Origin of the sequence: Streptomyces sp. NPDC015139 (assembly GCF_043079785.1) — a bacterium.
Taxonomy (GTDB): Bacteria; Actinomycetota; Actinomycetes; order Streptomycetales; family Streptomycetaceae; genus Streptomyces; species Streptomyces albidocamelliae.
Genome location: NZ_JBIBUW010000002.1, coordinates 626,509 through 672,638, shown reverse-complemented (window position 1 = coordinate 672,638; position 46,130 = coordinate 626,509). Strand labels below are relative to the sequence as shown.

Genomic DNA, 46,130 nt, shown 5'->3' with positions numbered 1-46,130 from the left:
GCGGGGGGGGGGGGGGGGGGGGGGGGGGGGGGGGGGGGGGGGGGGGGGGGGGGGGCGCGGGGGGGGGGGGGGGGGGGGGGGGGGGGGGGGGGGGGGGGGGGGGGGGGGGTGGGGGGGGGGGGGGGGGGGGGGGGGGGGGGGGGGGCCCCCCCCCCCCCCCACGGCCCGTTCCATGCGGTGTGCAGCCGACCGGCTCAGCCCTGGTCGTCGCGGTCCGCTGCGTCGTCCTCCGCCTGCTTGGCCTGTACCTCGGGGTCCAGCACCGAGGGGCCGGTGCCGTCCACGGAGCTCAGGCGCCCGGACTCGGGCACCTCGGTCGCGGCGGGCGGCTCGACCAGCCAGTCGGGGTTGGCCTGCTTGTCCCACCACTTCCAGGCCACGACGGCACCACCGGCCACGAGGGTCAGCAGCGCCAGCAGCTTCACGGCGCGGCCGGACCGGGAGCGCCGCTCGTTCTTCCGTGCGATCTTCTGGATCTCCTTCGCCGAGACGTTGCCGCGCAGGGCGGCCAGTGCGGCGGCACCGCGTGCGGCGACCTCGTCGGCCACCGGCGCGGCCGCGGCCACGGCCTGTTCGATCTTCGGTCGGGAGTACTCGGCGGCCTGTAGGGCAGCCTTACGAGTGCGCAGGGCGGCCTCCTGTGCGGCGAGGTCCACCTTCGGCGGTACATGCGCACGAGCCTGCTCCAGGCGAGGGGCGAGCCGGGCGTCGTACTGTTCGCGGGCCTGTTCGGCGGCCTGCGACACCACGGGTGCCAGCCGTACGCGTGCCTCCTGCGCGTAGTACGCGGCACGCTCCTTGGCCGTGTCGGCGTAGGGCGCCACCACTTCCGCGGCGTGCAGCACGCTGTCCTTCGCCGAGCCGGTCGCGGCGCGCACGCTGTCGATGCGGGTCACGGGTTCCTCCTCCTCGGTGGCGTACGGTAATTCGACTTTCCACCCTTTTAAGGATCATGCCTGTCAATGGTCCTCGCGGCATGCGAGGGCGGGCATATGGGTGCTGATCGCTCTCTTGGGCTCGAATCCGGGCAACAGGAGCTTCCTGCTCGACCCTGCCACGAATCGCGGCCGAGCGCTGCCTCCAGCGCGCAACTCATGGCCGCCGGGGTTCGCCCGGACCCTTCCGTGCGAGGATCGAGGAGTCACACGAAGACAACGGAAGGCAGATCGTGGCCGAGCAGCTTTACGCCACCTTGAAGACCAACCACGGCGACATCGTGGTCCGGCTGTTCCCGAACCACACGCCTGTCACGGTCCGGAACTTCGTCGAGCTGGCCCAGGGGGAGCGGGAGTGGACGCACCCGGGCACGGGTGAGAAGACCACGAAGCCGCTCTACGACGGGACGACCTTCCACCGCGTCATCAGTGGCTTCATGATCCAGGGCGGCGATCCGCTGGGCAGCGGCATCGGCGGTCCGGGCTACAAGTTCGAGGACGAGTTCCACCCCGACCTGTCCTTCAACAAGCCGTACCTGCTGGCCATGGCCAACGCCGGCCCGGGCACCAACGGCTCGCAGTTCTTCATCACCCTCGCCCCGACCACGTGGCTGAACCGCAAGCACACCATCTTCGGCGAGGTCGCCGACCCGGCCGGCCAGAAGGTCGTCGACGCCATCGCCGGCCTGCCCACCGGCCGCAACGACCGTCCCGCCGAGGACGTCGTGATCGAGTCGGTCGTGGTCGAGAAGCGCGAAGGCTGAGTCCGCCGCCCGGCGAACCGCCCGCAGGGAACCAATCGCCCCGCTCGTCCGTAAGGATGGGCGGGGCGGGGTATTTGCCGGGGTAGTCCCACGACGAAACAAGGGGAACCGATGGAGGACCAGGCCGCAGACAGCGCGCGGAGCGCCCGGAGCGTGCCCGTGTGCTACCGGCACCCGGACCGTGAGACCGGCGTGCGCTGCACCCGCTGCGAACGCCCCATCTGCCCCGAGTGCATGGTCAGCGCCTCGGTGGGTTTCCAGTGCCCCGACTGCGTCCGCGGCGGCTCCGGCACCGGCCACGCCCCGGTCGCGAACCGTCCGCGTACGGTCGCCGGCGGCACGGTGGCCTCGGATCCCCGGCTGGTCACCAAGATCCTCATCGGGATCAACATCGCGGTGTTCATCGCCATCCAGGCCGACAAGTCCCTGCTGGAGCAGGTGGTCCTCTACGGTTCCTGGCCGCCGAAGCCGTTCGCGCCGACCTCCGGTGTCGCCGGCGGCGAGTGGTACCGCTTCGTGACGTCGATGTTCGCGCACCAGGAGTACTGGCACATCGGCTTCAACATGCTGAGCCTGTGGTGGATCGGCGGCCCCCTCGAAGCGGCCCTCGGCCGGGCCCGCTACCTGGCGGTCTACTTCGTCTCGGGGCTGGCCGGCGGCGCGCTGACCTATCTGCTCGCCTCCCCGGCGCAGCCCTCGCTCGGCGCCTCCGGGGCGATCTTCGGCCTCTTCGGGGCCACCGCGGTGCTGATGCGGCGGCTGAACTACGACATGCGGCCGGTCATCGCCCTGCTGGTGATCAACCTGATCTTCACCTTCGGGTTCAGCAACATCGCGTGGCAGGCTCATATCGGCGGGCTGGTCGCCGGTGTCGTCACCGGATACGCCATGGTGCACGCGCCGCGCGAGCGCCGGGCGCTGATCCAGTACGGCACCTGCGCACTGGTTCTGCTCGTCTCGGTGGCCCTCGCCCTGGTCAGAACCGTTCAGCTCACCTGACGGCCGCTCTTTGTCCACAGCGAGTGCCGGATCTTGTGCATACGGTGCGGGCACAAGCGTGCCCCCTGCCGCTCGAATGTGTTTCCACAGGTCAGGCAGGGGGCGAAAGCGTGTACGAGGCCCGGTAGGGCAGTCACACCGGCGTCAACCCTCGATGAGTTATCCACAGATCGTAGTCTTTTCCCCAGGACCATGTGGATAGCTACGTGGACCTGTGGATAACTCAGTGAACAGCCCTGGGGAGAGCTGCCACGTCGATGCTGGTGAGGGCTACTTCCACTGGGTGGAGACGCCGAAGCCGGCGGCGATGAAGCCGAAGCCGACCACGATGTTCCAGTTGTCCAGCGCGTCGATCGGCAGGGAACCGTCCGTCACGTAGAAGACGACGATCCAGGCCAGGCCGATGAGGAACATGGCCAGCATGACCGGAGCGACCCAGGCGCGGCTGTTCAGCTTGATCGCCTGCGCCTGCTTGGACGGCGGCGGCGTGTAGTCGGCCTTCTTGCGGATACGTGACTTCGGCACGAGGGTCTCTCCTGTCGATGCGCTGCGTGGCCGCGCAGGTAACTGGGTCGGGCTCGGGGCAGCGTACAAGGGGCCAACATGACGACTCTGTGTGCTCCCCCGGGCGTCCGTTAGCGTAGTGCTTCCGTGGCGCCGAAGGAGATAAGGGTACGTTGAGCAATTCTGCCGACTCCCAGGGGACGGGAGCAATGGGTTCCGGCTCCGGCCGTCGTCCGCGTGTCCGACCGGTGCGGGTGCTCACGGCCGCCGTCTTCGCCCTCGCCGGGCTCATCTTCTTCACCAGCTTCAACACGGCCAAGGGCACCGACATCCGGCAGGACGGCTCCCTGCTGAAGCTGTCCGACCTGATCCAGCAGCGCAGCCGCAAGAACAAGGAGCTGGACGAGTCCAACGCCACGCTGCGCGGCACCGTGGATTCGCTGGCCGAGAGCGACGACGGCAGCACGAAGGCCCAGGACGAGAAGATCAGCGGGCTGGAGAGGAGCGCGGGCACCCAGCGGCTGACCGGCAAGGCGCTCACCGTCACGCTGAACGACGCCCCGCCGAACGCGACCGCCAAGCTCCCCGGCTATCCCGAGCCGCAGCCCGACTACCTGGTCATCCACCAGCAGGACCTCCAGGCCGTGGTGAACGCCCTGTGGGAGGGCGGCGCCAAGGGCATCAAGGTCATGGACCAGCGGCTGATCTCCACCAGCGCGGTGCGCTGCGTCGGCAACACGCTGATCCTCCAGGGCCGCGTCTACTCACCGCCGTACAAGATCACGGCGGTCGGGGACCCCGGCAAGCTGCAGCAGGCGCTCGCGGCGAGCAAGGCGATCCAGACCTACATGGTCTATGTCAACGTCTACGGCCTCGGCTGGAAAGTCACCGAGGACGGGACGGTGACTCTTCCCGGCTACTCGGGCACAGTGGATCTGCACTACGCGAAGCCAGTGGAGTAGCCAGGTCCCCTGTCAGGAGCCGCCGGTGCGCGTGATCGTCCGGACCGTCAGCGAGCTGTGCATCACCGTCGGTACCCTGATCGTGCTCTTCGTCGTGTACGTGCTCTTCTGGACGGGCGTCCGTGCCGACAGCGCCATGAGCGACCAGATCGACCGGCTGCAGCGGCAGTGGGCCACGGGCGCCGTCCGGCCGGGACCCCCCCGCGGTGAGCAGACGCCCGCGTCGGAGCGGCAGGGCAGGCCACAGCCGTACCGCTACGGCAGGGCCTTCGCGATCATGTACATACCGCGGCTCGGTTTCACGTGGAACAAGCCCGTGCTGCAGGGCACCGGCCGGGACGTGCTGGCCAAGGGCCTCGCCCACTACGCGGGGACCGCCCGGCTCGGCGGGCGGGGCAACTTCGCGGTGGCCGGGCACCGGCGCACCTACGGCGACCCGTTCAAGGACTTCCCGCGGCTGCGGCCGGGGGACGCGGTGGTGCTCACGGACGGCTCGACCTGGTTCACGTATCGGATCGACAAAGGGCCCTACAAAACGGTTCCGACGGACGTTGAGGTGATCGACCCTGTGCCACGTAAGTCCGGGTACACGGGTCCGGGCCGGTACCTGACGCTGACCACGTGCGATCCGGAATGGGGACACAGCCACCGGCTGATCGTCTGGGCGCATCTGGACTCCACACAGCCTGTGGAGGCAGGCGAACCGAGGGCTCTGCGCCGTTAGTCTGGTGGCGTACGGCGTGGGTCTGGTGCCGTAGGGACACGGAAGGGACGGCAAGGGACGGCATGTACGGCTGGATCTGGCGGCATCTGCCGGGAAACGCGTTGCTGAAGGCGCTCATCTCGTTCGTACTGGTCCTGGCCGTGATCTACGTCCTGTTCCAGTACGTCTTCCCCTGGGCCGAACCGCTGCTGCCCTTCAACGATGTGACGGTGGACAACCAGTGAGTGCGCGGATTCTCGTCGTCGACAACTACGACAGCTTCGTCTTCAACCTGGTCCAGTACCTGTACCAGCTGGGTGCCGAGTGCGAGGTGCTGCGCAACGACGAGGTGTCGACGGCGCACGCCCAGGACGGCTTCGACGGCGTCCTGCTCTCACCCGGACCGGGGACACCGGAGCAGGCCGGTGTGTGCGTGGACATGGTCCGCCACTGCGCCGCGACCGGGGTGCCGGTCTTCGGGGTATGCCTCGGCATGCAGTCGATGCAGGTGGCCTACGGCGGTGTGGTCGACCGGGCGCCCGAGCTGCTGCACGGCAAGACCTCACCGGTCGAGCACGCGGGCAAGGGCGTCTTCGCGGGCCTGCCGTCCCCCTTCACGGCGACCCGCTACCACTCCCTGGCCGCCGAGCCGGCCACGGTACCGGCCGAGCTGGAGGTGACCGCCCGTACCCACGACGGCATCATCATGGGCCTGCGCCACCGTGAACTGCCGGTCGAAGGAGTGCAGTTCCACCCCGAGTCGGTCCTGACCGAGCACGGGCACCGGATGCTGGCCAACTGGCTGGCGGAGTGCGGCGACCAGGGTGCCGTGGCGAGGTCGGCGGGGCTCGCCCCGGTGGTGGGCAGGGCCTCGGCGTGACCGCGCTGCGCCCCGAGCGCGAGGACTTGTACGGGGAGAGCCCGTACGAGTCCTACGGCGGTGCGCCTGACGCCGGTCGCCGCGGCGGCCGTCATGCCGGTCGCCGAGCGGATCCGCCCACGGCGGCGATGCCGGCGATCACCGACCGAACGGGGTCCCCGGGTACACCCGCGCGGCACTTCTCCGAGGAGATGACGGCTCCCATGGCCGCCGTCGACCCCTCGGTCCCCCACGTCCCCCGGCCGTCCGGCGCCCACGGGCCCCCCGCGGACGACGAGACGATGGCACTGCGGATCCCCGGCCCGTCGGGCCCGGGCCCGGGCAACGGGCTCCTACGGGCCTCTGGAGCCCCTTCCGCTCCTTCGGCCACTGGAAGCACGCCCGGCGGCCGTGCGGAGCGCAGGAAGGCCGCCAAACGTCGCGGTGGCCGCCATGGCGGGTCCCGGGAGGCGGCGCCCGCGTCGGCCCCGGCGTCGGGCCGGCCGCTGTCCCGGGTGGAGGCCCGGCGGCAGGCACGGGCGCGGAAACCGAGCCCGTCCGTGATCGCGAGCCGGGCGATCGGCGAGGTGTTCATCACCACCGGCGTGCTGATGCTGCTGTTCGTCACCTACCAGCTGTGGTGGACCAACGTCCGGGCGCACGCCCAGGCGGGCAGTGAGACGCACCAGTTGCAGGACGACTGGGCGAACGGCAAGCGGAACCCGGGTGTGTTCGCCCCGGGCCAGGGCTTCGCCATCCTGCACATCCCCAGGCTGGACGTGGTCGCGCCGATCGCGGAGGGCGTCAGCAACAAGGCGGTGCTCGACAAGGGCATGGTCGGGCACTACGGCGAGGGCGCGCTGAAGACCGCGATGCCCGACGCGCGAACCGGCAACTTCGGCCTGGCGGCGCACCGCAACACCCACGGCGAACCGTTCCGGTACATCAACCGGCTCCAGTCCGGCGACGAGGTCGTGGTCGAGACGCAGGACGACTACTTCGTCTACAAGGTGGCCTCGATGCTTCCGGTGACCCCGCCGTCCAACACGAGCGTGCTGGACCCCGTCCCCAAGGGCTCGGGCTTCACCAAGCCGGGCCGCTACATCACCCTCACCACCTGTACGCCGGAGTTCACCAGCAAGTACCGGCTGATCGTCTGGGGCAAGATGGTCGAGGAACGCCCGCGCAGCAAGGGAAAGCCGGACGCGCTCATCGAGTAGGGCTCATCGAGTAGGGGCAGAGGAACTGTGGCAGCGACGGCCGACGAGACCGAAGAACACACGGACGCGTCCGACCGGGAGCCCGGCCCGCGCCGGCGTCCCGGCCGGATCGCCCTGGCGGTCAGTGTCTTCGGTGAACTCCTCATCACGGTGGGGGCGTTGCTCGCCCTCTTCGTCGTGTACTCGCTGTGGTGGACGAACGTGATAGCGGACCGCAAGGCCGGCCGGGAGGCCGACAAGGTGCGTGACGGGTGGGCGCAGGCCGCGGACTCGGGCCCCGGCGCGCTGGACACCAAGGACGGCATCGGCTTCCTGCACGTGCCCGCCATGGACAACGGTGAGGTCCTCGTCGAGAAGGGCACCGATCCGGACGTCCTCAACGACGGCGTGGCCGGCTACTACACGGAGCCGGCCAAGGCCACGCTCCCGACCTCCGGCAAGAAGGGCAACTTCACCCTCGCCGCCCACCGCGACGGCCACGGGGCGAAGTTCCACAACATCGACAAGCTGAGCGAGGGCGACCCGATCGTCTTCGAGACGAAGGACGACTGGTACGTCTACAAGGTCTTCTCGATCCTGCCCGAGACGTCCAAGTACAACGTGGACGTGCTCTCGCAGGTCCCCGAGGAGGCCGGCCGGAAGAAGGCCGGCCACTTCATCACCCTGACGACCTGCACGCCGGTCTACACGAGCCGCTACCGCTACGTCGTCTGGGGCGAGCTCGTCCGGGTGCAGAAGGTCGACAGCAAGCGGACCCCGCCGGCGGAACTGCGCTGAACCTGCGAGTGGGCCCCTGCCGGTGCTTCCCGGCAGAGGCCCACTCGTGTGCGCGGGGGACGTCAGCCGTTGACGCCGCCGAACAGCTGGCCGCCGTTGTCGTTGTTCCCGTTGTTGCCGCCGCCGAAGTCCACGGTGGTCAGGACGATCTGCGTGGTGCTCGGATCACCCTGGGTGCCCTGCGGCGGGTTCTGCTGGATGACCCGGGCGTTGTCGTCGCTCGCGCCGTTGACCTGGATCTGCGTGAAGCCCTTGGCCTGGAGGATCTCCCGGGCCTTCTTCAGCGTCTGGCCCTGGACGTTCGGCACGTCCGTCTGCGTCGGCTGCTGGACCTTGCCGACATTGATCGTGACCGGCGTGTTCTTGGAGACCGCGGCGCCCGCCTTCGGGTCGGTCGACAGGACCTTGCCGTCGTCGTCGGGGTTGTCGGTCGGCGTGTCCGTGCAGGCCTGGGGCACCAGGCCCTGGGCCTTCAGCTTGGCGGTCGCCTCGTCACAGGACAGCCCGGTGACGTCCTCCACCGTCACCTTCTCCTCCGCCTTGGCGACGGTGAGGGTGATGGTGGTGCCCTTCTGCTTCGAGACACCGCCCTGCGGGTCCTGCTGGGTGACGACGCCCGGGGTCTGGGTGGACACCTCGGTCTTCTTCTCGACCTTGAAGCCCTTCTCCTCCAGCTGCGACTCGGCCTGGTCGAACTGGATGCCGCGGACGTCCGGCACGGCGACCTTGGGGGCGCCCGTGGACACCGTCAGGGTGATCGTGTCGCCCTTCTTGACGTCCGTGCCCGCCTCGGGGTCCTGGTCGCAGACGCTGTTCCGCGGCTGGTCCTCGCAGGCCTTCCGCGTGGGCGGAGCCAGCTTCAGGTCCGAGTTGACCGCCATCTTCTTGGCGTCGGCGTACGTGTGACCGACGAAGTTCGGCGCCTTGAAGGTGTCGTCCGTGTTGCCGCCGCTGAACGCCCACTTGCCGATCAGGATGGCTCCGACCAGCACGAGGAGACCGGCGACCACCAGGAGGATCGTGGAGGTGTTGGACTTCTTCTGCTGGCGCCGGCGGTCCGGGCGGTCGTCGTAGCCGTAGCCGCCGTCGTCGGGGTTCATGGGCGGGAGCATGGTGGTCGCCCCGGCGCCGGCCTCCTGACGCAGCGCGGTCGTCGGCTGGTCGTCGGGGTAGCCGCCGTAGCCCACCGCGCCCAGCGCGGCGGTGGCCGCGACGGGCTGGCCGTCGAGGCAGGCCTCGATGTCGGCGCGCATCTCGTCGGCCGACTGGTAGCGGTAGTTCGGGTCCTTGACCAGCGCCTTCAGGACGATGGCGTCCATCTCCGGCGTGATCTCGGGGTCGAAGACCGAGGGGGCCTGCGGCTCCTCGCGGACGTGCTGGTACGCCACGGCCACCGGGGAGTCGCCCACGAACGGCGGGCGCACCGTCAGCAGCTCGTAGAGGAGGCAACCGGCCGAATAAAGGTCCGACCGGGCGTCGACCTGCTCGCCCTTCGCCTGCTCGGGCGAGAGGTACTGGGCCGTGCCGATGACCGCCGCCGTCTGCGTCATGGTCATGCCGGAGTCGCCCATGGCGCGGGCGATGCCGAAGTCCATGACCTTGACCTGACCGTTGCGGGTCAGCATGACGTTGGCGGGCTTGATGTCGCGGTGGACGATGCCGTTGCGGTGCGCGTACTCCAGGCCCTGGAGGATGCCGATGGTCATCTCCATCGCGCGCTCGGGCAGCAGCTTGCGGCCGGAGTGCAGCAGCTCACGCAGTGTGGAACCGTCGACGTACTCCATCACGATGTACGGGATGGAGACCCCGTCGATGTAGTCCTCGCCCGTGTCGTAGACCGCGACGATGGCGGGATGGTTGAGCGAGGCGGCCGACTGGGCCTCCCGGCGGAACCGGGCCTGGAAGGACGGATCACGCGCGAGGTCCGCGCGCAGCGTCTTCACCGCCACGGTGCGGCCGAGGCGGGTGTCATGCGCGAGGTAGACCTCCGCCATGCCACCACGGCCGAGCACGTGACCCAGCTCGTACCGGCCGCCGAGGCGACGCGGCTCTTCCATAGCTACCTACCAGCCCTCTCCGTCGGTCTCGGCCGTCACGTCCGTGAGCGCCCGAGGCTGCCGTCCGGGCCTACCGTACCCGGCTCGCTTTGTGTGACCTGGCCAAGCCCGTAACCCGATACAGGACCGGTACCGCAACGTGCATCGATGTGAAGGCGATGTGAGGGGTCTCACTTCTTGGACTTGACGACCGCCTCCATGACACTCCTCGCGATCGGCGCGGCCAGTCCGCCGCCGGAGATGTCGTCGCGGTTGGCGTTCTCGTCCTCGATCACCGCGGCCACGGCGACCGGCGAGCTGCCGTCACCGAGCCTGGCATACGAAATGAACCATGCGTAGGGGTTTGCGCTGTTCGCCACACCGTGCTGGGCGGTACCGGTCTTGCCGCCGACGATCACGCCGGGGATCCGCGCGTTCTTGCCGGTGCCCTCGTTGACGACCGTTTCCATCATCGACTGGAGGATCTGCGCGTTCTTCGGCGACAGCGGCCGGCTCATCTCCTCCGGCTCGGTCTTGGAGACCGGGTCGACGTTGGAGGACTGCAGCTCGTCGACCATGTACGGCTTCATGAGCTTGCCGTCGTTGGCGACCGCGGAGGCGACCATCGCCATCTGCAGCGGGGTGGCCGCGGTGTTGAACTGGCCGATGGAGGACAGCGCCGTCTGCGAGGTGTTCATGTCGTCGGAGAAGACGGAAGCGTTGGAGCGGGTCGGGGTGAACTGCTCGGAGTCGAACCCGAACTTCTTCGCCTCGGCCAGCATCTTGTCGTTGCCCAGGTCGGCGCCGATCTTGCCGAACACGGTGTTGCAGGAGTACTGGAGGGCGACCCGCATCGTCGCGTTCTTGCAGGGGATGTTGCCCTCGTTCTTCAGCTGCGTGGTGGTGCCCGGCATGACCCACGGCAGCGGCGACTCGGTCTTCTCGTCGGCCGAGGTGTACTTGCCGTTCTCCAGCGCGGCCGCCGCGGTGACCACCTTGAACGTGGAGCCCGGCGGGTAGGTCTCGCGCAGCGCCCGGTTCAGCATCGGGTCGGCGGGGTTGTTCTTCTTCTGGAGCTTGGTCCAGTTCTTGGAGTCGACGTCGGTGGAGTTGCCCGCGAACGACGAGGGGTCGTACGACGGGTACGAGGCCAGGGCCAGGATCTTGCCGGTGGACGGCTCCAGGGCGACGACGGCGCCCTTGCCGCCCCGGGCCTTCAGCCCCTCGTACGCGGCCTTCTGCGCGCGGGCGTTGAGCGTGGTGACGACGTTCCCGCCCTGCTGCTCCTTGCCGGTGATCATGTCCAGGGTCTTGCGGAAGAACAGCCGGTCGTCGTTGCCGGTGAGGATGCCGTCCTCGATCTTCTCGAGGAAGCTGCCGTCGAACGCCTGGGAGGAGTAGCCGGTGACCGGGGCCCACATGGGCCCGTTCTTGTACGTGCGCTTGTACTTGAAGTCGCCGTGCTTGCTCTCGACCGACCCGGTTATCGGGTCGCCGTCGACGATGATGTCGCCCCGCGGGTTGGCGTACCGCTCGATGGTCACGCGGCGGTTGTCCGGATCGGTCCGCAGCTTGTCGGCCTGGAGGTACTGAAGCCAGTTGTCACGGATCAACAGCGCCAGGACGAGTAGTCCGCAGAAGATCGCGATTCGGCGCAGGGGCTTGTTCACGTCCGGCCTTTCCACAAGCTAACAGGGGCGCCTGTTGCTTCAATCTCTCGGTGCCGATGGTGCTGGCGCTCATCCTTGGCCGCCCACAGTCTAGAGGCAGCGGCTGTGTTCCCCGGGCGGGGCCGTCACAACGGCTGATCCTTAGACGCGCGGGCGGCACGACGGGTTCCGAAAAACCGTCGGACGGCCTCCGGTTCCGGCGGGGCCGGGTCCGGAAGCCGTCCGTGAGGAGGATTACTGGTCCGCGGGACCGCTGCCGCCGGGGCGGACCACCTGCGTCATCTCGGCGTCCGGGTTGCCCGCGGGCGTGGGCGCCGGGCGGCGGGCCGTGTCGCTGATCCGGATCAGGATGCCGATCAGCGCCCAGTTCGCCAGCACGGAGGAACCGCCGTAGGCCATGAACGGCATGGTCATACCGGTCAGCGGGATGAGACCCATCACACCGCCGGCCACCACGAACACCTGGAGGGCGAAGGCGCCGGACAGGCCGACGGCGAGCAGCTTGCCGAACGGGTCGCGGGCGGCGAGGGCGGTGCGCACGCCGCGCTCCACGATCAGTCCGTAGATCAGCAGGATCGCCATGATCCCGGCCAGTCCCAGCTCCTCGCCGAAGGTGGCGAGGATGAAGTCGGAGTTGGCGGCGAAGCGGATCAGGTCCGAGTGGCCCTGGCCCCAGCCGGTGCCGAGGGTGCCGCCGGAGCCGAACGCCCACAGGGCCTGCATGGCCTGCTCGGAGTGGAGGATGCCGTCGTTGGCCCCGCTGCGGCTGAGCTGGTATTCGCGCATCGGGTCCAGCCAGGCCTGCACACGGGTCTGGATGTGCGGCTCGAAGCTCGCCACGCCGACGGCGCCGGCCGCGGACATCAGCAGACCGAAGACGATCCAGCTGGTCCGCTCGGTGGCGACGTACAGCATGATGACGAACATTCCGAAGAACAGCAGCGACGTACCGAGGTCGGTCTCGAAGACCAGGATGAGGATCGAGATCGCCCAGACGACCAGGATCGGTCCGAGGTCGCGGCCGCGCGGCAGGTACAGGCCCATGAAACGGCGGCTGGCGAGGGCCAGGGCGTCGCGCTTCACCATGAGGTAGCCGGCGAAGAAGATGGCGAGGACGATCTTCGCGAACTCACCGGGCTGGAGCGAGCCCAGACCGGGGACGCGGATCCAGATCTTGGCGCCGTAGATGTTGGCGCCGAGGCCGGGCACCAGCGGCAGGATGAGCAGGATCAGCGCGCCGAACATGGAGATGTAGGTGTAGCGCTGCAGGACGCGGTGGTCCTTCAGGAAGATCAGCACCACCACGAACAGGGCGATGCCCAGCGCCGTGTACAGCAGCTGGCGGGGCGCGGCCGTGACGAAGTTCGGCAGTGACTGGAGCAGCTTCGACTGGTCGAGCCGCCAGATGCACACCAGGCCCAGCCCGTTCAGCAGGGTGGCCAGCGGCAGCAGCAGGGGATCGGCGTACGGGGCGAACTTCCGCACACCGAGGTGCGCCACCCCGGCCAGCAGGCCGAGGCCGAGGCCGTAGCTCAGCAGGCCCGCGGGCACCTCGTCGCTGATGGCCAGACCGACGTTGGCGTAGGCGAACACCGGGATGGCCACCGCGAAGATCAGCAGGGCCAGTTCGGTGTTGCGGCGGCTCGGTGCGCCGATCGCGCCGATCGTGGACGTGTGGTGCGTCGCTGCGTTGTTCGTACTGCTCATCGTGTGACGGTGCCTCTCACGGCTCTACTGCTTGCCGCACTGATCGACGACCTTCTGCTCATCCTCGGAGAGGCTCGGGCCGGGGTTGGGAGTGGCGCTCGTGGACGGTTTCGGGGACTTGGAGGGCGAGTTCGGCGTCGTCGTTCCCGACTTCGACGGGTTCGGCGTCGGCGATGCCTTGGACGTGAAGGAGGTACGGGTGGTTCCCGTGGTTCCTCCCGCCTCGCCCTGGCCAGTCTTGGCGTTCTTCTCGCTCTCGGCGGCCGTGCGCTCCGCCTGCTTGCGGCACGCGGAGGCCTGCACGGTCAGCGCCTCGATCTTCGTCTCGGCCTGCTGGAGACCACCCGCCGCGATCGTGTTCTTGATCTGCTTCTGCTGGTAGGGCGGCAGGTACTTGAGTTCGATCTCGGGGTGGTCCTTCTCCACCTTCGACAGCGAGACCCACGCCAGGTCCTGGCTGATCCCGCGGTACAGCGCCACGTGCTCGCCCTTGGCGCCGACGTAGTACTGGGTCTGCGTCCAGCGGTAGCCGCCGTACAGACCGCCGCCGATGACGGCGAGGGCGAGGGCGCCGTACAGGGATCTCTTCACCCACCGTCGCTTGCGCGGCTTGGCGAAGTCGTCGTCGGTGTAGTCGCCGAAGCTGCCGGCGGCCGGGACGTAGCCGGTGGTGTCGCCGGAGCCGGGCGGCCCGAACTCGCCGCCCCCGTGGCCCTGGCGGCCCAGGTGGGAGGCGCGGCCGGCCGGGGTCTGCATGATGCCGTTGTCGTGCAGGTGGTGCTGGTTCTCGGCGACGGCGCCGACCACCACCGGCTGGTCCGACAGCTGGCCGGCGAGGGTGTCCCCGGTGTCCAGGTCGAGGACGTCGGCGACGATGACGGTGATGTTGTCCGGGCCGCCACCGCGCAACGCGAGCTGGATCAGCTCCTGCACGGTCTCCTGCGGGCCCTGGTAGCTGGCGAGCGTCTCCTCCATGGTCTGGTGGGAGACGACGCCGGACAGTCCGTCGGAGCAGATCAGGTAGCGGTCGCCGGCGCGGACCTCGCGGATGGAGAGGTCGGGCTCGACGTGGTCGCCGCTGCCGAGGGCGCGCATCAGCAGGGAGCGCTGCGGGTGGGTGGTGGCCTCTTCCTCGGTGATCCGGCCCTCGTCGACGAGCCGCTGCACCCAGGTGTGGTCCTGGGTGATCTGCGTGAGCACGCCGTCCCGGAGCAGGTAGGCGCGCGAGTCGCCGACGTGCACGAGCCCGAGCCGCTGCCCGGTCCACAGCAGGGCGGTGAGCGTCGTGCCCATGCCCTCGAGCTGGGGGTCCTCGTCGACCATCGAGCGGAGCTGGTCGTTGGCGCGCTGCACGGCGGCGCCGAGCGAGGTGAGGATGTCGGAGCCGGGCACGTCGTCGTCGAGCGTGACCAGGGTGGAGATCACCTCGGAGGAGGCGACCTCGCCGGCCGCCTGGCCGCCCATGCCGTCGGCGATCGCGAGCAGACGGGGACCGGCGTAACCGGAGTCCTCGTTGCCCTCGCGGATCATGCCCTTGTGCGATCCGGCGGCAAAGCGCAGTGACAGACTCATGCGCACCTCGCCCGTCGGCTCCGGGTACAGCCGGTCGTGTCGAGCCACACTGCCCACCCTCCGGTCGGGAGCGCGCCGGAGACCGGGTGGCGGCCTGCCGCTGCGTGCTCGCTCCGCTCGCTCATTGTCGTACTACTTCCGCAGCTCGATGACGGTCTTGCCGATGCGGATCGGCGCGCCCAGCGGGATCGGCGTCGGAGTCGTCAGCCGGGACCGGTCCAGGTACGTGCCGTTGGTGGAGCCGAGATCCTCGACGATCCACTGGCCGTCGCGGTCGGGGTAGATCCTGGCATGGCGGCTGGAGGCGTAGTCGTCGTCCAGCACGATCGTGGAGTCGTGCGCCCGGCCCAGCGTGACCGTCTGGCCCTGGAGCGCGACCGTCGTGCCGGTCAGTGTGCCTTCGGTCACCACGAGTTTGGAGGGGGCGTTGCGCCGCTGGCGGCCGCCCTGCTGGCCCCGCTGCTGCGGGGGCGCGGCCTGCTGCCGCGGCGCCTGCTGGCGGCCCGGCTGCTGCTGGCGCCCGGCCTCCCTACGCGATCCGCGCTGGGTGACGCGCGTACCGAACAGGTCGCTCCGGATGACCTGCACGGCCACGATCACGAACAGCCACAGTACGGCCAGGAAACCCAGCCGCATGACCGTGAGGGTCAGCTCTGACATTGCCCCCGCTTCACCCTTCGGCTTGCCGGTAAATGATGGTTGTGCTGCCCACGACGATCCGCGAGCCGTCGCGGAGCGTAGCGCGGGTGGTGTGCTGCCCGTCCACCACGATGCCGTTGGTGGAGCCGAGATCCTGGATCGTCGAGGGCGTACCGGTCCGGATCTCGCAGTGCCGGCGGGAGACGCCGGGGTCGTCGATCCGTACGTCGGCCTCGGTGCTGCGGCCCAGCACGAGCGTCGCGCGGGAGATCTGGTGGCGGGTGCCGTTGATCTCGATCCAGTAGCGGGTGCGCCCGCCGCTCATCGGGGCGGCGGCGGGGCGCTGGGTGGCGGGCTGCGGGTAGCCGTAGCCGCCGGGCCGGGTGCCGGGTGGCGGCGCGGACGGCATCGGGGGCGCGCCCGCCGGGGCGGCCGGCGGGTAGCCGTAGCCGCCGGGGGCGTTCTGTCCGGGGCGGCCGGCGGACGGGCCCGCGGGGGCCTGCGGTGCCTGCTGGCTGCTGGACGAGGCCAGGGTGCGCGAGCGCACCCGGTACAGCCCGGTGTCGAGGTCCTCGGCCTTCTCCAGGTTGACCTTGATCGGGCCCATGAAGGTGTAGCGCTGCTGCTTGGCGTAGTCGCGCACCATGCCGGCCAGCTCGTCGCCGAGCTGCCCGGAGTAGGGGCTGAGGCGCTCGAAGTCCGGCGCGCTCAGCTCCACGATGAAGTCGTTGGGTACGACCGTGCGGTCACGGTTCCAGATGGTCGCGTTGTTGTCGCACTCCCGCTGAAGCGCGCCGGCGATCTCCACGGGCTGGACCTCGGACTTGAAAACCTTGGCGAAGGTGCCGTTCACCAGGCCTTCGAGACGCTGCTCGAACTTCTTCAGGACTCCCATGGGGCACCTCCTCCGTCCCTGCCGTTGCCTTGCCCTGCTGTCTGACGCTGCTGTGCCGGGTACTGCTCACTGATCGTATCTACGCGCCCGGCAATCAGCCGGTTCCCCCAGCGGCTCCCCTTCGAACTCCTCCCCGGAACTCGTTCCGGGACTCCTGCCGGGACCTGTCTTCCGGCATGGATCGTAGAGGGGGTCGAAGACCAGTGTCCCGCACCCGGCTGTGCGCCCGGTCCTTCTCCTGTACAGATGACGGGGACCGGTACGAGGTTGATACGTGAACAGGCTCTCCCTGATACGCGGGGGCGGCCGGGCCCGTCGGGGGCCCGGGGCGGGCCCTGAGGGATGTGAACCCACCCCGTACGACGTGCTAATGTTCTGGATGTCGGAAGGGGCCGCCCCGAAAGGGACGAAGCCGGAAGACACACCCAATGCGCGGGTGGCGGAATAGGCAGACGCGCTGGATTCAGGTTCCAGTGCCCGCAAGGGCGTGGGGGTTCAACTCCCCCCTCGCGCACAGAGACGAAACGGGTCTCTGCCGGTGACGGAAGTCACGGCAGGGGCCCGTTTCGCGTTGTGGCGACGGCTGTGAGGGATCGCACAGCCACTCACCCGGGTCGGCCCGTCGCCGCCGGTGAGCTATCTCACGGCTCGCGCTCGGCGCCGGAACGCCGTAGGGCTGACGGGACTTCGCGCCATCAGCTGTCCCCAGGCGCCGAGTTGTCCACAGGGGTCTGACGCGTTTCGGCCACCGGCGGTACGGTCTGCACGAGTTGATGTCCGAGCTGATGGCTGAGCTGATCTGCGGAGAAGCGCGTGTCGGGGGAGGCGGTCGCGATGACCGGAGGCGTTGTGGGAGTGGAAGCGGACGGGACGGAGCCCGCGGTCCCGCCCCGGCTGCCCCGAATGCGCGGCTTCGCCGCCTGGCCCCCGCGGGGCACTCCCAAGCAGGAGGGCAACGCACTCAGGCAGAGCGTGCCGCGCGGTGCGCACCGCCTCCTCGACCTGGACGCCGGCCGCCCCGACGCGGTGAGCGCGGTCGCGCAGTCCAACGCCGGCCGCATCCCCGAGCTGACGCCGATACGGGTGGGCAGGATGGCGGCCACCCCCTTCGCCTTCCTGCGCGGCTCCGCCGGGCTCATGGCGTACGACCTGGCCCGCACCCCGACGACCAGGATCGGCACGCAGATCTGCGGCGACGCGCACGCGGCCAACTTCGGGCTGTACGGCGACGCCCGCGGTGACCTGGTCATCGACCTCAACGACTTCGACGAGACCGTGCACGGCCCCTGGGAGTGGGACCTCAAGCGGCTGGCGGCCTCGCTGGTGCTCGCCGGGCGGGAGGCCGGAGCCGACGAGGACACCTGCCGGGCTGCCGCCCAGGACGCGGCCGGTGCCTACCGCCGCACCATGCGTCTGCTGGCCAAGCTGCCCGTCCTGGACGCCTGGAACGCGATCGCCGACGAGGAGCTGGTCTCCCACACGGACGCCCACGACCTGCTCGGCACCCTCCAGCGCGTCTCGGAGAAGGCCCGGGCCAACACCAGCGGCCGGTTCGCGGCCAAGTCGACCGAGACGGCGGAGGACGGCGGCCGCCGCTTCGTGGACGCACCGCCGGTGCTGCGCCGGATACCGGACGCGGACGCCGCCGCGGTCGCCGCGTCCCTGGAGTCGTACGTGGACACCCTCAGCGAGGACCGGCACCCGCTGCTCGCCCGGCACGCGGTGCACGACGTGGCCTTCCGGGTCGTCGGCACCGGCAGCGTCGGCACCCGTTCCTACGTCGTGCTGCTCCTCGACCACCGTGAGCAGCCGCTGGTCCTCCAGGTGAAGGAGGCGCGGCCCTCCGCGCTCGTGCCGCATCTGGTCACCGCCGGCTTCGACGCGCCGCAGGCCGGCCACGAGGGCCGGCGAGTCGTCCTCGGGCAGAAGCGGATGCAGGTGGTCAGCGACATCCTCCTGGGCTGGACCACCGTCGAGGGGCGCCCCTACCAGGTGCGCCAGTTCCGCAACCGCAAGGGCAGCGTCGACCCCGCCGCGCTCGCCGCCGACCAGTTCGACGACTACGGCCGTATGACCGGCGCGCTCCTGGCCCGCGCCCACTCCCACAGCGCCGACCCGCGGCTGATCGCCGGGTACTGCGGCAAGAACGAGGAGCTGGACGAGGCGGTGGCCGACTTCGCGGTCGCCTACGCCGACCGCACCGAGGCGGACCACGCCCAGCTGGTCGAGGGCGTGCGGGCGGGACGGATCGAGGCCGAGCTGGGGGTGTGACGGGGGCTCCGCCGGTGGTCGCGGCACCGGGCAACCGAGGGTGGTCGTGCCGGGCGCGTCCGGACGGGACGGACCGTGGCCGGGTGCGTGACGGGGCGCGGGCGTGTGGTGCCCGGAGGGTGGGTGCCGTGCCGTGCGGTGCGCCGGGGGTGCGAGGACTCGTGCGGCCGGTCCGGAGGGGTACCGCGGCAGGGGCCAGGTCCGCCGTGAGCGGTCGCGGGCACGGCGCGCCGGATGCCGGCCCAGGCCGACCGGAACCGTGGAGCCCGGTCCCGGCCGGGCGCAGCGCTACGCTGGGCGGGTGACGACCCCGGAAGCCGATGAGCCCCAGGCACCACGTCCCGAGGAACGGCTCGAGCGGGCCGTCCGGGCCGCCGAGCAGGCCTTGATCGAGTACGAGATCGCGGTGGAGACCTTCCGCGTCGAGGTGGAGAACTTCTCCCGGCTGCACGAGCAGCGCCTCGGCCCGCTCTACCTCCGCATCGAGGAACTGGACGCCGAGATCGCCGAGGCGAAGGCCGCCCGCACCGGCGATCCCGAGGACATCCGCCTGGCCGAGGAGGCCCGCGGCCGGGTGCTGCCGATCCCGGGCGTCGAAGAACTGATGCACGGCTGGATGGACGGCGGCGGGCTGTTCCCGGAGGCCGCCGCCATGCTCACCGACCAGGCGGTGCGGCCCCCGCAGCGCGTCCGGCCCGGCGAGGAGGCCCGCAAGCTCTACCGCGAGCTGGCCCGCAAGGCCCACCCCGACCTGGCCCAGGAGGAAGAGGAACGGCAGCGGCGTGAGGAGTTCATCACCCGTGTGAACGCCGCCTACGCCCGTGGCGACGAGACGCTGCTGAAGGAGCTCGCCGAGGAGTGGGCGGCGGGCCCGGTACCGCCCGAGCGCCTGCCGAGCCCCGCCGAGGAGCTGTACGCCCGCCTCGAATGGCTCTCCCAGCGCAAGGAGCTGCTCACGCTCGTCGCCCGCGAGCTGGAGGACGGCGCCATCGCCGGCATGCTCCGCCTCGCGCCCGACGACCCCGACGGCCTGCTCGACGAGATCGGCGCACGGCTGCGCGCCGACATCGCCGAGCGGGAGACGGAGCTGGCGGGCCTGCGCGAGCAGGACTGAGCCCGGTCCGCTTCGGGTAGCGTCGGGGACATGAATTTCGGAGCTGGTGTGCCCACGGTCGAGGTCTCGGATCTCAAGGACGGCGACTTCCTGCTGGACGTCCGCGAGGACGACGAGTGGCAGGCGGGCCACGCCGCGGGAGCACTGCACATCCCCATCAGCGAGTTCGTGGCCCGCTACGGCGAGCTGACCGAGGCCGCCCCGCAGGACGGCCGCGTCCACGTCATCTGCCGCTCCGGCGGCCGCTCGGCCCAGGTCACCATGTACCTGGCCCAGCAGGGCATCGACGCCGTGAACGTCGACGGCGGCATGCAGGTCTGGCAGGCCGCGGGCCGCCCGGTGATCACGGACGACGGCAAGCCGGGCTTCGTTCTGTAGTTCCCCGCGCCCGGGGGGCGGGGCGGCGCGAACGCGGGGGCGGTCAGCCCAGCGGATGGGCCGCCAGCAGGTCCCCGAGCCGCTCCTCGTACGCCGCCGCCGGGCCGAGCGCCAGCTCCAGGTGCTTGGCCCAGGCGTGGTACCGGTGCAGCGAGTAGTCGGTGTCGGCGCCGAAGCCGCCGTGCAGATGCTGCGCCGTCTGCACCACCCGGCGCACCCCCTCCGCCGCCCAGATCTTCGCCACCGCGACGTCCCCGGCCAGGGGCAGCGCCCCCGGCGCCCCCGAGGAGATCCGCCACGCGGCCTGCCACAGGGTGGCCTCCATGGCACGCAGGTCGATATAGCGGTCGGCGGTCTGCACGGCCACCGCCTGGAAGGTCGCGATCGGATACCCGAACTGCTCGCGCTTGCCGGTGTACTCGCTGGTCATCCGCAGCACCCGCTCGCCGAGTCCCAGCGCGAGCGCGCAGACGCCGGTCGTGAGCAGCGCGTGCAGCCACTCCCACGCCCCCTCTGCCTCGATGACGTCCACGGCGTCGATCCGTGCAGACGCCAGCCGCAGCTCCGCCAGCCGCTCCCCGCTGGTCGACACCTGCTCGGCCAGGTCCACGCCGTCCCGGTCACGCGGTACGAGCGCGAGCACCGTCCGGTCGGCGGCCGTGCCCTCCACGTGCGCCGGCACGACGACGAGGTCCGCGTCGTACGCCCACGGCACCGCCGTCTGCACCCCGTCCAGCACCCAGACCGGGCCCTCCCGCCGGGCGGTGACGGCCGCCTCGGCCGGGTCGTGGCCGGTACGTCCGTTCGCCGCCACGGTCAGTACCAGTTCGCCGCGGCCCGCCCGCCCGAGCAGGCGCCCGGCGAGCTCCGTACCGCCATGGGTCTGCACGGCCGCGGCGGCGGCGCTGTGCTCCAGCAGCGGAACCCGCGCGAGCACCCCGGCGGACTCGCGGAGCACCAGGCACAGCGCGATCGCGTCGAGGCCGGCCCCGCCGTGCGTCTCGTCGAGGAGCAGGCTCAGCAGGTCGGCGGCGGCGAGCCGGGACCACAGCTCCCGGTCGAGGCCCTCGGCCACGGCGCCGGTGGTCAGCGCCGGGCTGGGGACCGCGTCCGGTGCGACGCCGGAGAACACTCCGTGCGCCGCCTCGGCCGCCGCCAGCTGCTCCTCGGTGAAGGTGAAGTCCACGGCCTGTCCTCCCGGCGGATGGGTTTCCATGACGGTTGGTCCGACAGCTCGCCTGACGATCCGTCAAGATAGAACAGGTTCTAGAAGAAGGGAACGGTGCGTGGCGGCCGGTGTCCGGTTCGCCCCCTGCCTCACCGGTGCCGGGCCCGGCACGTGGTGAGGACCACGGTCATGGGCCCGCACCCGGGGCTGCGCCCGGTGGCTCCGGCTGAGTACCGTTCCGTGCGGGTGCCGGTGTGGCGCTCGTGAATCCGCGCGGCGCCTGTGGCGGTCGCCGCGCACCGGGCTGACGTACGCAGCCGCGGCGACCAGCGGAACGAATGAGCCGAAACGGGGGACGGGGCGCAATGGACGTGAACGACGAGGACTCGGGGGCCCGGCGGGGCACGGGTGCCTTCGAGCCCTCGAAGCCCCCTGAGCAGCCCCGGCCGCCCGAGCATTCCCGGCCGTCCGAGAAGCCCCGGCTGCCCGAGCCGCCCCTGCTGCCCCGGCAGCCCGGGGCGTCCGAGCAGTCCCGGCCGGGCGAGCGGCCGTACGCTCCGGAGCGGGCCGCATCGAGCGGGGCACACGTGCTGCCCGAACCCGGTGCGCCGGACGGGCCGGACGAGGCCGACGCGTCCGATGAGGCGTCCGACGGCGGCGGAGCGCTCGCCGCCCCCCGTGTCGGCGTCGCCGCCCTCTCCCCCCGCTACCAGGTGGGCGCCGCGGTGGCGCTCGCCGTGGTCGCCGTCGCCGCCTGTGTGCACCTGCTGATGGTGTTCCTCAGCCTCGCGCCGGCGAACACCGTGACGAAGCAGCACGGCAAGGCGGTCGAGGACTGGGTGTACCCCGAGTTCGAGCAGAACTGGAAGCTGTTCGCCCCGAACCCGCTCCAGCAGAACGTCGGCGTCCAGGTGCGCGCCGAACTGCGGACGAACGACGGCGGGGTGCGCACCACCGGCTGGACCGACCTGTCCGCCCAGGACGGCGCCGCCATCAAGGGCAATCCGGTGCCCAGCCACACCCAGCAGAACGAGCTGCGCCGGGCCTGGGACTTCTTCGTCGCCACGCACACCGGTGACAACCGTCCCGTGGCGCTGCGCGGCGCCCTGTCCGAGCAGTATCTGCGCCGGATCGTCGTGATGCGGCTGTACCGGGACACCCCGGCCGCCGAAGGGGGCGTCATCCAGCGCGTGCAGGTCCGCTCGGCCACCACCAATGTGCAGCCACCCGAGTGGAGCCGTGAGCGGGTGTCCGACAAGCCCGTGTACCGCCAGCTCCCCTGGTGGTCCGTGACTGCCGACGAGGCCGCTGGAGGCGTCCGGTGAACCCGCTCTCGCTGACCCTCTCGCGCGGCATCGCCCGCGTCACCGGTGCGGCCCTCGGCCCGTACCAGAGCGCCGTGATCCGTATCGGCTTCGCCGCGACCTGGCTGCTCTTCCTGCTCCGTGAGTTCCCCCACCGCCAAGAGCTGTACGGCCCCTCGGGCCCCTGGGGCTGGCAGCTCGCCAAGCAGCTGACCGCCGACAACCACGCCTTCAGCGCGCTGCTGTGGTCGGACGGGCGTGCCTGGTTCGAGGGCTTCTACGTGCTGGCGATCCTGGCCGCCGCGGCACTGCTGGCCGGCTGGCGCACCCGCACCGCGTCCGTGCTGTTCATGGTGGGTGTGCTGTCGCTGCAGAACCGCAGTGTCTTCATGGGCGACGGCGGCGACAACGTCCTGCACCTGATGTCCTTCTACCTGCTGTTCACACGCTGCGGGCAGGTGTGGTCCCTCGACGCGCGGCGGGCGGCGCGGAACGAGGCGGCACGCGCGCGGGGGGAGCTGGTCCCGGCCGACCGGGTGGGCCCGGTGCTGTGGGCGGTCCTCGGTCTCGGCCTCGCCACGGTGACGCTGACCGGCCGCTTCGACAACGGCTGGCTGATCCCCGCGCTGCTGTGGACGGTGTGGGCGGTCCTCGGTCTGTGGGGGCTCGTCGAGCGCCGGGCGGCCGCGTCCGAGCCGCGGGTCCTGCTGGACGTGGTCGCCAACGTCCTGCACAACGGCGCCCTGTTCGTGATCATGGCGGAGGCGTGCCTGATCTACGCGACGGCCGGCTGGTACAAGATCCAGGGCTCGCGCTGGCAGGACGGTACCGCCGTCTACTACCCGCTGCACCTGCAGTACTTCTCGCCCTGGCCCGGACTCGGGGACCTGCTGTCCGCCAGCGGCACGATCATGGTGCTCGTGACGTACGGGACGGTCATGGTGCAGGTCGCCTTCCCGTTCACCCTGTTCAACCGGCGGGTCAAGAACGTCCTGCTGGTGCTGATGATGACCGAGCACGCGGTGATCGCGGTCGTCCTCGGCCTGCCGTTCTTCTCACTGGCGATGATCGCCGCGGACGCGGTGTTCCTGCCGACGTCCTTCCTGCGGCGGGTGGGGGGTGCGGCGGCTCGCGCGCGGGGACGGTTCGTCCGGCGCGACGGCCCCGAGGTGCCCGCTCCGCGCGCGGCGCAGGAGAGCACTCCGGGCCGGGTGGGGGCCGCGTAGGGTGCACCGCATGACCGACCCGCTGACCCGCTGGCGCGAGCTCGCCGGTGCCGCCGTCCTGCTCGACGGCTTCCACGCCCTCAAGCACGCGCTGCGGTTCGGGGCCGAGGTGCCGGTGGCGGTCACCACCGACCGGCGGGCCGCGCTCGCCCTCGCCGAGGAGCTGGCCGGTGACGTACGGGAGGCGCTGGACGCCCTGCTGACGGAGGTGCCGGGGGCGGTGTACGCCTCGCTCGTCCCGCGGCCCCACCCGACCGGGGTGGCCGCTCTCGCCGTACGGCCGTCCCGCGAGGCCAACCTGCGGGCACTGGGCGGCATCCCTCGCACCGCTCCGGTCGTGGTCCTCGACAACCCGCGGAACCTGGGCAATGCCGGGGCGGTGATCCGGCTGGCCGCGGGCTTCGGGGTGGCCGGGGTGGTCACCACGGGGACGCTCGACCCCTGGCATCCGACGGTGGTGCGCGGCGGCGCCGGACTGCACTTCGCGACGGCCGTGGAGCGCCTCGGCGTCGACGAGCTGCCCGCCGGCCCGCTGTTCGCCCTCGACCCGGAGGGCGAGGACATCCGCGGCACGAAGCTGCCCGACGACGCCGTCCTCGCCTTCGGCTCGGAGCGCACCGGGCTGTCGGCCGGGCTGCGCGCACGAGCCGACCACCTGCTGCGGCTGCCGATGCGCCCCCAGGTCTCCAGCTACAACCTCGCCACCAGCGTGGCGATGACGCTCTACCACTGGAGCGCGGGTCAGGGAGCGCCTCCCGCCCGGTGAGGCGGGGGCGCTGCCCCGACGGGTGCCTGCCGGCCGGGCGTCACGCCTGCCGGCGCACCTCCACCACGCGGAAGCGGTTGGCGACGAACGCGCCGTCGGTCAGGGCGGCGTTCGCCGCCGGGTTGCCGCCGGAGCCGTGGAAGTCGGAGAAGGCGGCCGTCTGGTTCACGTACACCCCGCCGGTCAGGTTGAGCGACAGCTGGGCCGCCTCCTCCAGGCAGACCTCCTCGACGGCCCGCTCCACCTCGGCGTCGGAGGTGTAGGCGCCGACCGTCATCGCGCCCTTCTCGCGGACCGTGCGGCGCAGCAGCTCCAGCGCGTCGGCCACGGAGTCGACCGCGACGGCGAAGGAGACGGGGCCGAAGCACTCGCTCATGTAGGCGGCCTCGTCGTCCGGCTTGGCACCGTCCAGCTTGACCATGACGGGGGTGCGCACGACCGCGCCCGGGAACTCCGGGTTGCTGATCTCACGGGAGGCGAGGGCGACTTCGCCGAGTCCGGCGGCGGCCTCCAGGCGGGCCTTCACGTCCGGGTTGACGATGGCGCCGAGCAGGGCGTTCGCGCGCGCGTCGTCGCCGAGGAGGCCGTCGACCGCGCGGGCGAGGTCGGCGGTGACCTCGTCGAAGGTCTTGGGGCCCTCGTCGGTGCGGATGCCCTCGCGGGGAATGAGCAGGTTCTGCGGCGTGGTGCACATCTGGCCGCTGTACAGGGACAGCGAGAACGCCAGGTTGGACAGCATGCCCTTGTAGTCGTCGGTCGACTCCACGATCACCGTGTTGACGCCGGCCTTCTCGGTGTACACCTGCGCCTGGCGGGCGTTGGCCTCCAGCCAGTCGCCGAAGGACGTCGACCCGGTGTAGTCGATGATGCGGATCTCCGGGCGGGTGGCGAGGGTCTTGGCGACGCCCTCGCCGGGGCGTTCGGCGGCCAGCGCGACCAGGTTCGGGTCGTAGCCCGCCTCGGCGAGCACGTCCCTGGCGACCTGCACGGTCAGCGCGAGCGGCAGCACGGCGCGCGGGTGCGGCTTGACCAGGACCGCGTTGCCGGTGGCCAGGGAGGCGAACAGGCCCGGGTAGCCGTTCCACGTCGGGAAGGTGTTGCAGCCGATGACCAGGCCGATACCGCGGGGGACCGGCGTGAACTGCTTGGTGAGGGCGAGGGGGTCCCGCTTGCCCTGCGGCTTGGTCCACTCCGCCGTGTCGGGCGTGCGGACCTGCTCCACGTACGCGTAGGCCACCGCCTCCAGGCCGCGGTCCTGCGCGTGCGGGCCGCCGGCCTGGAGCGCCATCATGAAGGCCTGGCCACTGGTGTGCATGACCGCGTGGGCGAACTCGTGCGTCCGGTCGCTGATCCGCTTGAGGATCTCCAGGCAGACCACGGCACGGGTCTCGGCGCCCGCGTCGCGCCAGGCCCGCTGGCCCGCCTTCATCGCCGGCAGCAGCACGTCGATGTCCGCGTGCGGGTAGCTCACGCCCAGCTCGATGCCGTACGGCGAGACCTCGCCGTCGACCCAGCCGTCGGTGCCGGGCTGGCCGAGGTCGAGGCGGGTGCCCAGCAGGGCGTCGAAGGCGGCCTTGCCCGCCGCCGCGTCCAGGCTGCCGTGCTCGCCGTAGGCCTTGGGGTGCTCGGGGTGCGGGGACCAGTACGCACGCGTGCGGATCGCTTCCAGGGCCTGGTCGAGCGTGGGCCGGTGCCTGGCGATCAGGTCGTGCGTGGTCAGTTCGGCGGCCATGCGGGACCAACTCCTCGTCTCAAGAACTCGTCGGCCGAGTTCATGACCTGGGCGGAAACAGAGGCAGGAACAGACGGACAGAGCTAGAGTAACCGAACGATCGGTCGGGACAAGGGGGCCTGCCGCATCTGTGGAAAACCCCGTGCGGGAGGATCGCGCACATGACAGGACTCGACCTCAGCAGCCCCGTCGCCGTCGTCGGCACCGGCACCATGGGCCAGGGCATCGCCCAGGTCGCGCTGGTCGCCGGCCACCCGGTGCGGCTGTACGACGCCGTACCCGGGCGTGCCCAGGAGGCGGCCGCGGCGATCGGCGGCCGCCTGGACCGGCTGGTGGCCAAGGGCCGGCTCGGCGCCGCCGACCGGGACGCGGCCCGGGCCCGGCTCACGCCCGCCGACAGCCTCGCCGCTCTCGCCGACTGCGGGCTGGTCGTCGAGGCCGTCCTGGAGCGGCTGGACGTCAAGCAGCGGCTCTTCGGCGAGCTGGAGGAGATCGTCGCCGAGGACTGCCTGCTCGCCACCAACACCTCCTCGCTGTCGGTGACGGCCATCGGCGGCGCCCTGCGCCACCCCGGCCGCTTCGTGGGCCTGCATTTCTTCAATCCGGCCCCGCTGCTGCCGCTGGTCGAGGTCGTCTCCGGGTTCGCGACCGACTTCACGTCGGCCACGCGCGCGTACGAGACCGCCCGCGCCTGGGGCAAGACGCCCGTGGCCTGCGCGGACACTCCCGGCTTCATCGTCAACCGCATCGCCCGGCCCTTCTACGCCGAGGCGTTCGCCGTGTACGAGGCGCAGGCCGCCGAACCGGCCACCGTCGACGCGGTGCTGCGGGAGTCGGGCGGCTTCAGGATGGGCGCCTTCGAACTGACCGACCTGATCGGCCAGGACGTCAACGAGTCCGTCACCCACTCGGTGTGGCAGTCCTTCTTCCAGGACGTGCGGTTCACGCCCTCCCTCGCCCAGCGGCGGCTGGTCGAGTCCGGGCGGCTGGGCCGCAAGACGGGGCGCGGCTGGTACGACCACGCCGACGACGCCGAGCGCCCCGAGCCGCACACCGCCGACCAGGAGCGGCCGCCCGCCCACGTCGTCGTCGAGGGCGATCTGGGACCCGCCGCCGAGCTGCTCACCCTGATCCGCGAGGCGGGCATCGAGGTCCGCGCGGAGGACGAGAACGAGGGCACGCGCCTGGTACTGCCCAGCGGCGGCCAGCTGGCCCTGGCCGACGGCCAGACCTCGGTGGAGTTCAGCGACGTCGTCTACTTCGACCTGGCCTTCGACTACCGGAAGGCCACCCGCGTCGCCGTGTCGGCGTCGAAGGACACCGCGCCGCGGACCCTCGCCGAGGCCGTCGGCCTCTTCCAGGCGCTCGGCAAGGACGTCAGCGTCATCGGCGACGTCCCCGGCATGATCGTCGCGCGGACGGTCGCCCGGATCATCGACCTCGCCCACGACGCCGTGGCGAAGGGCGTGGCCACCGAGGAGGACATCGACACCGCGATGCGCCTCGGGGTCAACTACCCGCTCGGTCCCTTCGAGTGGTGCCGCAGGCTCCCCCGCGGCTGGGCCTACGACCTGCTGGAGGAACTGCACGAGCGGGACCCCTCCGGCCGGTACGCGCCCTCCCTCGCGCTCTACCGGCACTCGTTCGCCACCGATCAGCGGGAGGGCACCGCATGACCACCGCCAAGCGCGACACGTACACCCCGGAGACGCTGCTCTCCGTGGCCGTGCAGGTCTTCAACGACCGCGGTTACGACGGCACCTCCATGGAGCACCTGTCCAAGGCGGCCGGTATCTCCAAGTCGTCGATCTACCACCACGTCAGTGGCAAGGAGGAGCTGCTGCGGCGGGCCGTCAGCCGCGCCCTGGACGGCCTGTTCGCCATCCTGGACGAGGAGGGCGCGTGCGCGGGGCGGGCCGTGGACCGGCTGGAGCACGTCGTGCGGCGCATGGTCGAGGTGCTCATAGCCGAGCTGCCGTACGTGACGCTGCTGCTGCGGGTGCGCGGCAACACCGCCACCGAGCGGTGGGCGCTGGAGCGGCGCCGCGACTTCGACCACCGGGTCGCCGAACTGCTGAAGGCCGCCGCGGCCGACGGGGACGTGCGCGGGGACGTGGAGGTCCGGCTGGCCACCCGGCTGGTCTTCGGGATGATCAACTCCATCGTGGAGTGGTACCGGCCGGAGACGCGCGGGGCCAGTGGCCCCGAAGTGGCCGACGCGGTGGCCAGGCTGGTCTTCGCCGGGCTCCGCGAGGCCTGAACCCCCTCCGGCCCCTCGGGCCGGGGCGCTGCGTTCCTTCGGCGGGGCCTCAGCCGTCGGGCTCCAGGTCCTCCTCCTCGAAGACGAGCAGCGTGCGGGTGCTGAGCACCTCGGGGATCGCCTGGAGCCGGGTCAGCACCAGTTCGCGCAGTGCCCGGTTGTCCGGGGTGTGGACCAGCAGCAGCACGTCGAAGTCACCGCCGACGAGCGCGATGTGGGAGGCGCCGGGCAGCCGGCGCAGATGCTCGCGGACGGTGCGCCAGGTGTTCTGCACGATTTTCAGCGTGATGTACGCCGAGGTGCCGTGCCCCGCGCGCTCGTGGTCCACGCGCGCGCTGAACCCGCGGATCACCCCGTCCTCGACGAGCCGGTTGATGCGGGCGTAGGCGTTGGCGCGCGAGACGTGCACCCGCTCGGCCACGGAGCGTATCGAGGCGCGGCCGTCGGCCTGGAGGATCTTGAGGATGTCCTGATCGATGGCGTCCAGCGGACGCGGCGGCGGAGCGGTGCCGTCCTGCGGTCCGTCGGCCATTTGTTCAGCTGCCATGTCCCCCCGCTCGGTCTCCGTGGACGTCCTGCATTCATTCCAGGTCGCGCAGAACCGTTTGTCCACAGCCTGGAGGGGGCTGTAGCCAAAATGTGCCGACGACCGAACAATCGGTAGGTGAGGCGGGTCACAGCCGACACGTCTCCCGTAGCCGCTCCCACGAGGAGGTGCCGTCATGACGGTTCTGGAGCAGCGGGGCGCGTACCGGCCTTCGCCGCCGCCCGCCTGGCAGCCCCGTATGGACCCCGCGCCGCTGCTGCCCGACGCCGAGCCGTACCGCGTCCTCGGCACCGAGGCGGCCGCCAAGGCCGACCCCGACCTGCTGCGCCGGCTCTACGCCCAGCTGGTGCGCGGCCGCCGCTACAACACGCAGGCCACCGCGCTCACCAAGCAGGGCCGTCTCGCCGTCTACCCCTCCAGCACCGGCCAGGAGGCCTGCGAGGTCGCCGCCGCGCTGGCCCTCGAGGAGCGCGACTGGCTCTTCCCCAGCTACCGCGACACCCTCGCCGTGGTCGCCCGGGGCGTCGACCCCGTCGAGGCCCTCACCCTGCTGCGCGGCGACTGGCACACCGGCTACGACCCCTACGACCACCGCGTGGCCCCCCTCAGCACCCCGCTGGCGACGCAGCTCCCGCACGCCGTCGGACTCGCCCACGCGGCCCGCCTCAAGGGCGACGACGTGGTCGCGCTCGCCATGATCGGCGACGGCGGCACCAGCGAGGGCGACTTCCACGAGGCCATGAACTTCGCCGCCGTCTGGCAGGCCCCGGTCGTCTTCCTCGTGCAGAACAACGGCTTCGCCATCTCCGTCCCGCTCGCCAAGCAGACCGCCGCGCCCTCCCTGGCCCACAAGGCCGTCGGGTACGGCATGCCGGGCCGGCTGGTCGACGGCAACGACGCGGCGGCCATGCACGAGGTGCTGAGCGACGCCGTGCGGCACGCTCGCTCGGGCGGCGGCCCCACCCTGATCGAGGCGGTGACCTACCGCATCGACGCCCACACCAACGCCGACGACGCCACCCGCTACCGGGGCGACGCCGAGGTCGAGGCCTGGCGCGCGCACGACCCGGTCCGGCTGCTGGAGCAGGAGCTCACGACGCGCGGACTGATCGACGAGGCCGGCATCGAGACCGTCCGCCAGGACGCCGAGGTGATGGCCGCGGACCTGCGGGAACGCATGAACCGGGACCCCGAACTGAACCCCATGGACCTCTTCGACCACGTGTACGCCGAGAGCACCTCCCAGCTGCGCGAGCAGCGCGCCCTGCTGCGCGCCGAGCTGGAGGCCGAGCAGGAGCAGCACGGTGAGCAGGAAGGCGGCGCCCGATGACCACCGTCGCCGTCAAGCCCGCCACCATGGCGCAGGCCCTCACGCGCGCGATGCGCGACGCGATGGCCGCCGACCCCACCGTGCACGTCCTGGGTGAGGACGTCGGCACCCTCGGCGGTGTCTTCCGGGTCACCGACGGTCTCGCCAAGGAGTTCGGCGAGGACCGCTGCACGGACACTCCGCTCGCCGAAGCCGGCATCCTCGGCACCGCCGTCGGCATGGCCATGTACGGCCTGCGCCCGGTGGTGGAGATGCAGTTCGACGCCTTCGCGTACCCGGCGTTCGAGCAGCTGATCAGCCATGTCTCCCGGATGCGCAACCGGACGCGCGGCAGGATGCCGCTGCCGATCACCGTCCGCATCCCCTACGGCGGCGGCATCGGCGGAGTGGAGCACCACAGCGACTCCTCCGAGGCCTACTACATGGCCACCCCGGGCCTGCACGTCGTCACCCCGGCGACCGTCGAGGACGCCTACGGGCTGCTGCGCCGGTCCATCGCCTCCGACGACCCGGTCGTCTTCCTCGAGCCCAAGCGCCTGTACTGGTCGAAGGACTCCTGGAACCCGGAGCGGCCGACCGAGGTCGAGCCGATCGGCCGCGCCGTCGTCCGGCGCCCCGGCCGCAGCGCCACGCTCATCACCTACGGCCCGTCCCTGCCGGTCTGCCTGGAGGCCGCCGAGGCCGCGCAGGCGGAGGGCTGGGACCTGGAGGTCGTCGACCTGCGCTCCCTGGTGCCGTTCGACGACGAGACGGTCTGCGCGGCCGTCCGGCGCACCGGGCGGGCCATTGTCGTGCACGAGTCCACCGGATTCGGCGGCCCCGGCGGCGAGATCGCCGCCCGCGTCACCGAGCGGTGCTTCCACCACTTGGAGGCCCCGGTGCTGCGCGTGGCCGGCTTCGACCTCCCCTACCCGCCGCCCATGCTGGAGCGGCACCACCTGCCGGGCGTGGACCGGATCCTGGACGCCGTGGCGCGGCTGCAGTGGGAGGCCGAGGACTGATGGCACAGGTGCTGGAGTTCAAGCTCCCCGACCTCGGCGAAGGACTCACCGAGGCGGAGATCGTGCGCTGGCTGGTGCAGGTCGGCGATGTCGTCACCATCGACCAGCCGGTCGTCGAGGTCGAGACGGCCAAGGCGATGGTCGAGGTGCCCTGCCCCTACGGCGGAGTGGTCACCGCCCGCTTCGGCGAGGAGGGCACCGAACTGCCCGTCGGCGCCCCCCTGCTGACGGTGGCGGTGGGCGAACCGTCGGCGCAGGAGCCGGAGGGCTCCGGCAACGTCCTGGTCGGATACGGCACGCAGGCCCCGGCGGCCCGCCGGCGCCGGGTGCGTGCCGGGGCTCCGGCCCCGGCGGCCCGCAACGGAACGGCCCGGCCCGAAGACGCCTCGGCGCCCCGCACGCGGGTGGCCGCCCCGGCACCCCCCGTCACCGACGGCCCCGTCCCCGTGATCTCCCCGCTGGTGCGCAGGCTCGCCCGCGACAACGGCGTGGACCTGCGGCAGCTCGCCGGCTCCGGACCCGAGGGCCTCATCCTGCGGGCCGACGTCGAGGACGTGCTGCGGGCCAACTCCGCGCGGGCCGCCTCCACCGCGGAGCCGGTCGAGCGGGCCGCCCCGGTCGCGGAACCCCTCGGCCGGACCCCCGCCGCCGCAGCCGCCGCGGCCGGCGAGGTCCGCATCCCCCTCAAGGGCATTCGCGGTGCCGTCGCCGACAAGCTCTCCCGCAGTCGGCGGGAGATCCCCGACGCGACCTGCTGGGTCGACGCCGACGCGACCGAACTGATGCGCGCGCGGGCCGCCATGAACGCCGCCGGGGGATCCAAGATCTCCCTCCTCGCGCTGCTGGCCCGCGTCTGCACGGCCGCCCTCGCCCGGTTCCCCGAGCTGAACTCCTACGTCGACACCGAGGCCCGCGAGGTCGTCCGGCTCGGCCACGTCCACCTCGGGTTCGCGGCGCAGACCGAGCGCGGACTGGTCGTGCCGGTCGTCCGGGACGCCCACGCACGCGACGCCGAGTCGCTGACCGGCGAGTTCGCCCGGCTCACCGAGGCCGCCCGCACGGGGGCGCTCACGCCCGGCGAACTCACCGGCGGCACCTTCACGTTGAACAACTACGGGGTCTTCGGCGTCGACGGCTCGACCCCGATCATCAACCACCCCGAGGCCGCCATGCTCGGCGTCGGCCGCATCATCGCCAAACCGTGGGTGCACGAGGGTGAACTGGCGGTCCGCCAGGTCGTCCAGCTCTCGCTCACCTTCGACCACCGGGTCTGCGACGGCGGCACGGCGGGCGGTTTCCTCAGGTATGTGGCCGACTGCGTGGAGCAGCCGGCGGTGCTCCTGCGCACGCTGTAGGACTAAGGAGCCGCGAGAAGGGGGCGGCAGGACATACTCGGGGGGTGAGCGACAACGCCCCCGTGACCACTGCGACCACCGGGACCGCCGCGCCGTACGACGCCGTCGTGCTGGCCGGCGGTGCCGCGCGACGGCTGGGCGGCGCCGACAAGCCCGGCGTCCGGGTCGGCGGCCGCGCGCTGCTGGACCGGGTGCTCGCGGCCTGCGCGGGCGCCCGGACAACGATCGTGGTCGCCGCGCCCCGGCCCACCGCCCGGCCGGTGCGCTGGGCGCGCGAGGAGCCCTTCGGTGGCGGGCCGGTCGCCGCTCTGGAGGCGGGACTGCGGCTCACGACGGCCGAGTTCGCCGTCGTCCTCTCCGCCGACCTCCCCTTCCTCGAACAGAGCGCGGTGCGGCGCCTGTTGGCCGCCCTGCGGGACACCGGCGCCGACGGCGCGCTGCTCACCGACGCGGAGGGCCGTGACCAGCCCCTCGTGGCCGCCTACCGCACCGCCCCGCTGCGCCGGGAGCTGGCCGCCCTCGCCGCCGAGCACGGCGGCCTGACCGGGCTGCCCCTGCGCCGGCTGACCGGTGCACTTCACCTCGCCCGTGTCCCGGACCCGCTCGCGTCCTTCGACTGCGACACCTGGGACGACATCGCCGACGCCAGAGCACGCATCAGGGAGCATGGGCACGTGTTGGATGAATGGATCTCCGCAGTCAAGGACGAGCTGGGCATCGACCTGGACGTCGACACCGGCGTCCTCCTCGACCTGGCCAGGGACGCCGCACACGGCGTGGCCCGGCCCGCCGCCCCGCTGACCACCTTCCTCGTCGGCTACGCCGCGGCCCAGGGCAAGGGCGGCCCCGAGGCCGTCGCCGAGGCCTCACGGAAGGCCGCCGCACTGGCCCTGCGGTGGGCGGCGGAGCACAAGGGTGCCGAAGGGGCCGCCGGGGACCAGGGGAAGGGCGGGGGCACGAGCGCCCCGGACGCCGGATGAGCGCCCCCGGAACCCGAGTCGGAGCGCCGGCGCCCGCCGAGGACACCGACGACCTCGATGTCGAGGAGGCTCTGGCCCTGGTGAGGGAGCCCAAGGACGACAGTTCCGCCCCCGATCCCCGCCGCGAACCACCGGCGGGCGCGGCGGACACCGGCAGGCACGAACGGCACCGGGCGACCCCCTGGGGGAGGGCCCGTGAGATCGCCGCCCGCGCCGCGCGGTCCGGCGCACACCGCGACCCCGTCTCGGTGCGGCTCGGCGACGCGCTCGGCCTGGTGCTGGCCGCTCCCCTGGACGCGCTCACCGACCTGCCCTCCTTCGACACCTCGGCGATGGACGGCTGGGCGGTCGCCGGGCCGGGACCCTGGGAGGTGCGCGACGCCGGAGTGCTCGCCGGGCACGCCCAGCCCGATCCGCTCACCGACGGCGAAGCGGTCCGCATCGCCACCGGTGCCCGCATCCCCGCCGACACCACCGCCGTCCTGCGCAGTGAGCACGGCCGTACGGACGCCCAGGGCCGGCTCCACGCCACGCGGGAGGTCGCGCACGGCCAGGACATCCGGCCGCGCGGCCAGGAGTGCCGCAGCGGCGACCAGTTGCTGCCCGTCGGCACCCAGGTGACGCCCGCCGTCCTCGGGCTCGCCGCGGCGGCCGGATACGACACCGTCACCGCCGTGCCCCGGCCTCGCGTCGAAGTGCTGGTACTCGGCGACGAGTTGCTCGGCGAGGGCCTTCCGCACGACGGACTGATCCGGGACGCGCTCGGCCCCATGCTGCCGCCCTGGCTGCGCGCGCTGGGCGCCGACGTGGTCGCGGTACGCCGGATCGGCGACGACGCCCGCGCCCTGCGCAGGGCCGTCACGGGCTCCACCGCCGACCTGGTCGTCACCACGGGCGGCACCGCGGCCGGACCGGTCGACCATGTCCACCCCACCCTGGAGCGCATCGGCGCGGAGCTCCTCGTCGACGGCGTCAAGGTCCGCCCCGGCCACCCCATGCTGCTCGCCCGCCTGGACGAGGGCCGGCACCTCGTCGGCCTGCCCGGCAACCCGCTCGCGGCCGTCTCCGGCCTGCTCACGCTCGTCGAGCCCCTGCTGCGGACCCTCGCCGCCCGTCCCGCGCCGGAGCCGTACACGCTGCCGCTCAGGGACGCGGTGCAGGGACACCCGCACGACACCCGGCTCATCCCCGTCGTGCTGCGCGGGGACCGTGCCGTACCGCTGCACTACAACGGTCCGGCCATGCTCCGCGGCATCGCCGCCGCCGACGCGCTGGCCGTCGTACCGCCGGGCAGCGCCGGACAGGGCGAGGAGACGGAGCTGCTGGACCTGCCCTGGGCGGCCGCGGGAATCGGGGTGTGTTTCACGTGAAACTTCCGGGCCACGACGCCATCGCCCGCCAGGCGGACGAGCATCTGGTGACCCATCGGGTGAAACTCCCGAGAAAATTGGTGGAGCGCCCGATCCGCCAGGTCTCCAAACGGCTGCTGATGGCCCTCGGTGTGCTGGTCGCCACCGCACTGATCGTCTACGCCGACCGCGACGGCTACAACGACAACTCCGACGGGTCGGTCGACTTCCTCGACGCGTTCTACTACGCGACCGTCACGCTCTCCACGACCGGATACGGCGACATCACCCCGGTCAGCGACAGTGCCCGGCTCATGAACATCTTCGTCATCACCCCCCTGCGCGTGCTGTTCCTGATCATTCTGGTCGGCACCACGCTGGAGGTCCTCACCGAACGCACCCGGGAGGAATGGCGCCTGAACCGCTGGAGGACCACCTTGCGCGACCACACCGTCGTCATCGGCTTCGGCACCAAGGGGCGGTCGGCCATCCAGACCGTCTGCGCGACCGGGCTGAAGAAGGAGCAGGTGGTCGTCGTGGACCCCAGTTCCAAGGTGGTCGACGCGGCGACCGCCGAGGGCTTCGCGGGCGTCATAGGCGACGCCACCCGCAGCGAGGTGCTCAAGCGGGCCGAGGTGCACAAGGCCCGGCAGATCATCGTCGCCCCGCAGCGCGACGACACCGCCGTCCTCGTCACCCTGACCGCCCGGCAGCTCAACCGGGCGGCGAAGATCGTGGCCGCCGTGCGGGAGGAGGAGAACGCCCCGCTGCTCAAGCAGTCCGGCGCCGACGCCGTGATCACCAGTTCCGGCGCGGCCGGCCGGCTCCTCGGTCTCTCCGTCCTCAGCCCGGCCGCGGGCATGGTCATGGAGGACCTGATCCAGCAGGGCAGCGGTCTGGACATCGTCGAACGCCCGGTCGTGCGCGCCGAGGTGGGCAAGAAGCCTCGCGAGACGGACGACCTCGTCGTCAGCGTCCTGCGCGGACACCGGGTGCTCGGCTACGACGACCCGTCCGTCGGTACCCTCCAGCTGACGGACCGGCTGATCACCATCGCCCGCGCCTCCCCCGGCGCCCACGTCGCCCCGGACACCTGGCGCATGCCCCGCGACTGACGGGGCCGGCCGCGACATCAGGGAGCGGGCGGGGCTGCCCAGGTGACGCCACCTCCGGGGAGTAGCGTCGCGGTCATGCATGCGATCACGATTCCCGAACCTGGTGGTCCCGAGGCGCTGGTCTGGGCGGAGGCCCCCGACCCGGTGCCCGGCGAGGGCGAGGTGCTGGTCGAGGTGGTGGCCAGCGCCGTCAACCGCGCCGACGTCCTGCAGCGGCAGGGCTTCTACAACCCGCCGCCCGGCGCCTCCCCCTACCCGGGCCTGGAGTGCTCGGGCAGGATCGCCGCGCTCGGCCCGGGAGTCTCCGGCTGGGCCGTGGGCGACGAGGTGTGCGCGCTGCTCTCGGGCGGCGGCTACGCCGAGAAGGTCGCCGTACCGGCCGGACAGCTGCTGCCCGTGCCCGAGGGCGTCGACCTGCAGCGGGCGGCCGCGCTTCCCGAGGTGGTCAGCACCGTCTGGTCCAACGTGTTCATGATCGCCCACTTGCGGCCCGGCGAGACGCTGCTGGTGCACGGCGGCTCCAGCGGCATCGGCACCATGGCGATCCAGCTGGCCAAGGCCGTCGGCGCCAAGGTCGCGGTGACGGCCGGGACCAAGGAGAAGCTCGACCAGTGCGCCGAGCTGGGGGCGGACGTGCTGATCAACTACCGCGAGCAGGACTTCGTCGCCGAGATCCTGGGAGCCACCGACGGCAAGGGCGCCGACGTCATCCTCGACAACATGGGCGCGAAATACCTCGACCGCAACGTCCAGGCCCTCGCGGTCAACGGACGACTGGCGATCATCGGTATGCAGGGCGGCGTCAAGGGCGAGTTGAACATCGGCACGCTGCTTGGCAAGCGGGCCGCGATCACCGCCACCTCCCTGCGGGCCCGGCCGCTGGAGGAGAAGGCGGCCATCGTGGCGGCCGTACGCGAGCACGTCTGGCCGCTGCTGGCCGCCGGGCACGTCCGTCCGGTGGTGGACCGCGAACTGCCGATGGCGCAGGCGGCCGAGGCGCACCGGGTGCTGGAGGCGAGCGGCCACGTCGGCAAGGTGCTGCTGGTCACGCAGTAGCGGCTGCGCGGCGCGGTCAGGGCCTGCGGAGCCTGAGTCCCAGGAGCGCCAGGCCCAGCCCCAGGCCGATGAGGACCAGTCCGCTGCCCAGCGGAAGGATCTGCAGGACCGGTTCGGTCGTGCCCTCGCCCTCCGAGGCGGCCTGCCGGCCGGCGGGCTGCTGCGGAGGCTGTGCGGGCTGGAGACCGGCCTCCTCGGGAGGCGGGGAGGCGCCGGGTGTCACGCCCGGCACATCGGCGGTCTCCGGCTCCTCGGGCTGGTCGGCGGCGGTCTCCGCGGCCCGGGAGGGCACGGTGTCGTCGCCCTCCACCTCGGCCGCGGGCCCGTCCGGCCGGCCCGGCCGCATCCGTCCCTCGCCGGCCCGGCTTCCGGCCCGCGAGGGCTCGGCGGCGCGGGACGACGGAGAGAAGCGGGAGACCGGGGCGGCGTCCGGAGCGGAGGAGCCCGGGCCGGAGGGTGTGGCCGGTGCCCACGGGTCGGCGGCGGGGGAGCCGCGCGCGGGCAGGCCGTAACCCGCACCGTCCGGCTGCGGGTGGCCGGGGCGGTCCAGGCCCCCGTGGCCCGGGCCGTACGCGCCGTCCCGGTCGGGGCCGTCGGGGCGTCCGTGGGCGGGAGCGGTTCCGGTCGTCTGCGCGAGCGCGGCCGCATAGGCGGTGGCCGTGCCGAAGAGCGGCAGGGCGGCCGTTATGACGAGCAGCAGCCGTACGCGGCGAAGCATGAGGCGCGACCATGGAGTCACGTCGGTGACCTCCCGGAACCCAGGTGCCATGACCGATGGATAACCGACGCAGACAAGCCTCACATTCATCGCTGACAGGAGCATTTCGGGTTGGGCCATCGGGTCTAAACGGTGGATCAACCTCACGAGGGGGCACCACGGTGATGAGAAGTACGGGTGCGAGAGAATGGCTGCATGGAGATGCCGAGGAACGAACGGTCGCCGGAGAATCCCCAGATCCTCGTCGTGGGTCAGGACGGGATGGCACTCGGCGGTGGCGACGATGACTCCCGCGAGATTCCGGTGACGGAGCAGGTGGAGCAGCCGGCCAAGGTCATGCGGATCGGCAGCATGATCAAGCAGCTCCTGGAGGAGGTGCGGGTCGCTCCCCTCGACGAGGCCAGCCGGGTACGGCTGAAGGAGATCCACGCCAGCTCCGTGAAGGAGCTGGAGGACGGCCTCGCCCCGGAGCTGGTCGAGGAGCTGGAGCGGCTGTCCCTGCCGTTCACCGACGAGGCGACGCCGAGCGACGCGGAACTGCGGATCGCCCAGGCGCAGTTGGTGGGCTGGCTGGAAGGCCTCTTCCACGGGATCCAGACCACGCTGTTCGCCCAGCAGATGGCCGCGCGGGCCCAGTTGGAGCAGATGCGGCGCGCGCTCCCGCCGGGTGTGGGCGGACACGAGGGCGGCGACGACCCCCGCACCGGCGGCCGCTCGGGCGGCCCGTACCTCTGAGCGGAACAGCGCCCGCGACCATCGACCCGACTGAACCACTACCCGAGCAAGGGCCCGGCGGACGACCGCCGGGCCCTTGCTCGTGGAATCGGCGGACGCTACTGCGGATTGCCCGTGGAGACGCTCAGCTCGATCTTCTCGTTCTTGCCGAGCTCCTTGGACGCCACGTCCGTGCCCTCGGAGGGGAACTGGTCGATGACGGTGTCCTTGCCCCAGGTGTTCTCGTCCACGTGCTTGATCGTCCAGTCCCAGCCCGCGGCCTGGAGGCACTGCTTGACGGAGTTGATGTCCTTGTAGCGGAAGTCCGGCAGCTGGATCTTGTCCGGGTCGTCGTACGACTCCTCCGGCTCCGTGCACTTCTCCGTCTCGATCCGCCGGGTGCGGTCGGGGCCGCGGTAGCCCGCTTCCTGACGGGCGGGCGCCGAGGTGGTCGTCCGATCCTTGCCGCCCTCGTCGTCGCTGTTGCCGTTGTGCAGCGTCACCGCCACGATCAGCCCGACGAGCACGACGACCGCCACCGCGACCGAGCCGATGACGACCGACTTGTTGCCCTTGCCGCCGCGCCCGGGCTGCCCGCTCCCCTGCGGTGCGATCGTGTACGGCGGCGGGGTCGAGGCGCCCTGCAGGCCGTAGCCCACCGGCGGAGTCTGGTAGCCGCCCTGCTGCGGGTAGCCGTACGCCGGCGTCGGGCCCGGGGTGGGGGCGGGCGTCGCCGGGCCGCCGTACGGGTTCGGCTGGTACGGCGTCTGCACCGGGCCGGTGGGCGCCGGGGTCGCCGGTCCGACCGGCGGGAACACCGCGGAGCCGACGCCCGCGCCGCTCTGCGCCGGCCCGGCGCCCGGCACGATGCTCGGCGCGGCCGGCTGGAGGGAGGCGGCGACGCGCAGGCACTCGGTGCGCATGGCCTCCGCGGTCGGGAAACGCTCGTTCGGGTTCTTCTTCAGCGCGCGGGCGATCAGGGCGTCCACCGCGGGCGGCAGTGTGCGGTTGATGGAGGAGGGGGCCACCGGCTCCTCCTGCACATGCGCGTAGGCGATCGCCAGCGGGGAGTCGGCGTCGAACGGCAGCCGCCCGGTAACCAGCTGGAACAGCATGATCCCGACCGAGTACAGATCGGACCGGGCGTCCACGGCCCGGCCGAGGGCCTGCTCGGGCGAGAGGTACTGCGGGGTGCCGACGACCATGCCGGTCTGGGTCATCGAGGTGACACCGGACTGCATGGCGCGGGCGATGCCGAAGTCCATGACCTTCACGACGGCGCGCTTGGTCATCATCACGTTGCCCGGCTTGATGTCGCGGTGCACCAGCCCCATCTCGTGGCTGATCTCCAGCGCCGCCAGCACGTCCGCGGTGATCTTCAGCGCCTTGTCGGCGGGCATCGCGCCGTACTGGCGGATGTCCTCGTCCAGGACCGAGCCGAGCGGGCGGCCCTCGACGTACTCCATGACGATGTAGGGCGTCGCCATGCCGGCGAGGTCGTCCTCGCCCGTGTCGAAGACGGAGACGATGTTGGTGTGCGTGAGCTTGGCCACGGCCTGGGCCTCGCGGCGGAAGCGCTCGCGGAAGGCCTGCTCCCGGCCCAGCTCGCTGTGGAGCGTCTTGATCGCGACCTGGCGGTCGAGTACGGCGTCGTACGCCAGATGCACCGAGGCCATGCCGCCCTCGCCGAGCAAGTCGCGCAGCTGGTAGCGGCCTCCGGCGAGCGCCTGCCCCGCGTACCGGCCGTGTGCGCCGCCGTCCTGGCTCATCTCTCCGCGTCCCCCAGTGGCCGTCCGGCGCCGTCGCCCGGCGAACAGGCCTTGATCGAATGTGTCATTCCCGGCCAAGTCTGCCCCGTGGCACCGACACGTCAAGCTCGGTGCCCGTTCCGTGACCGTACGCGAAGGAAGCGTCGCGGAAGCGTTACGCCGGACGTACGGGCGGTACACACAATTTGCACGAGAGCGCGTGCTAGAGGTTTCATGACCGGTCCGTCTCGGGGCCGGTCCCGGTACCGGATCCGAACCGGCGGCCACCACGAAGGCTGTAGCGTGGCCGACGGAGACCGTGACAACACCGCGCGCACCGCGGGCAGAAACGACGGCGAGGACCGATGGCACAGACGCACAGCGCCCAGGGCCCGTCCGACCCCGAGGCGTCTGGCGGCGGCATGTCAGAGACGCCGGAGATGTGGGGCAACGGCGGGCTCGTCGGCGACGGCCGGTACCGGCTCACGCACCGGCTCGGCCGCGGCGGCATGGCCGAGGTGTTCGCGGCCGAGGACGTGCGTCTCGGCCGTACGGTCGCCGTCAAGCTGCTCCGCGCCGACCTGGCCGAGGACCCGACCTCGAAGGCCCGTTTCACCCGCGAGGCCCAGTCGGTCGCCGGTCTCAACCACCACGCGATCGTCGCCGTGTACGACTCCGGCGAGGACTTCGTCGGCGGTCAGTCCGTGCCGTACATCGTCATGGAGCTGGTCGAGGGCCGCACCATCCGCGACCTGCTGCTGAACGCCGAGGCACCCGGTCCCGAGCAGGCCCTGATCATCGTCTCCGGGGTCCTGGAGGCGCTCGCCTACTCGCACCAGCACGGCATCGTGCACCGCGACATCAAGCCGGCGAACGTCATCATCACCCACACCGGCGCGGTCAAGGTGATGGACTTCGGCATCGCCCGGGCCCTGCACGGCGCGTCGACCACGATGACGCAGACCGGCATGGTCATGGGCACCCCGCAGTACCTCTCGCCGGAGCAGGCGCTCGGCAAGGCCGTCGACCACCGCTCCGACCTGTACGCGGTCGGCTGCCTCCTCTACGAACTCCTCGCGCTGCGCCCGCCGTTCACCGGCGAGACCCCGCTGTCGGTGGTCTACCAGCACGTCCAGGACATCCCGGTCCCGCCCTCGGAGACCTCCGACGGCTGCCCGCCGGAGCTGGACGGCCTGGTCATGCGGTCCCTCGCCAAGGAGCCCGACGACCGGTTCCAGACCGCCGAGGAGATGCGCGGCCTGGTCCAGTACGGCCTGCAGATGCTGTACGAGGCCGGCGGCCACACCGGTACCTGGAACACCGGCCCGGTGGCGGCGCACGACGGCCGGCACACCCCGGCGGGCGGCTTCGCGGGCACGACCGCCATGCAGCACCCCGGCGACTTCGGCGCGGGCACCGCGCAGATCCCGCAGCCGATCCTGCCGGGCGGCTACGGCAACGGTGACGACGGCGGCTTCGAGGGGCACGGCAACAAGGGCAGCGGCCGCGGCAAGCTGTGGATCCTCGCCGTCCTCGCGGTCATCGCGATCACGGCGGGCGTCGCGCTGGCGCTGAAGGGCGCCGGTGGCGGCGGCGGAGGCGGCACGGACCTGAAGCCGACGAAGACGCACTCCAAGAGCACGAAGGACGACCGGGACTCCGCGACCCCGTCCGACGACAACACCGACCAGCCCTCGGCCCCCTCCACCGACACCGGGACCGGCACCGGCGGCACCGGCTCCGACTGGCCCCCGTCGTACACGCCGTCGTACACGCCCTCGAAGTCGGCCCCCACCGAGCCCAGCGACGAGCCGTCCGAGCCGCAGACCTCGCAGTCGCAGCCCTCGGACCCGGCGGACGGCGGCACCGACGCGGGCACCGCGGACGGCGGCACCGACGCCGGTACCGCGGACGGCGGCACGGACGCGGGCGGCACCGACGCGGGCGCCACCGCCGGCACCACGGCGGACGGCGGCACGGGCGTCACCGGCGGTTGAAGCACACCCCCGGCGGCCGGGACGGCGTCCCCCTGACGCCCTGATCCCGCGCCGCCGGCGACGGCGCGTGCCGTCTCAGCGCACGAACGCGTCGCACACCGCCTCGTACTCGCGCGTCCACCACACCGCGAGCGCCGAGGCGGCCGGGAACTGGCAGTCCGCGCGCGTGTCGCCACGCTCGTAGTGCCAGCGCAGCATCCAGAAGTCGTTCAGCCGCTCCCACCACACCCGGTGCACGGCCGCCGCGAGCTCCGAGGGCGTCGCCCCGGCCGCCCGCCGGTACGCGCGCGCGTACGCCCTCACCTTCGGCAGGTCCAGCGCCCCCACGGGCCGCACGAAGAAGATCGCCGCGGCCCGGACCGCCTCCTCGGCGCGGGGCTGCACACCGAGCCGGTCCCAGTCGACGATGGCCGCCGGGGCGTCGCCCTTGTAGAGCAGGTTGAACGGGTGGAAGTCGCCGTGCACCCAGCCCACCGGGCCGCCGGGCGGGGGGCGCCGCCCGGCGTGCTGCTCCAGGAGCGCACGGCGTTCCAGGAGCCGGTGCCGGGCCAGTTCGTCGAAGGCGTCGGCGGGGCGGTGCCGGCGGACGTGGGCGAGCAGGTCGTCGATCAGCGCGAAGGTGTCGACGGGATCGGCGCTCTCCACGGGATGAGGGCTGGTCGCCGGGCGGGTGCGGGCCTTGGGGGGCATCACCCGCTCCAGACAGGCGTGTACGGCCCCCAGGAGCGCCCCCAGGCGGGCGCTCTCGCCGCGGGTGAGCTGACCGCCGTGGCGGTGCCTGCCGTCGATCCAGGGGTGCAGGGCGTACGCGTGGCCGCCGACGACGGCGACCGTGCGGCCCTCGCGGTGCGCGAGCGGCTGGGCGACCGGGACACCGAGGTCGGCGAGACGCTGGGTGGCCCGGTGCCGGCGTTCGATCGCGGCCGGGTCCGCCGTGTCCGGGTCGAAGTGGTGCTTGAGGAAGTAGCGCCCCTGTGTCGTGCGCACGCGGTAGCCGCGGTTGAGCAGGCCCTGGTCGACCGGCTCGCACGTGAGGGCGCTACCGGCGGCGTAGAGGCGTAACAAGGTGCCCAGAGGGGGCGCTTGGGGCACTGGGGGTGGTACACAAGAGCACGACACGCGCCAGATGCTAGGGCACGAAAAGCGGCCGTGAGCTGGGGCTTGTCACAGGCAGTCGCCGTCGATCGCTTTCGGTCACAGGCCGCACCGGGCCGGACCCCGGGAGTGGCGCTCCATGATCCATTCGGCCGATGCGGAGATGCGGCGAATTCGCGGGCCGCGAAGAATTCGCGGAAGTCCGAACGCCTTCCGTGATCCCTCCGTACACTTCCGTGATCGGCGCGTGGAAATACTCTGACTTTTGCGGCTTCATGCACGAGTCCGGTCTCACATGCAAGTCTTCCCGTGACCTGGGTGGGCGGGATAACGTGCGGTAGCTCCGGCCTGAGGCAAGGCTGTGACCAGCATGCTTTCGCACCACCTCGATTTACTTGGAAATCCAAGCAAAATCGCAGGTCAGGTGAGGTTTCACAGAAATGTGAAGCACTGGGTAACGTGATGGTTGCAGGGCGCTCGCCGGGGCACCTGTCACGCCTGTTCCCGGCCGAGTGGCACCCACCCCGTGCCCCGGTGGTCGAAACAGGTGAGCCGCACTGGCCTACCGGCAACCCCGGGGGCCGGAACGACGGAGGAGCACACGTGAGCGTGGAGAGCAGTGCCGCGCGCAAGCCGCGACGCAGCGCCGCAGGCAAGGCCGGCACCACCGGCAGCGGGACCGGCACGGCCGGTGACGCGACCGGAGCCACCGGCACCAAGCGCACCACCCGCAGCACCGCGAAGAAGAGCGCCGAGCCCGAGCTCGTGCAGCTTCTGACTCCGGAGGGCAAGCGGGTCAAGAACGCCGAGTACGACGCCTACGTCGCCGGCATCACCCCGGACGAGCTCCGCGGCCTGTACCGCGACATGGTGCTCACCCGCCGCTTCGACGCCGAGGCCACCGCCCTGCAGCGCCAGGGCGAGCTGGGCCTGTGGGCCTCGCTGCTGGGCCAGGAGGCCGCCCAGATCGGCTCCGGCCGGGCCACCCGCGAGGACGACTACGTCTTCCCGACCTACCGCGAGCACGGCGTCGCCTGGTGCCGCGGGGTCGACCCGACCAACCTGCTCGGGATGTTCCGCGGCGTGAACAACGGCGGCTGGGACCCGAACAGCAACAACTTCCACCTCTACACGATCGTCATCGGCTCCCAGACGCTGCACGCCACCGGCTACGCCATGGGTATCGCCAAGGACGGCGCGGACTCGGCGGTCATCGCCTACTTCGGTGACGGCGCCTCCAGCCAGGGCGACGTGGCCGAGGCGTTCACCTTCTCCGCGGTCTACAACGCCCCCGTGGTGTTCTTCTGCCAGAACAACCAGTGGGCGATCTCCGAGCCCACCGAGAAGCAGAGCCGCGTGCCGCTCTACCAGCGCGCCCAGGGCTTCGGCTTCCCGGGCGTCCGCGTCGACGGCAACGACGTGCTGGCCTGCCTCGCGGTCACCAAGTGGGCGCTGGAGCGTGCCCGCAGCGGTGAGGGCCCGACCCTGATCGAGGCGTTCACCTACCGCATGGGCGCCCACACCACCTCCGACGACCCCACCCGCTACCGGGGCGACGAGGAGCGGCTCGCCTGGGAGGCGAAGGACCCGATCCTGCGCCTGCGCCGGTTCCTGGAGACCGCCGGGCACGCGGACGACACGTTCTTCGCGGAACTCGAGACGGAGTCCGAGACGTTGGGCAAGCGGGTGCGCGAAGCGGTCCGCGCCATGCCCGACCCGGACCGGTTCGCCATCTTCGAGAACGCGTACGCGGACGGGCACGCGCTCGTCGACGAGGAGCGAGCCCAGTTCGCCGCCTACCAGGCGTCGTTCGCGGATGAAGGGGGTCACTGACATGGCCGAGAAGATGGCGATGGCCAAGGCCATCAACGAGTCGCTGCGCCGTGCCCTGGACGCCGACCCCAAGGTCCTCGTCATGGGTGAGGACGTCGGCAAGCTCGGCGGTGTCTTCCGTGTGACGGACGGTCTGCAGAAGGACTTCGGCGAGAGCCGGGTCATCGACACCCCCCTCGCGGAGTCCGGCATCGTCGGCACCGCCATCGGCCTGGCCCTGCGCGGCTACCGCCCGGTGGTGGAGATCCAGTTCGACGGCTTCGTCTTCCCCGCCTACGACCAGATCGTCACCCAGCTGGCGAAGATGCACGCCCGCTCGCTGGGCAAGGTGAAGATGCCGGTCGTGATCCGCATTCCCTACGGCGGCGGCATCGGCGCGGTCGAGCACCACTCCGAGTCCCCCGAGGCGCTGTTCGCGCACGTGGCGGGCCTGAAGGTGGTCAGCCCGTCCAACTCCTCCGACGCGTACTGGATGATGCAGCAGGCCATCCAGAGCGACGATCCGGTGATCTACTTCGAGCCCAAGCGGCGCTACTGGGACAAGGGCGAGGTCGACTTCGAGGCCATCCCCGCCCCGCTGCACAAGGCCCAGGTCGTCCGCGAGGGCACCGACCTCACCCTGGCCGCCTACGGCCCGATGGTGAAGCTCTGCCAGGAGGCGGCGGCCGCCGCGGCCGAGGAGGGCAAGTCCCTGGAGGTCCTCGACCTGCGCTCGGTCAGCCCCCTCGACTTCGACGCCGTCCAGGCCTCGGTGGAGAAGACCCGCCGTCTGGTCGTGGTCCACGAGGCGCCGGTGTTCTTCGGCTCCGGCGCGGAGATCGCCGCCCGGAT

At 71.7% G+C, this 46,130-nt stretch carries 41 protein-coding genes and 1 tRNA gene (1 of these 42 running past the window's edge); 28 read left to right on the top strand and 14 right to left on the bottom strand.

What is annotated here, in order from left to right; translation table 11 throughout:
• Positions 1-194 precede the first annotated feature (194 nt).
• Positions 195-896, bottom strand: a complete 702-nt coding sequence (locus tag ACF08B_RS07585; protein ID WP_392316518.1) for a DUF5324 family protein — start codon at positions 894-896, stop codon at positions 195-197.
• A gap of 272 nt (positions 897-1,168) precedes the next feature.
• Here ACF08B_RS07585 and ACF08B_RS07580 point away from each other — a divergent pair, with 272 nt between their 5' ends.
• The gene (locus ACF08B_RS07580) at positions 1,169-1,699 is read left to right on the top strand and encodes a peptidylprolyl isomerase (RefSeq protein WP_392316517.1); all 531 of its coding nucleotides are present in this window, start codon (positions 1,169-1,171) and stop codon (positions 1,697-1,699) included.
• 111 nt (positions 1,700-1,810) lie between these two features.
• The gene (locus ACF08B_RS07575) at positions 1,811-2,698 is read left to right on the top strand and encodes a rhomboid family intramembrane serine protease (RefSeq protein ID WP_392316516.1); all 888 of its coding nucleotides are present in this window, start codon (positions 1,811-1,813) and stop codon (positions 2,696-2,698) included.
• A gap of 270 nt (positions 2,699-2,968) precedes the next feature.
• Here the strand turns inward: ACF08B_RS07575 and crgA are convergent, their stop codons facing one another.
• Complete coding sequence (crgA, locus tag ACF08B_RS07570; protein ID WP_392316515.1) at positions 2,969-3,223, bottom strand: cell division protein CrgA; 255 nt, start codon at positions 3,221-3,223, stop codon at positions 2,969-2,971.
• A gap of 152 nt (positions 3,224-3,375) precedes the next feature.
• Here crgA and ACF08B_RS07565 point away from each other — a divergent pair, with 152 nt between their 5' ends.
• The 6 genes from ACF08B_RS07565 (at position 3,376) to ACF08B_RS07540 (ending at position 7,723) form a co-directional block, all read left to right on the top strand.
• Entirely contained in the window at positions 3,376-4,164 is a 789-nt protein-coding gene (locus ACF08B_RS07565) for a DUF881 domain-containing protein (RefSeq protein ID WP_392316514.1), read from the top strand.
• A gap of 25 nt (positions 4,165-4,189) precedes the next feature.
• Positions 4,190-4,888: a class E sortase gene (locus ACF08B_RS07560; RefSeq protein ID WP_392316513.1), complete on the top strand. Its 699-nt coding sequence runs from the start codon at positions 4,190-4,192 to the stop codon at positions 4,886-4,888.
• Positions 4,889-4,950: 62 nt separating this feature from the next.
• Positions 4,951-5,112, top strand: a complete 162-nt coding sequence (locus ACF08B_RS07555; RefSeq protein ID WP_392316512.1) for a hypothetical protein — start codon at positions 4,951-4,953, stop codon at positions 5,110-5,112.
• On the top strand, positions 5,109-5,747 hold the full coding sequence (locus ACF08B_RS07550; protein ID WP_392316511.1) for an aminodeoxychorismate/anthranilate synthase component II: 639 nt from the start codon (positions 5,109-5,111) through the stop codon (positions 5,745-5,747). Before ACF08B_RS07555 ends, ACF08B_RS07550 begins: the two co-directional genes overlap by 4 nt.
• Complete coding sequence (locus ACF08B_RS07545; RefSeq protein ID WP_392316510.1) at positions 5,744-6,946, top strand: class E sortase; 1,203 nt, start codon at positions 5,744-5,746, stop codon at positions 6,944-6,946. Before ACF08B_RS07550 ends, ACF08B_RS07545 begins: the two co-directional genes overlap by 4 nt.
• Positions 6,947-6,973: 27 nt before the next feature.
• Positions 6,974-7,723, top strand: coding sequence for a class E sortase (locus ACF08B_RS07540; RefSeq protein WP_392316509.1), 750 nt, complete (start codon positions 6,974-6,976; stop codon positions 7,721-7,723).
• Between the two features lie 62 nt (positions 7,724-7,785).
• Here ACF08B_RS07540 and pknB read toward each other — a convergent pair whose 3' ends face one another.
• From pknB to ACF08B_RS07510, 6 genes are all read right to left on the bottom strand, one after another.
• A complete protein-coding gene (gene pknB, locus ACF08B_RS07535) occupies positions 7,786-9,780 on the bottom strand; it encodes a Stk1 family PASTA domain-containing Ser/Thr kinase (RefSeq protein ID WP_392316508.1) in 1,995 nt (664 codons plus the stop codon).
• 170 nt (positions 9,781-9,950) lie between these two features.
• Positions 9,951-11,429 (bottom strand): peptidoglycan D,D-transpeptidase FtsI family protein, encoded by a 1,479-nt coding sequence (locus ACF08B_RS07530; RefSeq protein WP_392316507.1) that lies wholly within the window; start codon positions 11,427-11,429, stop codon positions 9,951-9,953.
• Positions 11,430-11,663: 234 nt separating this feature from the next.
• Positions 11,664-13,136, bottom strand: coding sequence for an FtsW/RodA/SpoVE family cell cycle protein (locus ACF08B_RS07525; protein WP_392316506.1), 1,473 nt, complete (start codon positions 13,134-13,136; stop codon positions 11,664-11,666).
• Between the two features lie 24 nt (positions 13,137-13,160).
• Positions 13,161-14,708 carry a Stp1/IreP family PP2C-type Ser/Thr phosphatase gene (locus tag ACF08B_RS07520; RefSeq protein ID WP_176986425.1) on the bottom strand — a complete coding sequence of 516 codons (1,548 nt, stop codon included), beginning with the start codon at positions 14,706-14,708 and terminating at the stop codon, positions 13,161-13,163.
• A gap of 132 nt (positions 14,709-14,840) precedes the next feature.
• On the bottom strand, positions 14,841-15,368 hold the full coding sequence (locus tag ACF08B_RS07515; RefSeq protein ID WP_073887412.1) for an FHA domain-containing protein: 528 nt from the start codon (positions 15,366-15,368) through the stop codon (positions 14,841-14,843).
• A gap of 10 nt (positions 15,369-15,378) precedes the next feature.
• Positions 15,379-16,242: a DUF3662 and FHA domain-containing protein gene (locus tag ACF08B_RS07510; RefSeq protein ID WP_093476221.1), complete on the bottom strand. Its 864-nt coding sequence runs from the start codon at positions 16,240-16,242 to the stop codon at positions 15,379-15,381.
• Between the two features lie 430 nt (positions 16,243-16,672).
• Between ACF08B_RS07510 and ACF08B_RS07505 the strand changes: the two genes are divergently transcribed.
• From ACF08B_RS07505 to ACF08B_RS07490, 4 genes are all read left to right on the top strand, one after another.
• A tRNA-Leu gene (locus ACF08B_RS07505) sits at positions 16,673-16,756 on the top strand.
• 320 nt (positions 16,757-17,076) lie between these two features.
• The gene (locus tag ACF08B_RS07500) at positions 17,077-18,513 is read left to right on the top strand and encodes a DUF2252 domain-containing protein (RefSeq protein ID WP_392316505.1); all 1,437 of its coding nucleotides are present in this window, start codon (positions 17,077-17,079) and stop codon (positions 18,511-18,513) included.
• A 301-nt stretch (positions 18,514-18,814) separates the two neighbouring features.
• Positions 18,815-19,627, top strand: a complete 813-nt coding sequence (locus tag ACF08B_RS07495; protein WP_073890257.1) for a hypothetical protein — start codon at positions 18,815-18,817, stop codon at positions 19,625-19,627.
• Positions 19,628-19,675: 48 nt separating this feature from the next.
• On the top strand, positions 19,676-20,005 hold the full coding sequence (locus ACF08B_RS07490) for a rhodanese-like domain-containing protein (protein WP_093476220.1): 330 nt from the start codon (positions 19,676-19,678) through the stop codon (positions 20,003-20,005).
• Positions 20,006-20,048: 43 nt separating this feature from the next.
• Here ACF08B_RS07490 and ACF08B_RS07485 read toward each other — a convergent pair whose 3' ends face one another.
• Positions 20,049-21,191, bottom strand: a complete 1,143-nt coding sequence (locus ACF08B_RS07485; RefSeq protein WP_392316504.1) for an acyl-CoA dehydrogenase family protein — start codon at positions 21,189-21,191, stop codon at positions 20,049-20,051.
• 347 nt (positions 21,192-21,538) lie between these two features.
• On the opposite strand from ACF08B_RS07485, the gene ACF08B_RS07480 reads away from it, so the two are divergent.
• The 3 genes from ACF08B_RS07480 to ACF08B_RS07470 are packed head-to-tail and all read left to right on the top strand — an operon-like array spanning position 21,539 to position 24,469.
• The gene (locus ACF08B_RS07480; protein WP_392316503.1) at positions 21,539-22,498 is read left to right on the top strand and encodes a DUF5819 family protein; all 960 of its coding nucleotides are present in this window, start codon (positions 21,539-21,541) and stop codon (positions 22,496-22,498) included.
• Entirely contained in the window at positions 22,495-23,703 is a 1,209-nt protein-coding gene (locus tag ACF08B_RS07475; RefSeq protein ID WP_392316502.1) for an HTTM domain-containing protein, read from the top strand. Before ACF08B_RS07480 ends, ACF08B_RS07475 begins: the two co-directional genes overlap by 4 nt.
• A 10-nt stretch (positions 23,704-23,713) precedes the next feature.
• Positions 23,714-24,469 (top strand): TrmH family RNA methyltransferase, encoded by a 756-nt coding sequence (locus ACF08B_RS07470; protein WP_392316501.1) that lies wholly within the window; start codon positions 23,714-23,716, stop codon positions 24,467-24,469.
• Between the two features lie 40 nt (positions 24,470-24,509).
• Here the strand turns inward: ACF08B_RS07470 and paaN are convergent, their stop codons facing one another.
• Positions 24,510-26,201, bottom strand: a complete 1,692-nt coding sequence (gene paaN / locus ACF08B_RS07465; RefSeq protein ID WP_392316500.1) for a phenylacetic acid degradation protein PaaN — start codon at positions 26,199-26,201, stop codon at positions 24,510-24,512.
• Between the two features lie 161 nt (positions 26,202-26,362).
• On the opposite strand from paaN, the gene ACF08B_RS07460 reads away from it, so the two are divergent.
• Positions 26,363-27,877, top strand: a complete 1,515-nt coding sequence (locus ACF08B_RS07460; protein WP_392316499.1) for a 3-hydroxyacyl-CoA dehydrogenase — start codon at positions 26,363-26,365, stop codon at positions 27,875-27,877.
• Positions 27,874-28,461, top strand: coding sequence for a TetR/AcrR family transcriptional regulator (locus ACF08B_RS07455; protein WP_093476211.1), 588 nt, complete (start codon positions 27,874-27,876; stop codon positions 28,459-28,461). Before ACF08B_RS07460 ends, ACF08B_RS07455 begins: the two co-directional genes overlap by 4 nt.
• Before the next feature lie 49 nt (positions 28,462-28,510).
• On the opposite strand, the gene ACF08B_RS07450 is transcribed toward ACF08B_RS07455, so the two are convergent.
• Positions 28,511-28,993 carry an Lrp/AsnC family transcriptional regulator gene (locus tag ACF08B_RS07450; protein ID WP_073887472.1) on the bottom strand — a complete coding sequence of 161 codons (483 nt, stop codon included), beginning with the start codon at positions 28,991-28,993 and terminating at the stop codon, positions 28,511-28,513.
• A 190-nt stretch (positions 28,994-29,183) separates the two neighbouring features.
• Here ACF08B_RS07450 and pdhA (ACF08B_RS07445) point away from each other — a divergent pair, with 190 nt between their 5' ends.
• The 7 genes from pdhA (ACF08B_RS07445) (at position 29,184) to ACF08B_RS07415 (ending at position 37,194) form a co-directional block, all read left to right on the top strand.
• Entirely contained in the window at positions 29,184-30,338 is a 1,155-nt protein-coding gene (gene pdhA, locus ACF08B_RS07445; protein ID WP_093476208.1) for a pyruvate dehydrogenase (acetyl-transferring) E1 component subunit alpha, read from the top strand.
• Positions 30,335-31,339: an alpha-ketoacid dehydrogenase subunit beta gene (locus ACF08B_RS07440; RefSeq protein WP_392316498.1), complete on the top strand. Its 1,005-nt coding sequence runs from the start codon at positions 30,335-30,337 to the stop codon at positions 31,337-31,339. Before pdhA (ACF08B_RS07445) ends, ACF08B_RS07440 begins: the two co-directional genes overlap by 4 nt.
• Complete coding sequence (locus ACF08B_RS07435; protein ID WP_392316497.1) at positions 31,339-32,694, top strand: dihydrolipoamide acetyltransferase family protein; 1,356 nt, start codon at positions 31,339-31,341, stop codon at positions 32,692-32,694. Before ACF08B_RS07440 ends, ACF08B_RS07435 begins: the two co-directional genes overlap by 1 nt.
• A gap of 44 nt (positions 32,695-32,738) precedes the next feature.
• The gene (locus ACF08B_RS07430) at positions 32,739-33,674 is read left to right on the top strand and encodes an NTP transferase domain-containing protein (RefSeq protein WP_392316496.1); all 936 of its coding nucleotides are present in this window, start codon (positions 32,739-32,741) and stop codon (positions 33,672-33,674) included.
• Positions 33,671-35,044 carry a molybdopterin molybdotransferase MoeA gene (locus ACF08B_RS07425; protein WP_392316495.1) on the top strand — a complete coding sequence of 458 codons (1,374 nt, stop codon included), beginning with the start codon at positions 33,671-33,673 and terminating at the stop codon, positions 35,042-35,044. Before ACF08B_RS07430 ends, ACF08B_RS07425 begins: the two co-directional genes overlap by 4 nt.
• Positions 35,041-36,138 carry a potassium channel family protein gene (locus ACF08B_RS07420; RefSeq protein ID WP_392316494.1) on the top strand — a complete coding sequence of 366 codons (1,098 nt, stop codon included), beginning with the start codon at positions 35,041-35,043 and terminating at the stop codon, positions 36,136-36,138. The genes ACF08B_RS07425 and ACF08B_RS07420 overlap by 4 nt, the downstream gene beginning before the upstream one ends.
• A gap of 75 nt (positions 36,139-36,213) precedes the next feature.
• Positions 36,214-37,194 carry an NAD(P)H-quinone oxidoreductase gene (locus ACF08B_RS07415; RefSeq protein WP_392316493.1) on the top strand — a complete coding sequence of 327 codons (981 nt, stop codon included), beginning with the start codon at positions 36,214-36,216 and terminating at the stop codon, positions 37,192-37,194.
• A 16-nt stretch (positions 37,195-37,210) separates the two neighbouring features.
• Here the strand turns inward: ACF08B_RS07415 and ACF08B_RS07410 are convergent, their stop codons facing one another.
• Positions 37,211-37,963 (bottom strand): hypothetical protein, encoded by a 753-nt coding sequence (locus ACF08B_RS07410; protein WP_392316492.1) that lies wholly within the window; start codon positions 37,961-37,963, stop codon positions 37,211-37,213.
• A 144-nt stretch (positions 37,964-38,107) separates the two neighbouring features.
• On the opposite strand from ACF08B_RS07410, the gene ACF08B_RS07405 reads away from it, so the two are divergent.
• Positions 38,108-38,647, top strand: a complete 540-nt coding sequence (locus ACF08B_RS07405) for a bacterial proteasome activator family protein (protein ID WP_093476196.1) — start codon at positions 38,108-38,110, stop codon at positions 38,645-38,647.
• 98 nt (positions 38,648-38,745) lie between these two features.
• On the opposite strand, the gene ACF08B_RS07400 is transcribed toward ACF08B_RS07405, so the two are convergent.
• Positions 38,746-40,395 (bottom strand): protein kinase, encoded by a 1,650-nt coding sequence (locus ACF08B_RS07400; RefSeq protein ID WP_392316491.1) that lies wholly within the window; start codon positions 40,393-40,395, stop codon positions 38,746-38,748.
• A 344-nt stretch (positions 40,396-40,739) separates the two neighbouring features.
• Here ACF08B_RS07400 and ACF08B_RS07395 point away from each other — a divergent pair, with 344 nt between their 5' ends.
• Entirely contained in the window at positions 40,740-42,371 is a 1,632-nt protein-coding gene (locus ACF08B_RS07395; RefSeq protein ID WP_176985655.1) for a protein kinase, read from the top strand.
• Between the two features lie 75 nt (positions 42,372-42,446).
• Here ACF08B_RS07395 and ACF08B_RS07390 read toward each other — a convergent pair whose 3' ends face one another.
• Entirely contained in the window at positions 42,447-43,463 is a 1,017-nt protein-coding gene (locus ACF08B_RS07390) for a phosphotransferase (RefSeq protein ID WP_392316490.1), read from the bottom strand.
• Positions 43,464-44,069: 606 nt separating this feature from the next.
• On the opposite strand from ACF08B_RS07390, the gene pdhA (ACF08B_RS07385) reads away from it, so the two are divergent.
• Together pdhA (ACF08B_RS07385) and ACF08B_RS07380 are read left to right on the top strand one after the other, a co-directional pair.
• Positions 44,070-45,299, top strand: a complete 1,230-nt coding sequence (pdhA, locus tag ACF08B_RS07385; RefSeq protein WP_093476191.1) for a pyruvate dehydrogenase (acetyl-transferring) E1 component subunit alpha — start codon at positions 44,070-44,072, stop codon at positions 45,297-45,299.
• A gap of 1 nt (position 45,300) precedes the next feature.
• A protein-coding gene (locus tag ACF08B_RS07380) for an alpha-ketoacid dehydrogenase subunit beta (protein ID WP_093696938.1) crosses the window boundary here: on the top strand, positions 45,301-46,130 show its 5' portion. It continues 148 nt past the right edge of the window; 830 of the gene's 978 nt are visible here — the first part of the coding sequence; its start codon is at positions 45,301-45,303; its stop codon lies beyond the right edge, outside the window.

What these genes read in the sequence shown, in the direction of transcription:
- ACF08B_RS07510 (WP_093476221.1), bottom strand. Translation starts at nt 16,242, where the DNA reads ATGGGAGTCCTGAAGAAGTTCGAGCAGCGTCTCGAAGGCCTGGTGAAC.
- pdhA (WP_093476208.1), top strand. Translation starts at nt 29,184, where the DNA reads ATGACGGTTCTGGAGCAGCGGGGCGCGTACCGGCCTTCGCCGCCGCCC.
- ACF08B_RS07425 (WP_392316495.1), top strand. Translation starts at nt 33,671, where the DNA reads ATGAGCGCCCCCGGAACCCGAGTCGGAGCGCCGGCGCCCGCCGAGGAC.
- ACF08B_RS07410 (WP_392316492.1), bottom strand. Translation starts at nt 37,963, where the DNA reads ATGGCACCTGGGTTCCGGGAGGTCACCGACGTGACTCCATGGTCGCGC.
- ACF08B_RS07435 (WP_392316497.1), top strand. Translation starts at nt 31,339, where the DNA reads ATGGCACAGGTGCTGGAGTTCAAGCTCCCCGACCTCGGCGAAGGACTC.
- ACF08B_RS07455 (WP_093476211.1), top strand. Translation starts at nt 27,874, where the DNA reads ATGACCACCGCCAAGCGCGACACGTACACCCCGGAGACGCTGCTCTCC.
- ACF08B_RS07460 (WP_392316499.1), top strand. Translation starts at nt 26,363, where the DNA reads ATGACAGGACTCGACCTCAGCAGCCCCGTCGCCGTCGTCGGCACCGGC.
- ACF08B_RS07400 (WP_392316491.1), bottom strand. Translation starts at nt 40,395, where the DNA reads ATGAGCCAGGACGGCGGCGCACACGGCCGGTACGCGGGGCAGGCGCTC.
- ACF08B_RS07470 (WP_392316501.1), top strand. Translation starts at nt 23,714, where the DNA reads ATGACCGACCCGCTGACCCGCTGGCGCGAGCTCGCCGGTGCCGCCGTC.
- ACF08B_RS07440 (WP_392316498.1), top strand. Translation starts at nt 30,335, where the DNA reads ATGACCACCGTCGCCGTCAAGCCCGCCACCATGGCGCAGGCCCTCACG.
- ACF08B_RS07450 (WP_073887472.1), bottom strand. Translation starts at nt 28,993, where the DNA reads ATGGCCGACGGACCGCAGGACGGCACCGCTCCGCCGCCGCGTCCGCTG.
- ACF08B_RS07575 (WP_392316516.1), top strand. Translation starts at nt 1,811, where the DNA reads ATGGAGGACCAGGCCGCAGACAGCGCGCGGAGCGCCCGGAGCGTGCCC.
- ACF08B_RS07415 (WP_392316493.1), top strand. Translation starts at nt 36,214, where the DNA reads ATGCATGCGATCACGATTCCCGAACCTGGTGGTCCCGAGGCGCTGGTC.
- ACF08B_RS07555 (WP_392316512.1), top strand. Translation starts at nt 4,951, where the DNA reads ATGTACGGCTGGATCTGGCGGCATCTGCCGGGAAACGCGTTGCTGAAG.
- paaN (WP_392316500.1), bottom strand. Translation starts at nt 26,201, where the DNA reads ATGGCCGCCGAACTGACCACGCACGACCTGATCGCCAGGCACCGGCCC.
- ACF08B_RS07395 (WP_176985655.1), top strand. Translation starts at nt 40,740, where the DNA reads ATGGCACAGACGCACAGCGCCCAGGGCCCGTCCGACCCCGAGGCGTCT.
- pknB (WP_392316508.1), bottom strand. Translation starts at nt 9,780, where the DNA reads ATGGAAGAGCCGCGTCGCCTCGGCGGCCGGTACGAGCTGGGTCACGTG.
- ACF08B_RS07520 (WP_176986425.1), bottom strand. Translation starts at nt 14,708, where the DNA reads ATGAGTCTGTCACTGCGCTTTGCCGCCGGATCGCACAAGGGCATGATC.
- ACF08B_RS07500 (WP_392316505.1), top strand. Translation starts at nt 17,077, where the DNA reads ATGACCGGAGGCGTTGTGGGAGTGGAAGCGGACGGGACGGAGCCCGCG.
- ACF08B_RS07405 (WP_093476196.1), top strand. Translation starts at nt 38,108, where the DNA reads ATGGAGATGCCGAGGAACGAACGGTCGCCGGAGAATCCCCAGATCCTC.
- ACF08B_RS07515 (WP_073887412.1), bottom strand. Translation starts at nt 15,368, where the DNA reads ATGTCAGAGCTGACCCTCACGGTCATGCGGCTGGGTTTCCTGGCCGTA.
- ACF08B_RS07480 (WP_392316503.1), top strand. Translation starts at nt 21,539, where the DNA reads ATGGACGTGAACGACGAGGACTCGGGGGCCCGGCGGGGCACGGGTGCC.
- ACF08B_RS07525 (WP_392316506.1), bottom strand. Translation starts at nt 13,136, where the DNA reads ATGAGCAGTACGAACAACGCAGCGACGCACCACACGTCCACGATCGGC.